Genomic DNA, 57,671 nt, shown 5'->3' with positions numbered 1-57,671 from the left:
AAACAGTGATTGGCACCATGGCCGTTTTCGCCGGCGTTCTGATTGCCTATAGGCTTCGGTGGATCCGCGTAACGGGCCGTTTCTACAATTTCGTTGTCTCAGCTACGCTGGGTTTCGTCATCTTGGCGATAACAAACCTCCTCTTCGCCGCCTTCGGCGGTGGAGACGGACTTGGGTTCCGCAGCGGCTGGCTCGGCGTACTGTTCGGACTCGCCGGACTTCTCCTGGGTGCCGCCTTCCTGGCCATCGATTTCAAACAGGCCGAGGAGGGAGTAGCAGCCGGCGCGCCACGTGAACAGTCCTGGCTTTCCGCATTCGGCCTCACGCTTTCACTGGTCTGGATCTACCTCGAGATACTCCAACTGCTGACTCTCCTCGGAGGCGACGACCTCATATGAAAACGGCCTTCCTGCACAGATCAAAGGCAAGAGGGGAGAAACATTCCGCTCAGGCCCGGGCTCGTTCACCCATCGTAACGTTTCGCCTCTGGTACGACTGACCGCCTCTTCCCCGCACGGCGGTGCGGGCTTGTCGCCGACCGCGAACCTTAGGAGGAAAGGTGACGAACGCACAGATCCCCCGAGGGCTCGGCTTTGGGCCCACGCTCGCCGCCCTAGGGTGCGCCACGCTCGTCGATGCGATGGGCCGAATCTATAAGCATCGGTCCCATATATTGCCCCTGGTAAGTCCTGACCGCGACAGGTATCTGTTCGGACCGGCAGCGACCATATCCTTCCTGCCATGGAGGGAAGATGTGGTACAGGCATCCCGACCCTTCGCTGATTTCTTCTTCAGTGCCGTCGAGAAGGCTCCAGAAGGGAAAGTGCTCGTGCTGTCGAGCGGCGGCTATCACGACGCGTCCCACGGCGGCGGGGTCAAGCTTTCGAGAGCGGCCTCCTGCGGGCTTGCAGGCGTTCTGGCGGACGGACGATTGAGGGATTTTGATCAACTTCGCGAGCACGGGTTTTCCACGTGGTGCCGGGGAGAGACGGTACGGTGGGGTGGCGATGTGGTCATGCCCTTTGAGGCAGGGGTTGCCGTCGAATTTGCAGGCGTATGCATCGTTCCCGGGGACTACATTTTCGCCGACGCCTCAGGCGGAGTCGTCATTCCCTTTCACAGTCTGGGGCGTGTTCTGAATCTTGCCCAGCAGATCGGATGCGAGGAGGCGGAGACCCTTCAAGAAATAGTCCTGGACACCGACTCGCGGGTGGACCACTTGTGCGTTCCTCACCCCGAACTGCGAAAACTGGATGGAGAACATTGAGTCCCGGCGCCAGGCGATTCAGGCTCCAGGACCGGGCCAAGCCACCAGTTATCGACTCAAGTGCATTAGCTTGTTGAATTCACTCTCTGCGCGCCTTTGTCACGTCTCTCCATCAGTCACTGCGTCACGTAACCCGAACCGGATCCAGCAGTTCAACTCCACATTCGCGAGCACCAGTAAGCCGATGGCACTGCAAACGCCTCGCGCCCGAAGAATTTGGGCGGTAGCCAATCCAAGAGGTAGACCAGAAACGGCGCGGCACTCACCATCCTCACACGTCCAGGGAGGCAACCATGCAGCACAGCATTGTTGCCGGTGGCACGACCAACCATGGGCAATGAATACTCAGCAGTGCCGGTCAGGAACGGGCAACCCCCGTGATCATCGTCATGAGACGGTGGCCACGGGGGTTGCTCCGGAGAAGCCTCAGGCGCCTTCGGCGACCTCAGCTGCTCTGAGCGGGAGCCTGCCTGATGCCACCGACGATCGCCCGCTTCGTGATGGCACTGGTGTAGCGGACGATGCCGGGCTCCATCACCACGCCGGACTCGGTGATCTTTCGTACCTGCACGTTGCGCTCACCCAGGAAGACATGGGTCTGCTTGTCGAAGATCCATTCTTGGCGCGCTCCGCTGGTCTCATCCAGACGTGCCACCGCGATACCAGAACGTCCTATGGCGTCCTGGGCGTTGTCGACGACGACCACACCGGGGATCTTCGCCGCGGCCTTGAACAAGGCCGCATAGAGGTCGGCCGGAGGGTAGCTCTCGGTCAACAGGTCGCCGATGGTCGTGAACGCCTCTTGATCCGGGGTGTTGCCGTGCCCCTTGGTCTCCTTGTAGATCTTGGCGAGGAGGGCATCGGGCTTTGTGGTCAGCTTGGCAAGGTAGTCGTAGGAAGGACCGTTCAAGGACGCCTTGAAGGGGTTCCCCTGCTCGTCGGGGAGACTCAGAGTCTCCCCTTCCGGGCCGTCGGTGACCGCAGGGTCGATCAGCCAGCCCTTGGTGCCGTCAGGAGACTGCCACATCTGGCGGCGGTGCAGCACATGGCCGGCGAGGCTGCTCTTGCCGCTGTCTGCCTTGACGAAGGTATCGGCCGACGTGGACTCGATGTAGATGTACTCGCCTGGCTCGACGGTCGGGTGATGCACCTTCTCGGCTGCGAGGGAGATCTGGTTGAGGAGGTGCGGGACGCTCCTGGTCGTCGTGGAACCGAGCTGAGTCCTCATGGCCGGCCCGGTGCTCAGGGCGCCGTCGGACTCGCCGCCTCCACCAGGCAGGACCGTCACGGCGAGTACGGCGCAGGCCGCAGTCATCGCCAGGGCGGGAAGTACGAACGCTGGGCGCAGCAGTGAAGATGCGCGGAGCCTCGGTTCAGCGGGAGAGGTAGAGGTGACGCTGTCGTCCTGCCGCACGTCACGCTGGATTCGGGCCATCAGACGCTCCTTGTGGAACTGATGACGGCCTGCTGGGAGATCACGTCCGGGCCCCAGAAGGCGGGCGGCGCTCTCCTCCCACTCGGCTGGACTCTGGCGAGAACGGTTCGCTCTCATCGGTTTCCCTCCGCTACAGACCGGATCGCAAAGTTGCTCTCGTCTCTTGTCTGTCGATCCGTCCGGCCGAGTTCCCGGATCTCTGCGACGAGCACTCCGGCACCCGGTTCGGCATGCTGCCGGCTCACCGCCGGCTCCACTGTGGCATCTCTGTCGAGTTCCGCCTCGGTCAGTTTGCGTAGTTTGGTGCGGGCGCGCGAGAGCCGCGAGCGCACCGTTCCGACAGCGATACCAAGCGCCTCGGCGGCAGCTGGGTACTCCAGCCCCTCCCACAGGCAGAGCGCCAGTACTTCCCGCTCCGGTCTGCGCAGTGCGGCCAGTGCGCGCAAGGTGGCGGCGATACGTCGCCGATCGTCGAGTTGGCCCGCCACCACGTCGGCGTGATCGGGCAGGGTCATCTCGGCTTTGGCGGCAGCCGAGGCTGCCGCCCGGTAGCGGCGATTGCTGCGGTAGTGGTAACGGGCGACGTTGGTCGCCACACCCAGGAGCCACGGTCGTAGTGAGCCGCCTTCGGCCAGAATCTGATGGCGCAGCCGCCACGCTTCCATGAACGTCTCAGCCATGACGTCCTCGGCCGCGGACCAGTCCGGGGCGAGGCGGAAGGCATGGTTGTAGACCGCGCGGGCGTAACTGTCGTACAACTCGGCGAACGCGCTCGGCTCGCCGGCCCGCACCCGGGTACGGATATCAGTGCTCACTTGATGTTTCTGTCGTGGGAGATCGCAGAGTTCCCGTGACCTACGTCACACGGGGCTCGTATTGTCTGGGGGCCGTCGAGCTCGCCTTGGGCGGCACCATCACTGGCGTTGCGCGGCGGTGGAGCGAGGGTGCCCCGAAGGCGGTCAAGGCGCGGAACCGATCGAGCTTGCGCCCATGGAGTCGACGGCGCCTTGAGAGCCAGGAGACGGTGCATTCGACGACCAAGAGGTTGGCCAAGCCTAGCCCCCGCCGGACAGACTTCCCCTACCTCGTGCTGCGCGGCCGACCACACCCCGCCCCGAGGAGGCTGCTCACCGGGCGTTGCTGCACCACCTTCGACGCGTCCCGGCGCCTTGTCCGGGCCGCGCCCACGTCACTTCCGTAGGGGTCGGAAGCCTGCGCGTATTTCTTCCACAAAGAGATCCGGCTGCTCCCATGCCGGGAAGTGACCGCCTCGGGCAAGCTGGTTGTAGTGAATAAGGTTGGGGTATGCGCGCTCTACCCAACTCCTCGGGGGACTATAGAGTTCGTTGGGGAAGACGCTTACGGCCACGGGGAGCTCGATTCCCTTCGCACCGAAGAAGGAGATCTTGTTCTCCGCGTAGAGTCGCGCCGCAGAGATGGCCGTATTGGTCAGCCAGTAGAAGGTGATGTTGTCGAGCACCTCGTCCCGCGTCAAACCATCTGATGGTCCACCGAAAGCGTGCGGTATCAGTTCAAGGCCGGGATCGAGCATGAACGCGGCCAGGCCGACAGGCGAGTCTCCCAGAGCCATCAGCGACTGGGGAAGCGACGCCATGGTGTAGGCGTACTGCACGTGCGCGTACATCGAGGTTAGCTGATCGACTGCTGCCTGTTCTGCTTCCGTGAGCTGCGTCCCGGTCGGTACCGGCCGGCCTGTCGCGAGGGCCAGGTCGATGTCGGGTGGCACCGCCCCGGCCATATTGGTGTGGAGGCCCACCAGCCCCGGGGGCGCCTGTACGCCCATGAGTTCTGTGATGATCGCGCCCCAGTCGCCGCCCTGCGCCGCGAAGCGCGTGTAGCCAAGGCGCTTCATCACCTCGGCCCAGGCCTGGGCGATCCTCTCGGGCCCCCAACCAGCCGTGGTCGGCTTGCCCGAGAAGCCGTACCCGGGCAGCGACGGCATCACGACGTGGAAAGCGTCCGCCGCGTCGGCGCCGTAAGCCGTCGGGTTGACCAGCGGGTCAATGATCTTCATCTGCTGGATGACGGATCCGGGCCATCCATGAGTGAGGATCAGGGGCAGGGCGTCTTCATGCTTCGATCGGACGTGGATGAAATGAATGTCGAGGTGCTCGACCTCTGTCAGGAAGTGCGGCAGGGACTGAAGTCTCTTTTCCGCCGTGCGCCAGTCGTACTGTGCCGCCCAGTACTCTGCGAGGTGCTGAATCGCGGCAAGCGGTGTCCCTTGTGACCTGTCGCCAACAGTTTCTCTATCAGGCCACCGCGTTGCAAGAATGCGCGTACGCAGGTCTTCGAGGTCTGCATCGGAGAATCCGAAGGAGAACGGGCGGATCTCTTCCCTGTCGAGAGCGGTAGTACTCACGTGAAGACTCCTCGGCATCGCTTGATCCAGTCGATCCCTCCCCTCCAAAGTTGCACCGCCGGGCCGGCTTCGCCCCCGTGGAATCCCCGAGTCTGTGATGCGCGCCCCGGGGGCCGACAGCCGCGCAACGGGCCGTCGCAGCGGTGGCCGCACCATCACGTGCTCGGGCGGGCGGGGTCGGCGGGTCAGTGCCGAGCACCGCCAGGACTTCTTTGGTTGCGGCGGTGGCAGGAGGCGACCACGATGAACGGCCAGAGCGATTGCATCGCCGTCACGACACGTTCAGCGACACCGACGGGACCGTGATGACGCACTTCTGCGAGTAGCCATGCCGCACCCGCGATCATCATCGCGGTGGCCGCAATGGAAGGTCGGCGCCGGAGAGCCCATGGAACTGCGGAACTGTCCTTGGCAGCCAGGAGCGGCCAGGCGGCCATGAGGAAGAATCCGACAGCGGCCACGGAACCATGGCGCAGAGAGCCGCCGGCGCTCGGCGCCGGAATCAGCGTCAGTGCGAGCGCCACGACTCCCCCGCCGGCGAGAGCCAACCGCCCGCCGAGCGCGGCTGGACGGAGCCCCCAGGCAGTGATCACGTAACAGGCGCCAAGCGCCAGCAACGCACACGTCATCACCCAATACCCGGCCGCTCCGTACGCTGCCAGGACACTGATCGTCTGCACCGACGGGTCGTAGGCAGGGCCTTCAAGCCACCCCGCCACGATCCAGCCCATGATCAACAGGACTGGAGCGAATCCCGACGCGAGAAGTGCCCACCTGTGAACAAATAGCACTCAAACATCATAAAAGATTCCACCTTGGCTTGTCCGTCGGCCGCCGACCACCCTCTGTCCACCTACGCGCGGCGCCCCTGCAACGGTGTTCTGAGCAGCGGCACTTCAGGCCCTCACACCGAGCACGGGGGCAACGTCCGGTCCAGTGAGCGGCTGCGGCCAAAGCGCCTGGCTGTCGGTGTGACGCGCGGTAAAGACCGACGTCGCGACATCGGCGGGCCCGCATGGCTGCGGACCCGCCGACGCGCTCAAGTGCCCTCATGCTGCACTTCCTACGACTCCGAGGAACTCCTCGCTGCCGTAGCGACGCACACGAGCCCAAGCGCCACGGCCAGGCCGCCGATGACTGCGTTGGTCCAGATGACGCCGGCATCAGGGTTCTCACCCACGATCCACGGCGCGATGATCATCCACACACCCATGGCCGTCAGAGCGCCACTCAGGCCGTACATACGCTCTGGAGCCTGAGTGAAGCCGAGGGCAAGCACACCGATCGCCACGCCCAGGATCACGTTGTGGACCACCAGGTTCGGCTGACTGGCCGTGAAGTGCACGACCCATGGGGACACAGCGCAGAAGAGACCGAGCAGAAATACCGGTCCGTCCACGAGCACAACATCCTGACCGCCCAGCAGACGGGCGTAGCGTTCCCTCATCTCCGGGACGTCAGGATGACTGGCTATGTCTCCACTATGGTGCGAAACGTTCGCCATGACTCCTCCAACTGGGAAAGCAACCCTTCTATGGCGGTGTGCACTAAACGAGGCGTCTGTCAATACTGCGCTTATTTTCCCCTTATGTACAGCGCTCGGGGCTGAGAGCGGACCGGCGCCACCTGGGCGATCACCTCGAAGACCTGCGGTCACCTTGCCGCGCGGCATCGTGGAGGGACAGACAGCGCCCCAGCCCCCATCCGGCACGTCGGAAGCCCTCCCGGGCCGTGCATTCGTCAGTGCCACCGCGCATGCGATCGCGGGCTGGCCGCATTAGCCGTGCACGCAGTGCTGCGACCGAACGGTTCAGCGGCTTGGCGGTACAGTCCGCGCATGAAGCAGCTCCCCTGCACCTTGGAAGCTCTTGTTGTGCGCACTGACTTCTCGGCGGACGGTGCCTGGGACGCACTTCGGGCGGCGTTGTATTCGCCCAGCAAGGACGGCTTCTTGGCCAACGTCGCGCTCGTCGATGACCGGAAGTACGAGGACTTGACGCCTGACCAGGCCATCGACCTGATCCATCCCTCGTACCGGCATCCCCTTCTCGTGCTGGCGGACTCCACGGCTGCCACGGCCGAACTGCCGCTCCTTGTGGTGGACCTGCGGGGTGATCGTGGGTGTTGTGTCCGCGTTGTGGCAGCCGAGCTGTGGAGTATCGAGAACAACCTCTCGGGCGCGAACATGGACTTCGAGGAGTTCGCCGTTGCCGTCGACGACGACGGTGTTTTCCGGGGCTTCTGAGCCACTGGCCGTCGGGCTCCGGCGGCGAGGGGGCGTCGGCCCCGGCGGATGCCCTTCTCACCGCGGATGCGGGCGCGTTCTCTGCGCTGAGCTGCGAGTACGTCGGGGTGCGGGCGTTGGTGTTGCGCCAGAGCATGTAGCGGTGCAGGGCCAGGGTCTGCGCGGGGTGGCTGCGGTGGTGGGAGTTGGCCAGGGTAGGACAGCCGCGTTTGGACAGTGGCCCGGCCGAGGACGCTCGACCGCGCCACTCTCGAGGGCGACGGATCACTTGGCCGGCGCCGGGTCGGCCACTCCGCCGCAGGTCATTGGGCTCGCCGATTGGGCTGCTTCGGGGGCATCGGCTGGGCTTTCCGCGGATCGCGCAGGTAGGTGACCACGGTGTTGGCCACTGCCACCAGCGGCACCGCGACGACGGCGCCCCCGATGCCTGCCACCAGGCCGCCGGCAGCCACCGAGAAGATGACAGCCAGGGGATGGACGTGGACGGCCCGGCCAAGGATGAACGGTTGGAGGATGTGCCCCTCGAGCTGTTGCACGCCCAACACGATGAGCAGCACGAGCAACGCGGAGAACACACCTTGCGTCACGAACGCGACGAGGATGGCCAGCACCCCTGAAAGGACCGCGCCTACCAAGGGGATGAACGCGCCCGCGAAGATGACGACGGCGAGCGGCAGAGCCAGTGGGACGCCGAGGATGTAGATACCCAGGCCGATGCAGACGGCATCGATGAAGGCGATGATGACGGTGCCGTGCACATAGGCGGTGAGGGTCTGCCAGGCGCGGGGGCCGGCACCGGAGATCGCGGGACGGGCATATCTGGGTACCCATTTGAGGGACCATCTCCAGACACGTGATCCGTCAGCAAGCAAGAACAGCGTGGAGAAGAGTGCCAGCAGTGCCCCGGAAACCACTTCGACAACGACCTTGAAACCGTGGAGACCGGCGTCGGTCAGTCGCTCGCTGCTCGACCCGATGCCGTCACTGAGCATCTGAGTGAATTCGTTGATCCTTGCTTCCGTGATGTGGAAGGGACTGTCGAGCAGCCACCGCTTGAGGTCCTCGACGCCTTCGTTCAGACGGCTGGACAGCTCACTCGCGTTTGACATCACCTGCCAGAAAATGAACCAGCCCACCAGCCCCACCAAGGCGAACCCGCAGACTGTCGTCAAGCCGGTTGCCAGCCCCTTGGGGACTCCGTGCCGATGCAAGCGTGCCACGGTGGGTTGCAGGAGTGCGGTGATGAGAAGCGAGGCAGCGAAAGCGAGTACCAGCACCCGAACAGCACTGATCGCCTGAACCAGTACCCACACCGTGGCCGCGAGAATGAGAAAGCGCCAACCGACCTCGGCGGCTACGCGTACACCCCACGGCACGGCCGCATACGGCTCCGGCCTCCCTTCACCGGAAGGCACGCGCACGGGCGGAGGCGGATTCCCGTCCGGGGGGCCGTCGACACTGTCGGCCTCGTCCGGAACGTCGTCCGGCTCCTGATCTTGAGCGTGACGGAGATTCAGCCAGTGCCCAAAATTCACGACCGCACCCGTCCTTCAAGGACTATCGCCGGACAGATTTCCGCCCCTGCGATGGGCAGCTCGGCCCTCCTCGGCAGGCACAACCAGCATTTAATACCAGCCTCGACCGAGGCCCGGGATACCGGAGCGACACAACCATCTCATCACCTTATCGGCCCAGAGATGCGAATCCCCCTTGCCTGCAAGGCCCGTAATCCGGGCGTGTGACGGTGTGCAGAATGCGGTCTCGATACTGCGAACGGTCCAGTCTGACTCCGGTGCCGTGATCCCGACATACCGAGGTCCTGACATCAGACTGAGCCTTTGCCAACCTGTCGTTTCGGCTGCTCACCGCCTCCCCGGCATCCAAGACTGGCGATCTGTCATCAAGACGCCTGAGCATTTCCTGACGACCGCCGTGGATCCCCGATGGGACGATCCCGGCAGCGCCGTACCGGTGCCACAGCTTTCTCAGTACGGCGCCATCACCAAGTCGCCGATCACCCGCAACCCGACTTGGGCTGCCAGCCACGGTGCACGCTCGGCCTCCACCTGCTTGACGTGGACAAAAACGGTGTAGTCGGCCGCAGGCTCCTCAAGGTCGAGGTCGCGGGCATGGACACACAGCGTGACGAATGCTCCGCGGGATCCCCCCACCCCCAGACCTACCTCGGGAGCCTCGGGCCAGGCGTTGAAGTCCCACCGCACCGTCGCTGGGCTGTCGCCCACCGCCTGGAGGAATGGCTTCACCATGTCCGGTGCCCCGGCCCAGCGTCGCAGCCAGATAGGCAAGAGGACCGACGGATCATCCCCACGCGCCGACGAGCCGCCTCTCCCCCCTTCCGCCCACCACTCGGCGTCCGGCAACACGGCCAGCAGCGCCGAAAGCGAGCGAGTCGAGGAGATCCGCACATCGAAATCGACTTCAAGGTCTCCCAGGTCGGCGATCCCAAGCAGCCTCTCGACTGCGCACAACCCCTCGGAGAGGTCCGCTGTTCTCAGGATGGGCTGCGCGTAGGAGTTGGACACGACAGTCAGTGTGCCAGTGAATGGCGTTGCCCAACCTGTTTGGCGAGCCCGCTGGTTGAGCTGACAGCCAGTCGAAGCCCCTGGTAGATGGGTTTCGACCAAGAGAACCGTGTCCACCAGAGGCTTCGCATGCTTGTCTACCCGTCCGGCGTGGACGTGTCCAGCTCCACCCTCCGCTTCCTCGCCGAGCAACTGCGCGAGCACCGCCATTCGATCGGCTCCCGCTGGCGAAGGCTGAGCGCCGGCCGCCAGACCCTCCTCGCGCTCGTCCACCTGCGCATGGGACACACCTACTCCCAACTCGCCGCCGGATTCGGCGTCGGGACCACGACCGCATACCGCTATGTCGCCGAGGCCGTCGACCTCCTGGCCGCCTTCGCACCCACCTTGGCCGATGCCGTCAGCACCGCGTCAACGGAGGTTCGTCCTCCTGGACGGGACGTTGCTGCCGATCGACCGCATCGCCGCGGACCGGCCCTTCTACTCCGGGAAACACAAGAAGCACGGCATGAACGTGCAGGTCCTCACCGATGCGCTCGGCCGGCTGCTGTGGGCCTCGCCCGCCCTGCCCGGAGCCGTCCACGACATCCGCGCGGCCCGCGAACACGGCATCATCGACGCCCTTGCCCAGGCCGACGTCACGTGCTGGGCCGACAAGGGCCACCGGGGCGCCGGCGGCACAGTCCGCATACGTTTCCCTGTTCCTTCTGGCAGTGAGTGAGCCTTTTCCATCATCGGTCTGAGCTGGCCAGATGCAGGGCGAGGACGGCCTGGACGAGGGCGGTGATCCGGGTTGTGGAGCACCGGAGCTTGCGCAGGAGCCACCAGTTCTTGAGGGTTGCCATGGCCTGCTCGACGAGGGCGCGGATCTTCGCGTGCGAGGGGTTCACCGCCTTCTGCGCTGGGGAAAGTGTCGTCCAGCGTCCCCAGTACGGGGGTCACGAGCCGACGAGTTCGACATGAGCCGCTGGAGGACCCGGCGCCGCGCCTCCTGGCGCCCTCACGCAGGCAGCCGCGCAGATGGGCCTGGGCAAAACTTCGTGCGCCGCATGAGGGAACTCGGTCGGCCGGAACGACAGATAAGAGAAGCACACGCCAGCGTGACCTGCCCCATGCCTAGAGGAAGGCGTGCGAAATCGACCGAGTCCCGGCAAGAGACCGGGCGGCAAGGAGTGCGCTGGCTCCTTTGCCGGACTGCGCAACCCGTGATGGGGCTGCGTGCCTTGCTGTGAGCACCGTGCTCCTCGCGGACGGCACGCGCCCTCAATGTCCCCTTCGGCCCACCCTGACCGGGTTCATCGGTGTCACTGTCGCCAGCGGAGTGACGCAATCACGCGACAACGAAACACCCAGAGTGAGGTATCAGCGAGCGACACCATCAATGTCACTCCTTCAGGAAGCTCGGCGCACCGACCAGCGATCGAGGCCATCAGGGTGGGCAGGAAATACCGCCGGGGCTGGGCCCTGCGAGACTGCTCGTTCCGGCTGCCGGTCGGCCGGATCTGCGGTCTGGTGGGCCCCAACGGGGCCGGAAAGACAACGCTGATGGCGATTGCAGCCAACCTGCTGCAGCCGACCGACGGCAGCCTCACGGTGTTCGGCGCAGCCCCCGAATCCGCGGCGACCGGACGGCGTACCGCGTTCCTCGCCCAGGAGAAGCCGCTGTTCCGCCGCTTCACCGTGGCCGAGACCCTGCGGATGGGCCGCGAACTGAACCCCGGCTGGGACCAGCGAGCCGCTGAGAACATCGTCCGGGCCGGCAATGTGCCCCTGGAAGCGAAGATCGGCACCCTGTCCGGCGGGCAACGCACCAGGGTCGCCTTCGCCCTCGCCTTCGGCAAGCGCCCCGATCTCCTGATGCTCGACGAGCCGATGTCCGACCTCGACCCACTGGTACGCCACGAGCTCATGACAATGCTCATGGCCGAGGCGGCCCAACACGGCACCACAGTAATGATGTCCTCCCACATGCTCAGCGAGCTGGAGAATGTCTGCGACTTCCTCCTGGTCATGTCCACGGGCGGACTGCGCCTGGCCGGTGGCGTCGACGAACTCCGCAGTGCCCATCTGCTATTGCGCAGCGGAGCCGGAACTCACGAGGGCGACAGCCAATGGCAGGGCCGCCCTCAGGCCGCCCCTGCAGAGCTGGCCTCTCACACGCTCGTCGAATACCACGCGAGCGGATCTCACATCACTGCTCTCATCCGCCCGCAGGGGCCTGTGAACGGCCATTGGCAGACCGAGACCCCGAACTTGGAAGAGCTTCTGCTCGCTTACCTGCGCTGCCCCGACGCACCACCGCTGATAACCCCTCAAGCCCAGATTCCGGGCCACGCATACGGCTCCAACGAAGCTCGGACGGTGAGCGCATGAACAACCTGACCCAAGCCGCCACCATCGGCTCCAGCAGTTCCAACGGGGCGCCGGCACGTCCCACGACTACGCGCACCCTTCGCCTCGGCGGCCTGAACTGGCTTATCTGGCGCCAGCACAGGGCCGGCTTCTGGACCCTGATCGCCGCCACCGCTGCCACCGTGGCCGTGCTCGTCCTTCAGCGTGCCGAGATGATGGACCACCTCACCGCACATGGCTGGCCCGACGCAGCACCCGGCAAGTGGCTCGAAGGCGTACACCCCATACGGTTCCAATTGGTCAGCTACGGCCTCGGCTTCATCCCCATCGTGCTTGGAGTCTTCCTTGGCGCGCCGTTGCTCGCCGGTGACCTGGAGAGCGGAACCGCCAAACTCGTCGCCTCGCAGTCCGTCACCCCCAGGCGCTGGCTGGCCACCAAGCTGGGAATGACCGCCCTGGTGGTTGTCGTATGCACGACGGCACTCTCCATCGCGTTCGGCCGGTGGTGGGGTCCGGTCAAGCAAGAGCCCACTGTTCTGGGATGGAGCGATGGATCCGCGTTCGACAACACCGGCCCGGTACCCGTCGCACTCGCACTCTTCACCGTCATGAGCGGTGTGGCGATCGGCATGCTCCTGCGCCGCACCCTGATCTCCATGGTCGTCACCTTCGCCGTGGCCGTTGCCGTCCAAGTCATCTGGCATTTCGAGCGGTTGGCCCTCGGGCACGTCGTCACCATCACCACTCATCAGGGCATCGGCCCCGGCTCACCCCGACCTCAACTTCCTGAAGCCGCCCTGGAGATCGACGAGTCGCTCATCTCGAACTCAGGGGAGACCCACGGCTGGGGCACCTGCGCCCACGAGATCTCGGGCAAGGTCTGTATCCAGAAGTACGACCTTGTGGGCTGGTCGGTGGACTACTTGCCGATCTCACAGATGCGCAGCATGCAGTGGTTCGGCGCCTCGGTCCTCTTCGCCCTGACCGCAGCCGTCACGGCGTTCATCCTCATCCGAGGCCGCAAGCGCATCGTCTGACACCTACGAATCCGCCCCGGGCGCCCGATCGGCCCATCTCACGCTGCCGCCCGTGAGGTCCGACCTCACTCCGAAGCCGGCCTACCGCGGCGCATGCCCACGCCGGCCAGCGCGCTTTGCCGCGCATGCTCGACCGCCTCGGTCAGCGTCGCGATGTCGTAAGCGCCGTGGTGGCGGCGACCGTTGATGAAGAACGTCGGAGTACCGGACGCGCTGCTCAGGTCGGCGGAGCTCACGTCCTCGGCAACTCGGTGGGCACCTCGATGCTCCTCGAGATCCTGCCGGAACGCCTCGACATCCAGGCCGAGTTCCTGAGCATGGTGCAACAGGTCTGGGCCCGTCAGGGCATCTTGTCGCTCGAGCAGGAGATCGTGCATCTCCCAGAACCTGTTCTGGCGCGCGGCCGCCTCCGCAGCCTCCGCCGCCAGTTGGGCATTCGGATGCACGTCCCGTAGTGGGAGGTGCCGCCACACATAGCGGACATCGGTCTCACTGCCCAGCAGGCGACGGACCACCGGCTCGGCCTGCCCGCAGTACGGGCACTCGAAGTCGCCGTACTCGACCACGGTGACGGTCGCCTTCTCGGGACCGCGAATCCTGTCACGCCGTACGTCGACGCCCACTGCCAGGTCGGTCACTTGATCAGCATCGCCCAGCAGTGCCCTGGCTCTGCGGACCGGCGAAAGGAGACCGATCACCGCGGACACCACCCAGGTGAGCACGAACGCACCGATGATGGTCGCGAGGATCCCGATGCGTGCTTGGTCGAGTTCCTCTCCCTCGAGAGCCAGCGATGCGATCAGCAGGGACACCGTGAAGGTCGCCCCAGCCATCGCCCCGCCCGCAGTGACCGATCCCCATCCGACATTGGGACGCAGTTTTCCGCTCGACAGCGCGTTGGCCGCCGAAATGGACGTCAGGACCGCAAATGTCTTTCCCGCCAGACAGCCGATCAGAATGCCCAAAGTGATGGGCGACGTGAACGCCTCGGCAAGTTTCGCCGAGGTGATCTCGATCCCGGCATTGGTCAAGGCGAACACTGGCACGATGCCGAAGCTCACCCACGGCAGGAACTTCCGTTCCAGGCGCTCGTTCGGCGAGATCGCCGTGGCAAGGCCTCGCACAGCCGAACGCTGCCGCTCAGGCGTGGGCTGCTCACGAAAGAGGAGGAAAAGGTTGCTGGCGCGCTCGAGGCTGCCACGTGGGGCGGGATAGGCGATGACCAGGCCTCCCACGGCTAGCCCTGTGACCACGGGATCCACCCCGGCTTCGTACAGCGCCACCCATACCACTACGGACAGCAGGGCACAGTACACACCGCTGTGGACGATCGTGCGACGGACCACTGCAATGACCAGCAGGGTACCCAGAGCGACCAATAGTGGTGCTACATGCACTTCCTCACTGTAGAAGAGTGCGATGACCACCAGCCCCACCAGGTCGTCGATGACCGAGATGGTGAGCATGAACGCTCGCAACGAGGCCGGCAACCGGGATCCGAGCACCGCAAGAATCCCGAGCGCGAACGCACTGTCGGTGGACATGGCCGTACCCCAGGCGTGCACCGAGTCCCGACCGGTGTTGACCGCGACGTAGATCAAGGCCGGAACGACCATGCTGGTCACCCCCGCGACGGCGCTGAGCAGCAACCAGCGGCGGTCCCGCAGTTCGCCCACGTCCAGTTCGCGCCGTGCCTCGAGGCCGACGACAAAGAAGAACAGGCTCATCAGCCCGGCGTTGATCCACTCGTGAACATCCAACGACAGATGATAGGTATCCAAGCCGATGGTGAAATGCGCTCCCAAGAAAGCCTCATAGGAGTGCAGATCGATGGTGGCCCACAGCAGGGCCGTTACCACCGCAACAACAAGCACTCCTGCACTGGCCGTTCTGGCCTGCACGAATGTGCGCCAGCGCTCTGTGCTTTGACTGGACCAACTCCACCGCGTCTTGTTGAGTTCATCGCCGTTCACGTAGCCGATTATCGCTGTGGATGCACATAAGCATCCGTACGCCCGCCTCCCGGAGCCGCATTGGAGTAATCGTTACAAAGGGGTACACGCCGACCTCAGCCCATTGGCCCAAGCAGTCTTGGCACCATCCCATTGAAGTATCGTCAGGCAGAGCCACGACGACGAGGCCGACCTGGACGTCGGATGCTGTGGCACTTCCCGAGCCTGGCACGCGGCTGTCCTGTACGAGCGGACTACCCGAACCCTGGCATGAAGGATGACAATGGAGAATATGCTGCAGGCAGTTGGTCTTTCCATGATGGAGACCGATGTGTACCGCTCCCTCGTTGCGGGCGTAGCGGCATCACCACGAGAGGCGGCCATCGCTGCGGGAGTCGACGAGGACACCGCGCGACGACTCCTTGTCACCCTCGAGGAAAAGGGACTTGTCCATACCGTGGATGGGCTTCCCGGACAATTCGCACCGAGCGCTCCTGACGTGGCGCTGATGCCTCGACTCGAACGCAGCACTGAAGACCTGAACAAAGCACGTGTCGCCATCGCCGAACTCATGGATGCATACCGTCACCACAGCCGGGGTTCGGACGTGGAGCGCGTGGTCGAAATCATCACCGGCGCAGGAGCGGTGAGACAACGATTGCAGCAGATCCAGGACGGTGCGCGTGAGGACCTCTTGTGGTTCTGCAAGGCTCGATACGTTGCCATGCCCTCCGGGACGAACCGTGCGGAGTTCGATGCCTTGCGCCGCGGTGTCGAGTATCGAGTCCTCTACGAACGAGCCTTCTTCGACGAAGGCGGCACCGTTGACAACGTAGTCATGGCGGTGCGCGCGGGCGAGATGGCCCGCGCCGTGCCTGCTCTGCCGCTCCGTATGGTGGTTGCAGACCGAACGGTCGCCATCTGTCCGCTCACGTCAACCGGTCCCGCTGACACTCCGCGTGAGGTGTCAGCGATGGTGATTCGCGAGAGCAGCCTGCTGGAAGCACTCACTTCGTTGTTCGCGCGCTACTGGGAGGTCGGGGCTCCCCTGCGGGTCACAGCCGAGGGAGGAATAGGCGGACCGGGACTGTCGACCGATGAAGCGTCGATCTCGCCGGAAGACCAGCACCTCGTCTCCCTGATGATCGCCGGCATCACCGACGGCTCGATAGCGGGACAGCTGGGGGTGAGCAGGCGGACGGTCCAGCGACGGCTCCAAGTACTCATGAACCTGGCGGGTGTTTCCACCAGAATGCAGCTCGGCTGGCACGCAGCACGGCGAAATTGGATCTGATGACGGGTGGACGCGCTCCGGGCCACCGCCCCTCTATCGCTGTGCCCGCAACCGCTGCGCCCGTCTACTGCTGCGCCCAGACAATCTTCCCTTGCTCGCGGTAGCGAATCCCCCACTGATCGGTGAGGCTCGCGACGATGTACAGTCCCCGCCCTGTCTCGTCGCTGCTGCGAGCATGCATGACCCGCGGAGCGCCCGGGGAGGTGTCACTGACTTCGCAGGTCAGCATCTGATCGTAGATGAGGCGCAGGCGTAGGGGTGGGGCTCCGTAGCGGACTGCGTTTCCGACGAGCTCGCTGACGATGAGTTCGCAGGCATACCCGATCTCCTCGTCCACTCCCCAGATTTCGAGTTGGCGTCGGCTCGCCGCTCGTGCCATCGGTGCCGCTTCCGACCCGTCGGGGAGTTCGAGGGTCATGACGCGCTCCGCCGCCAGCGCCTTGGTACGGGCCAGCAGCACCATCGCTTCGCTGTTCTGCTCCGACAAGCCACGGGCGATATCGGCGCGGAGGTCGGCCAGCTGTCGCCCACCGGCGCCCTCCAGGAGAGCTCGTAGCGGGGCCGCAGGAGTGCCCATCGCGAAGATGCTGTCCTCTACCAGGTGGACGGTGGTCACGGGATACGGACTGATGTCCCCTGCGGTCAATGAGGAGCCTTCAGGGACCGTCACGTTGATCGACGTCCCGTCCGGAGACACGACGACCGGCGTCGTGGGACCGGCGCTGGCAAGGGTGAGGGTGAGGTCGATCGGGTCGTAGACGGCGATCGCGCAGTTCGCGGTCAGCGGCTCCCGCTGCAGGGAGTCCTCCGGAGGCAGCGCGGCTCGTTCACTGGCAAGCCGGGTCGCGGTGTCGCTCAATCGTGCCAGAAGTTCGTCCGGCTCCAGGTCAAGGGCCATGAGCGTGTGGACGGCCGTGCGCAGCAATCCCATCGTGACGGCCGAGGCAATCCCTTGTCCGGCCACGTCGCCGACAACCAGCGCGGTCCGTTCGCTCGGCAGCGCGATGACATCGAACCAGGTCCCTCCACCCTGCGACCCAGGGATGTGCAGGACGTCGGTTTCCATGGTGGGCTGAGCCGCCGGCCGCTGAGGAAGGAGTCGGCGTTGAACGGTGGAGGCGATGATCCATTCACGCATGTACTGGCGAGCATTGTTGACGCATAGAGCAGCGTGCGCACACATCGAAGTCGCCAGAGCGAGGTCGTCCTCTGAAAAGGGATCGTCCAGATGGTGGCGATGGAAGCTGACCAAGCCAAGGACCTGACCATTCAGTTCCAAAGGCGCCACGATCACGGAGCGAGCACGCAGTGGGTCAACCGCCCCCGCGCGCGCCCGATCGGCGGCGAGCCACGGGCTGTCTTCATCGCCGGCGATGAGGCGTGGTTGCAGGTCAGACAGGACACGCGAGGCGGGGGTGCCGGCCGGCGAGGCGTGTACGTATCCGAGCGGTTGTGCCGGCGCGCGGCCCTCGGCCGCCACCCTGCGCAACGCAACATCGCCGAGAAGAGGAGCAGCGGGAGGTTCTCCTCCGAGTACGACCTCTTCCACGACCTCGACGTCGACGACTTCTGCGAAATCGGGAACCAGCGCCTGCACGAACTCCCGGCACACATCCGTCACACTCAGGCGATGGCCCACCTCTGTTCGGACTCTGTCCAGCAGTGCCCGTGCGTACTCCCGCGCGGTGACGTCGACAGCGGTCGCCACCACTCCCACCACATGGCCGTCGCCGTCCTCAAGGCGGAAGTAGGAGACCAGGTGCAGGCGACGCGTCGGTCGGTCCGGTGACGTGGTGCTCCAGACGAGCCTGTTCACCACCGCCCTGCCGTCTTCCATCACGCCGTGGGCTACGGCCGTCTCGTCCTCGGGGCCGGCGAAGCCGCACACCTCGGTGAACGGGATGCTTTCTGCCAAGGGACGGAACCCGCCGGCCTCCGTACTCGTGCGGACCACGCGCAGGCGATCGTCGAGGATGTGCATCCTGAGTGGCGACCGGGTGAGCAGGGCTTCCAGGACCGCCAGGTCGTGCCCAGCCGCAGCACTCTGTGACGCACACACCTGCCACAGCAGAGAGGCACCCTGCACGACGGGCCTGATCACGAGTCCGGTGGTGCCCGCACGTACCTCGCGCTGCCATCTTTCGGCAGTGGCGAGATGCTGCAGGAACGTGGTCAGCGACCGGCCGACGAGCTGTTCGGCAGGCCAGCCGAACCGGTTCTCGGCGGCGTCTTTCCACTCGACCACTCGACCGCTGTCATCAATCAGTACGAGCACCTCGTCGCAGGGCATGCGAAAGCACCTCCGCCTTCATCACTGCCCACTTTGACGGCGAAGGGCGTGATGCACCCGAGGGCTACCCCGAACGGCTCAGGTCCCGTCAGCGTGAACGAGGCGCGGGAGCAATTCCATTGCCCCCGCGCCCGGAACCGTGCTTCACAAGCGTCAGCGCAAACCGAACGCCCTGGTGATGGTCTGCGTCACCTTGTTGTCAGCGCTGTCGGCCGCGGTGACCCGCAAGCTGACGAAGCGGACCGATGAGGGAGCGTGCAGCCGCGTACGTGTGCTCCCACCGTGTCGGTCCTGTTCAGGACGCTGCCATGTCAGGCCGTCGTCGTACGAGACCTCGACGGAGATCGCCGCGATGCGGGACGTCGTGCCGCGGAGGTGCGAAGCGGCCACTGTCAGACCCGCACGCCGATTCGTACGGCCTTGCGTGTCGGTGTCCACGCCATAGTCCAGTTGTATGAGCGGCAGGGGCTCCGCTGACTCGATCGTGCTGGCTGCCGAGGTGAAGCTCCACTCCGTCAAGGTCTTCGTCGAGTACGGATTGGCCCAGGTCCCGCGCTCGTTGTCCAGCACGAGGCGATACGGCAGGCGCTGCGCTTCGAGCTCTGAGACTCTGAGTATCTCAGCGTTGCCCCAGTCGAGCTGCCTGTCCCCCTGGTAGAGAGCCATCCAGTTCTTCACGTCGAAGTTCGCGTGGGAGTCCCCGACATGGCCGGCGCCGGAGTCACCCCAGCCGGGGGCCGGGATGACGACGCCGTCGAGATAGCGTGACGGCTGATATCCCAGCGGGCCCATCCGAGGGCGCTGGATCGGGCCGAACCAATTGACTTGATGGGCCGTGCCCGCGGGGTAGCGAAGGACGTCGAGGGAGTGTTGTGCCGTCTCGCCCACAATCGCCGCGTCGTCAAGCCATGCTGCTTCGGAGGTCACCCAGTCGGTGCGCTCGCCTTGTGCGGGGGCCGTGAGCATGTTTCCGACAGCCCATCCCTGCCAGATGTCGGCGCGGAACTGCAAAGCCTTGCCGGGCTGGTGGTTGCGGAAGGAAACGTCCACGCGAGCGACATCCCGTGGCCCGACCTTCCAGCTCGGATCGGCCGGGACTCCCCCGGCCCAGTGATGCACCACGTCGAAGAGGTACTTGGTGGTCGGGTGCGAGGCGACGTTCAAGGTGACCGCGCCTCTTCGAAGCCGGGCGAGAAGGTCGCTTCCCTGGTCGGCGTTGAGAGTCGCCACGGTCAGCGGTGCGGGGCTCTCCGGCCCCCACGGGCTTTCGTCCCACGGCTGCAGACGGCCGACACCCTCATGGACGATGAGGAGCAGCTCGGCCCCTGCCGCGGCGGCCGCTTCCGCCTGTGCTCGAATGGTGTCCGTGTCCGCGGCCTTGACCACGACGGCGCGCCCCAGGACCTTGCGACGGGAGACTTCCTCTCTCGTGCCTTGACCCGCGAAGACCGCCTTGAGTGACCGGGTGCCTTCGCGCAGCGGCTTGACGGCGCGCTTGACCAGTAGGTCGTCGTAGGTCTTCGACCCGGTGCCCACGGTCAGTGCCGGCTGCTCCAGCCGAAAGCGTGCACCGAACTCGAATCTGCCGTTGCTCACTTTTTTGCTGGTCGGCAGTGCCCAGATGCTGTCGTAGGACGGGCCGGGCAGCATGGACGTCTCGGCCAGGCTGTTCGAGAAGGATCGATGGACGTCCAGCCGGGGCGCCGTGGCAGTGGTGTCCTTGGGGGGACGTGCCAGGATCTGACGGGCTTTGCGTCCGTCCAGAGTGATGGTGCGGTCCTGGTCCAGCTGGATGTCGTTGAAGCTGAGGAGCGCCATGCCCAGGGAGTGCGGTCCGTTGGCTCCCTCCACGTCCGCGATGGCCCACCCGCTGTACGCGCCTTCCGGCAGCGAAATGGTGCCGGTCCCGGCTTCGTCGAGGTCCAGGGTTGTCCAGAGGTTCTCCGCCGTGAGGAAGACTCTGCCGGCGAGCGGATCGCCTGACCTGCTCTTGGCCGAGACCGTCAGGGTGTGACGGGGGCCTTCCCTGTAGGCGCCGATCAGGGTGCGGGCCCGGATCTTGCCGCCAGCGTCCGTTCCGGTGATCATGCCGCTGATCTGCTTGTCCGCGGGAAGTCTGTCCAGATGGGCGGTCAGGGAGACCGTTACGTTGCCATGTGCGGGAATGCTGATTCGCTGGTCGGAGAGCTCGAACGTCCCGGTCGGCGCGGGTGAGTCTGCCGCCAGATCCAGGACGGCCGTGGTGTCACCGACGTTTGAGTACGTGACCCGCTGTACGTCTGTCTCTCCCGTCTTCGGCGGCCAGCTGTGAAACCCGGAGTAGGCACTGGAGGTCGCGAAGACCGAGGCGTGGAGTGCGGCCGCAGCATCGAGTCGTCCGCTTCCGCCTTGATAGGGGGTGTAGGACGGGGTCGGTTTCGTGCTGCTCACGAGAGCATCTTTCAACTGTGCTCCCGTCCAGTCCGGATGAGCGCCGAGGAGCAGTGCCGCAGTCCCAGCGACGTGCGGAGTCGCCATGGATGTGCCGCTCATCTTGGTGTAGTAGCCCGATGAGCCTCGCGAATACTGGGAGCGTGCGGCGAGGATGTCGACACCCGGTGCTGTCAGCTCGGGTTTCAGGCCTGCGTCGCTGCGACGCGGGCCGGTGCTGGAAAAGTCGGCAAGACGGTCCTCGGAGTCGACGGCGCCGACCGTCAGCGCCCTGTCCGCGGCACCGGGGCTCCCGATGGAGGCCGGGCCGCTGTTGCCGGACGCGACGACAAACAGCGCGCCTGTCTCCTGGCTGAGCTGGTCGACCGCGGTGCTCATGGGGTCGGTGGCGTCGCCGTCTCCCCCCAGGCTCATGCTGATGATCTTTGCGCGCTGGTCACGAGCGGCCCACTCCATGCCGGCGATGATCCAGGACTCCTGTCCGGCGCCATCGGAGTCGAGTACCTTACCGATCTCGAGCCGGGCGTCGTAGGCGACCCCGCGTTCCTTTCCCTCCGAAGCGCTGCCGGTTCCGGCGATCGTAGACGCGACGTGCGTTCCGTGACCGTGGCGGTCGGTGACGTCCTCGCCCGGGACGAAGCTGGTGCTGGTGTCGATCCGCCCCAGAAGGTCGGGATGTTCCGTGTCCACTCCGGTGTCGAGGACGGCGACCTTTACTCCCTCGCCGGTCTGCCCCTCCGCCCACACCCGCTCAGCACCGATCTGGGTCGTGGATTCGGCCAGGTCAGCGGTCACCTTTCCGTCCAGCCACACCTTGTCGATACCCGCGGCGTAGGCAGGCTTCGCCGAACGGCCGGTCGTGACCGAACCACCGGTGAGCGCGTCCCAGAATTCCGGGGCGTGGCCTCGATTCTGTGCGAGGGCCGCCCCCTGCACACTCTCCAGTCGACGCACGAATTTCGAACCGGCGATCTTCGACTGTGTACGCGACCTGGCCGCTGTGGCGGTGTAGCTGACGATGAGCGGCAGTCGACTGCTGCTCGAGTCATCGAAGCCGTCGGCGATCAAGCGCGTCACATTGAACAGTCGTGCATCCAGCTTTCCTGCGCTGATGTAGGGCAGGACGGCATCGGGATAGACGTACGTGGACCCGTCGACGACGGCGCGATGGAAGCCGGCCGTGGCCCCGCCCGCCGCCTGAAAGGACCGAACGACAGTGCCGTCCGCTGCGGTGGCGATCGTGACCTTGTCGCCCGTGATCAGCGTGACGGTGTGTGTGCTTTCTCCTCGGCCACCCTCCCTGTCGCCCACGTCAGCGGCGGGCGGAAGGCTTTCCGCCGAGGCCGATACCGCGACAGGCAGGGCACTGAGCGTCAGGGCAGCGATCGCGGCGAGCGCGACGCACGTGGGGCTGGGCATGCGGACGACAGGCAAATGAACCCCAAACGAAAAAGGCGAAGACGATGATCACCTGGATGATCCGACCGCCTCGAACCACGCAGCAAGGGGTTGGATTGTCGGGGTCGCGACATGGCGCATGTGTGCCACGGTCAGACGCGAGCGCGGACCGGTGGCCTGGGGCCTGCGGGCGTCGCGCGGGGCTGGTCACGGCAGGTACCGGCAAGCACGCCGCTGTCGCCTCATGGCCGACGGCACGGCCGACGGGGCATCTTCTTGCTGAGGCCGTCCTACCTGCGAAGCCGGATGCTGCACCAGGTCGGGCATCCGCGATGACGCCCGACGGCGGAGCCGTGTCACGTTACCTAGAGAGCCGCTGAAACCCCTGCCGCAATCTAGGTCAGCCGGCTGATTACGGATGTTCCGGTACGCATTCACCATGGAGTGCCGCGTGAACCGATGCGGTCCGTCCGCCCTGGGCGCTCAACCATCGCGGACTGTCCCGCGGGTTGATTTCCGCAAACGGTTCATGGAGCCCATCCGGCTCCACCGCAGATTCCTCATTTATTCAAGGAGAGTTTCGTGACGTACCTGCCGATCCTGCCAGTCATCGCGGACCACAGAAAAGGCCGGCACCGCGGTGGCGCCGCATCCGAACATTTGAGGGATCTTCGACTGCCGGGGCAGGGGCGCCATCGGCGGCCCAAGCTGCCCGAGTTCCTGGAACTGTCGGCGTGACACGGTCCCGCCCGCAGTCGACCGCGTCTGCCCCTCAAGGAAGCCGGTTCTCGCGCCGACGGCTTCCGATTTCACGCGGTGCGTGGCCTGCGCCCTGAGGGGATTGTCGTCACTCTGCCGTCGATCCCGTACTCGTCATGCTCGACGAATTGTCGTCGGCCCAGGCCGCCCGCCGGGCAACTGCCCAGGCCGTCGATACCTTGTGGTGAGCGTTCCCCACCGATGTCCGACCGCATGCGGTCCCGGTCCGCGTGCCCGGATTTTCAGGCGAACCTCCCGGTGCGGTGTGGGCGGACGGCGACGGCGATGACCTCGGCGAGAGGCACTGCGTCGTCTGTGGTGAGGGGCGAAACCGTGACGCGGACACCTGGTGGCGAAGAGAGCCGGAAGCGGGCTCCGGGGGCCACTGCCCAGCCGGAGCGCAGGAGCCAGGCAACCGCCACGGTCTCCTCGGGTACGGGAATCCAGACGTTCATGCTGCTGCGGCCGAAGGCGGTGACGCCGCGGTCGGCCAGTGCCGTCAGCAGCCCGTTGCGCCGGGCGGCGTATGAGGCCGAGACCGCTGCGGTGTCCAGGACCTCGGTACGCCAGAGGTGGGCCACGGTGTGCTGGAGGAGGCTACTGACCCAGCCGGGGCCGAGGCGGTAGCGACCGCGTACCCGCTCGACCGTGAGTGGATCGCCGGTCAGAACCGCGAGCCTCAGGTCCGGGCCGTACGCCTTGGCTGTGGAGCGGACGAGCATCCAGTGCGGCGTGCTGCCGGAGAGCGCGTGGAGCGGAAGCTCGGTCAGGCCGTGCGCGTGGTCGTCGTCGATGACGAGTACCTGCGGGTAGTCCGCGAGAAGGGACCGCAGGTCCTCGGACCGGGCGGCCGAGATCGCGCCTCCGGTCGGATTCTGGCCTCGGTCGGTGACGATCAGGGCTCGTGCTCCCTGATGCAGGGCCTGTTCCGCGTCGGGGAGCAGAGGGCCTTCGTCGTCGACGCCGACGGGCACCTGCCGCAACCCGAGGGCCGGGATGAGATCGAAGATGCTGCCCCAGCCGGGGTCTTCCACGGCCACGGCGTCGCCAGGCCGCAGATGGGTCAGGAGCGCGCGCTCGATCGCATCCAGAGACCCGGAGGTCAGCGCGACAGGCCCCGCGGGTACGCCGTCGGCGTCAAAGGCGTCGCGGGCGAGCCGCCCCAGTTCGTCGTCGACCGGCATGTCCCCGTACAGCATCGGCCGACGTGCATGCCGGGCGGCAGCCTCGGCGAGTGCCTCGTCCAACGGTGGGAGCAGTGCAATGTCCGGGTTGCCGGTCGACAGATCCCGTACACCGGGTGGGACCTCCAGGACGAACTCGTCTCGCATGGTCGTGGCGGGACGTGATCGGACCCGGCTCCCCCGCCGGCCCGCGGTCTCGATGACACCGCGGTCGCGCAACTGCCGGTAGGCCGCGGCGACGGTGTTGGGGTTGACCCCGAGCCGGTCGGCGAGTTCCCGAACAGGTGGGAGTGCGGCGCCCGGTGCCAGTGAGCCCTGCCTGACGGCGCCCTCGACGCTCGCCGCGATCTCCGCAGCACCGCGTCCCACGAACGTGTACCCTCCTACCACAATCACCAGTATGTATTAGTTCAAAGAGGATTGCACCATATCGTCCCCGCCCTCCGTCACGGTGTCCACGGCCCGCGTCCGAGCCCGACGCCTCCTGGCCCGGTCGGCCCTTCCACCGTCGACCAGTCGCCGATCGGTGATGCCGCGCCGTGCCGCCGGTCAGGCCGCGCGACGAGCCGTCCTGACTGCCCCCAGGCGCTGCATCCCGGCCTGCCCGTGAAACGGGTCTAGGGACGCAGCCACCCGGGGCCGCCTCGCCGCATCGGTCTCAGCCTGCAACTACCTCGCGGCACACCGAGACGGCCCAGGCGGATCATCCATCGCTGGACGTCGCAGACGGCAACGGGAAGCCACAGGCGCGAAGGACTCATCGCCACCGCTTGGCCACCCCGACAGCCGACGACGTGTCCCTCAGATGCCCTCGGCCGGCCGCGGCACATCAGCGGCGATGTACCGCAGAGCCAAACACCCCGGACACCTCAGCACCTTCAAATCCACTCCCAATGTCCCGCGAACAATATTGAGAGCGTGAAATGATCGACAGCCACTCCACCACACACCGCAGGGTCGACGACCTGGTAGGCCGCGACCTTGACCTTCAGCGAATCCGAGGTCTCCTCAACATCGGAGCCGGAGGCGGCGCGCTGCTGCTCTCGGGAGAGGCGGGAGTCGGAAAGACCGCCGTGCTCGACGTCCTCGCCGAGGAGGCCCAGTCACAGGGGACCAGGGTCCTGCGCGCGGCTGGAGTGGAGTTCGAGGCGAACTGCAGCTACTCGGGGCTCAACCAGGTCCTGTTTCCCTTCCAGGAGGCACTGGCCGGACTCGACGCACCCTTCCGCGACGCCCTGCGCATCGCTCTGGGCTTCGAGAGCGGCTCAGCACCGGAACGGTTGCTGGTCTCCAATGCCGTCCTGCTCCTGCTCCGCACCGTGGCGGCCGGTGACCCGCTGCTGCTGATCGTGGACGACCTGCCCTGGCTCGACGGGGCCAGCGCGGCCGTACTGGGATTCGTCGCCCGTCGGGCGGCCGGTATCGGTGTGAGCTTCCTCGCGGCATCACGGTCGGGCTCGCACAACCTCGCCGACAGCGGTGCGCTGCCCGAATTCTGGCTGCAACCGCTGGACGAGGTATCGGCCGAGCATCTAGTGAACGCCCGGTTTCCGGGCCTGGTCGCCGGCGCACGTCAGCGCCTGCTGACGGTGGCGCACGGCAACCCGTTGGCCCTGCTGGAGCTGCCCTCGGCGCTCCACACGATGCAACAGGGAACCTCCCAGGGCGGAATCCCGCCTGTGCTGCCGCTCAGTCAGCGCCTGGAGGCCGTGTTCGGTTCGCGGATCACCACGTTGCCGCTGCCGTCACAGCGCCTTCTTCTGCTGGCCGCCCTGGAGGGCGTCGGCGATCTTGGGGTGCTCCAGGCGGCATCACGGCATGCGAACGACGGCTACGAGCTGGCCGATCTCACCCCTGCCGAGCGCGATGAACTCGTCCACATCGACGAGGGAGCGCGAAGGCTGAGATTTCGCCACCCCCTCATCCGCTCCGCGGTGGTGGACAACTCCACCAGCGGCGAACGCCGTGCCGTACACGCTGCGCTCGCCCATGTCCTCGTGGATCAGCCCGAGCGGCGGGCCTGGCACCTGGGTGAGGCGACCGTCGAACCCGACGAGGATGTCGCCGCACTGCTCGAGGCCGCGGCGTCCATCACTCTGCGTCGAGGTGATGCCGTGAGCGGCATGAGGACGCTGATCAGATCCGCCGACCTCAGCCCGCAGGGATCCGAGCGGGACCGCCGCCTCGCGGAGGCGGCCTACGTGGGTGCTGAGTCCACCGGTGCCCTCCCCAGCGCCCAAAAGCTCCTGGACGATGCCGGGCACGCGCCTCGGAATCTGACCGGCTTGTTGCACTCGGCAGCGGCCGCCGCGCTTCTCCTGCTGAACGGCGACGGCGAGGTCGACACGGCACACAGGCTGCTCGTGTCTGCCATCGAAGGCGGAACGCATGGTTACGACGCCGAGGACAAATCACTCGTCGACGCTCTGCACACCCTTGCGCTGATCTGCTTCTTCGGCGCCCGCCGGGACCTGTGGGAGCCCTACTACCGAGCGCTGGAAAAGATGACGCCCGAAGCGCCCGTGATCCTGGTAGCGCTGAGCAGGACGTTCTCCGACCCGGCGCGCACCGGTGCGGCAGCACAGGGTGAACTCGACACACTCATCGCGGAACTCGCCAACGGCGCCGACCCCGTCCAGATCACCCGTGCGGGCACCGCTGCCCTCTACGCCGACCGACTCGCGGACGTCCGCGAAGCAGCGTGGCGAGTGGTCCGGATGGGACGCGACGGAGGACCGGCGCGCCGGTACATGTCGGGCCTGATACATCTCTGCCTGGACGACTACCTCACCGGAATGTGGGACGAGGCGGCTCAACTGGCTGACGAGGGAGTCCAGTTGTGCGAAACACACGGCTACACCGCGTTCGCTTGGTACTTCCTGTACATCCAGTCCATCCTCGACGCCGCACGCGGGGAGTCGGCCCAGTCGGACGCGAAGGCCGAGCAGATCATCCATAGGGCCATGCGCCAGCGGGCCTACTGCGCCGCGCACTACGCACATCACGCGTCAACTGTGGCCGCGTTGGGCCGCGGCGACTTCGCGGACGCGTATGAGCACGCCAATGCCATCAGCCCCGCGGGAAGCCTCGTCTCTCATGCGCCGCACGCTCTGTGGGTGACCATGGACTTGGTGGAAGCTGCCGTCCGGACCAACCGGCAGGCGGAGGCGACAGCCCACGTGCGAGCGATGCGGGAGGCCGACGTGGCGCGGATCTCGTCACGCCACGCCCTGCTGATGCATGCCGCCGATGCCCTTGCCACCACGGACGACATCGAGGCCCTCGAACTCTTCACCAAAGCCTTGACCGTCTCAGGGGCGGCACGATGGCAATTCGACTTCGCCCGCGTTCAACTGGCCTATGGTGAGCGGCTGCGACGCGTCAGAGCAACAACGGAATCCAGAGGGCCGCTCAGCGCCGCGCTGTCGACGTTCGAACATCTTGGCGCCCGGCCGTGGGCAGAACGTGCCGAGACCGAACTGCGAGCGGCAGGCGGAAGCACACGCCGAAGCGGGACAGCCAACGTGGGTGCGCTCACGCCTCAGGAACTTGAGATAGCCAAGCTCGCTGCGTCCGGCCTGACCAACAAACAAGTAGCGGAACGTCTGTTCCTCTCACACAGGACCGTCGGAGCCCATCTCTACCAGATCTACCCGAAGTTGGGCATCACATCGCGAGCCATGCTGCGAGACGCCCTGGAGCCGTGATGGTTCCGTGAGATGACCAGCGGCAGAGGTTCTCGGCCCGCCATTGGCCGGGCCGAGAACCTCATCGGTGATTGAGCCGAGTCCCCCCGATCGAACGGGCTTCGGGGGTGTCGGCCCAGTCGCGTTCACCAGCCGACCGGACCCCCCTCAGTCCTCGCTTCGCAGGATCGAAAGCACCCGCAGTGCCTCAAGGTAGATCCACACCAAGGTCATGGTGAGACCGAACGCCGCCAGCCATGACTCCTCGCGCGGCGCGCCGCCGGCGATCCCGTCCTCCACCTGCTTGAAGTCCAGGGCGAGGAAGCATGCGCCCAGAACGATGCCGATGACACCGAAGACGAGGCCGAGGCCGCCGCTGTTGAATCCGAGGCCGTTCCCGGCACCGAACGCGCTGAACAGGAGGTCGGCCATCATGAGCAGCACGAATCCGCCGGCCGCGGCAGTCGTGAAGCCGTAGAACCGGCGAGTTACGCGGATCCAGCGCTTCTTGTACGCGATCAGCACGCCGGCGAAGACGGCAAGTGTGCCCAGTACTGCCTGGGTCACCACACCCGGAGAGATGAACGTGGAGGTGATGCTGGAGATGACGCCCAGGAAGACGCCCTCGAGCGCCGCGTACGACAGGATCAGGGGTGGTGACGGCCTGCGTTTGAAGGCCTGAGCCAGCGCGAGGACGAGCGCGCCCAGGGCCGCGCCGACGGCGATACCGGTCGACCTGCCGATGTTGGCATCATCGACAGGCAGGAACACCCAGGAGAGCACTGCGGCGAGTATCACCGTACCGAGGGTCAGGGCGGTGCGTGTCACGACGTCGTCGATCGTCATCACGGTGGAGGGGGCGGTATCGGCCTCCGTGCGTTCAGCCCTCTCGGCGGCGGAGGTCAACAGGCTGCCGTGTGCGGCATCCTCGAAGGTTTCTGGGCCCTGCGGTCTCTTTGCCGAGTCGATGCGACCGAATCCCCGTCGCGAGAAGACCGGGTTGCTGCTGTTCATACCGCTCCTTCGCGGGGTCTCGCGTGCCCTTGCCGGAACGCGGTCGAGCATTTTCGGTTGATGCCGGAGCGTTGGCCGGTGGTGCGTGGCAGCCTCGGCCGTTACGACTCGCCGAGTGCGGCCGCTCATGAGCTCGCCGTTCCGGGTCCCATCAATGCGGCGACGGCTGCGAGCCCCGCATCTGCCAACGGCCCCGGCTGCTTGGTCACCGGTGGCCGGTGTTCGCAGGCCGGAGCGATGGACCGCTCCATCAGGACTCTGTCCGCGCCGCCAGCCGCCAGTTGGGCCGCGGGAAGTGACAGGTATAACCATCGGGGTTCTGGCGAAGGTAGTCCTGGTGCTCCGGTTCGGCTTCCCAGAACGGGCCGACCGGCAGCACCTCGGTCACTACCTTTCCCGGCCACAGCCCCGAGTTGTCTACCTCGACGATGGTGTCTTTGGCGACACGTCGCTGGTCTTCGTTGAGATAGAAGATGACGGAGCGGTAGCTGAGGCCCACGTCACCGCCTTGTCGGTTCACCGTGGTCGGGTCGTGGATCTGGAAGAAGTACTCCAGGACGGTGCGGTAGTCGGTTAGGGCCTTGTCGAATGTGATCTCGACCGACTCGGCGTGGCCGCTGTGCATTTCGTATGTCGCGTGGGGTGCGTGGCCGCCGCTGTATCCGACCCGGGTGCTCACAACACCTGGGAGCGTGCGGAGCAGTTCTTGCATGCCCCAGAAGCATCCGCCGGCCAGCACTGCTCTTTCCGTCGCGATGGTCATGAGTCGTTGTGTTCCTCTCACAAGGGGAGCTGTCTGCTGATCGCCCCCTTCGCGGGGCTTCATTCAGATCTGTCATTAGCGGGGCTGCCGGGGCGGCACACCGTGGGTGTGTCCCCATCCGAGGGCCCCGTGGCGGGACCGTAGCCAAACGACACCGCTGTCGCCGTCCAGGACCAGACAGTGGAGGGGCTCAGCCATCGATCGGAGTTGATGGAGCCAGGATCAAATCCAGCCTTACAGAACTCGTCGCCCACGCCGTGGGCAGCGAACTGGCCACGACCATCGGTGTGGGCGCAGGTGCCCGTCGAGCAGCACATGGAGCAATCCGCCTGTCCAACGTCTGGTTGCCGATTCTCGTCGCGACGCACGGCGGCGCCGCTCAAGTCGGTGGGTCCGAGGGTCTCTTGCGAGACCACTCGGACCCACCGAGCCGGCGCATGGCCTTATAGACGGTCGGAGACCGTCGTTCAGCGCATCGAGCGGAGACCCGTGCGGATCTCGCTGACGAGGCTCGCCGGCTGCTCCCAGGCCGCGAAGTGACCCCCCTCGGCGACCCGGTTGTAGTGGACGAGGTTGGGGTACGCCTGCTCGGACCAGCTCTTCGGCGCCGTGTACATCTCGTCGGGGAAGACACTGACGGCGACGGGAAGCTTGACGCCCTTGACGCCGAAGAAGGCGCTCTTGTTCTCCCAGTAGAGGCGGGCCGCGGAGACGCCCGTGTTCGTCAGCCAGAAGAGTGTGATGTTGTCGAGGACGTCGTCCCGCGTCAGACCGGTGGCCTCACCGGCGAAGGCCCTGGTGATCAGGTCAAGGCTGGCCGCGTCGTGGTCGATCATGTAGGAGGCCAGGGCGACGGGAGAGTCCGCGAAGCCGGTCAGCGTCTGCGGGCGGGATCCCATCAGGTAGGCGTAGTAGACGTGCGAGTACGCGAACCGCAGCTCCTCGACCGTGGCCTGCTCTTCCTCGCTGAGCTCCGGGGTGCCGGACGGAAGCGGCTGGAAGTTGGCGAGCGCGGCGTCGATCGCGGGCGGAACGATTCCGGCGAAGTTGGTGTGGATGCCGACCAGGCCCTCGGGCTCCTGCGCACCCATGAAGTCCGTGACGATCGCGCCCCAGTCGCCACCCTGCGCCGTGTACTTGGTGTAGCCAAGGCGCTTCATCAGCTCGGCCCAGGCACGGGCGATGCGCTGGGGGTCCCAGCCGGTCGTGGTCGGCTTGCCCGAGAACCCGTAACCGGGCATCGACGGGATCACGACGTCGAAGGCGTCCGACGCGCTGCCGCCATGGGCCGTGGGGTTGGTGAGCGGCTCGATGATCTTCAGCTGCTCGATGATCGAGCCCGGCCATCCGTGCGTGACGATCAGCGGCAGAGCGTTCTCGTGCTTGGAACGGACGTGGATGAAGTGGATGTCGAGTCCGTCGATCTCCGTGATGAAGTGCGGCAGCGACTTCAGCTTGTCCTCGATCTTGCGCCAGTCGTACTCCGACGCCCAGTAGCGTGCGAGCTCCTGCACCGTCGCGAGCTGCGGGCCCTGGGACTGATCGCTGACAGTCTCCTTCTCGGACCAGCGCGTCGCCAGAATGCGAGACCGCAGGTCCTCCAGCTGGGCGTCCGTGAACTCGAACGTGAACGGGCGGATCTCGGGCGTGGCAGACATTCTTTTCCCCTTGATACTTGAACTTCGAACGGGCAATTGTGAAGTGCTGAGCCGGTTCGACAACATGGCCCCACGGGAAGAGACACGTGTCTCTTCTGCGGACTGATCCAGCGACGGGCGGCCGTTGCTGTCTCCCGGTGCCCCTTCATAGTGGGTTCTGGCTCTGACCTGGGCATCTGCGATGTGACTTAGATTCCCGGAAAGCCCCCGCAGACCTCTCTAAGTCACCTGACACGTCCGCAGCGGCTCGGCAGCCGCTACCCCTGCCGACCGACGATGTCTGTCCCTCGTGCGGCTCTCGTCGACGGCGTGCTCCTCCATCGCGGCCCCACCCCGCGCGTCGAGTTCGCGCTCGATGCCGCCGGGCCCGCCCCCTGCGCATGATCGCCCCGTGACCATGCACCTCACAGGTCCGTAGACGGCGCACGCGCGCAACCGAACCGCAAGCAGGCAGGCCGGATAAAGCATCCGCACAGCCGATACGGCGGCCGAGTCGTTGATGACTCGGCCGCCGTATCGGCGTGCACACGACGAGACAGGTCCGTTCAGCGCAGCGACCGGAATCCCGTGCGAAGCTCACTCACGAGGGACTCCGGCTGCTCCCAGGCTGCGAAGTGCCCGCCCTTCGGGAGCTGGTTGTAGTGAAGGAGGTTGGGGTACGCCTGCTCCGTCCAGCTCCTCGGCGCCGTGTAGATCTCGTCGGGGAAGACGCTCACAGCCGTCGGAACGGTGACTCCCTTGACACCGAAGAAGGTGGCCTTGTTCTCCCTGTAGAGGCGACCGGAAGACACTCCGGTGTTCGTCAGCCAGAACAGCGTGAAGTTGTCGCACACGTCGTCACGCGTCAGACCCCCTTCCTCGCCGTCGACGAACGCTCGACTGATCATCTCCAGGCTGGCGCGGTCGTGGTCGAGCAGCCAGGCCGCCAAGCCCGCGGGCGAGTCGGCAAGACCAGTCAGGGACTGAGGGCGAGACGCCATCACGAGAGCGTAGGCGACGTGCGAGTACACGTACTTCAGTTGGTCGACGGTCGCCTGCTCTTCTTCGGAGAGCTCGGTGCCGGCAGGGACCGGATTGCCCGTCGCCAGCGCCCCGTCAATCTCGGGCGGAACAACACCGGCCATATTGACGTGGATACCCGCCAGGCCCGCAGGCTTCTCCAGTGCCAGCAGTTCCGTCACGACTGCGCCCCAGTCGCCGCCAGAGGCCACGTAGCGCGAGTAGCCGAGCTCGTCCATCAGAACGGCCCAGGCCTTCGCGATGCGTTCCGTCGACCAGCCCGCCTCGCTGGGCTTGCCTGACCACCCGTAGCCGGGCATTGACGGAACAACCACATGGAACGCGTCTGAGGCGGACCCACCGTACTTCGTCGGGTTGACGAGCGGGTCGATCAGCTTCAGCTGCTCGACGACAGAACCAGGCCACCCATGGGTGATGATGATGGGCAGAGCATCCTCGTGCGGTGAACGCGCATGAATGAAGTGGATGTCCAGACCGTCGATCTCCGTCATGTAGTTCGGGAAAGCATTTACGTTCCTCTCCACCCTGCCGAAGTCGTAGTGGTTGCCCCAGTAGTCGACGACCGCCTTGATGGTCGCGAGAGGAGTGCCTTGCTCGAGGTCTGTAGTCGTCTCCTTCTCAGGGAAGCGCGACGCAGCGATGCGCCGACGAAGATCGGCGACGTCCTCGTCGGAGAAGTTGACCGTGAACGGCTGAACTGTCGTGTCATCGATGACAGACATTCTGTTCTCCTTGCAGTTAGTTGGCGCTTTTTCGTGTCATCTACCAGTTGAGGTTCGTCCCCCTACGTCACGATCGCCCCAGTGAAAACCCCGTGGTTGGGGTTGTGCGACTTTCACGGTCAAGACTCGGGCGCTGCTCAGGTGCTGACGACGCCGAAGAGTTCGCTTTCCAGAGCAGACTTCGGCTTGGCACCGATGACGGTGTGTACCACTTCTCCCCCGGAGTAGATCAGCAGCGTGGGGATTGACTGGACTCCGTACTTGGCTGTTGTTTCCGGGTTCTCGTCGATGTTCAGCTTGACGACTGTGACTTTGTCGCCGTGCTCATCGGCTATAGCTTCCAGGGACGATGCAATTTGGCGGCATGGTCCGCACCATGCAGCCCAAAAGTCGACGACGACTGGTTTTTCGCTCTCGAGCACTACCTCGGCGAAGGATGCATCGGTTACGGCATTGACAGTCACTTGAAATCTCCTAGATGTTGAACCCGCCGGCCTCCTGAGAGATGCACCTCCCTCATTTCGAGTCCGGCCTCAAGCGCAGTGAAATGCTATTGATGCAATACCGCTTGTCAGTGGGGGTCTGAAAGCCTTCGCCCTCAAAGACATGCCCGAGGTGGGATCCGCATCGCGCGCACCTGACCTCGGTCTGCACCGTGCCATACGATCGGTCTTCGGCCAGTTCGACGGCCTCGTTGTCCTTCGGGTCGTAGAAGGAGGGCCAGCCGCAGCGTGAGTCGAATTTCTCGCTGGACGTGAACAGATCCGCCCCACACGCCCGGCATGAGTAGACACCTTCCGTTTTGGTGTCCGTGTACTCCCCTCGGAACGCCGGCTCCGTCGCCGCATGGCGCAGCACCTTGTACTCGTTCGGCGACAGCTCCGCCTGCCACTCCTCATCCGTCTTTTCAACCTCGTACGTCACAGCACTCACCTTTCGATCAGTCGCGACAACGGCAGGCGCATCTCCACTGACACGGCTTCTCACGAGGGGCGTTCATCCGTCACGCCGCTGCACGCTTGGGAAGCTTCCAGTTCTGACGCGGGAAGTGACAGGTGTATCCGTTCGGATAGTTGCGGAGGTAGTTCTGGTGCTCCGGCTCCGCCTCCCAGAATTCACCGGCCGGCACGACTTCGGTGACCACCTTCCCGGGCCAGAGACCCGAGGCATTGACGTCCGCGATCGTGTCCTCCGCGATCCGCCGCTGCTCGTCATCGTGATAGAAGATCGCGGAACGGTAGTCGACACCGTGGTCGCCGCCCTGCCGATTCTTCGTGGTCGGATCATGGATCTGGAAGAAATACTCCAATACCGTTCGGTAACTGGTCACCGCCGGGTCGAAGACGATCTCGATCGATTCTGCATGCTGGCCGTGATCATGGTAGGTAGCATTTCGAGTGTCGCCCCCGCTGTATCCGACACGAGTAGAGAGAACGCCCGGCAGCGTCCTCAGCAACTCCTGCATCCCCCAGAAGCATCCGCCCGCCAGCCACGCTGTCTGGTGTTCCCCACTCATGGCCTATCTCCCTCTGATGTCTGGTATTCGTACGCTCCGGCGGTAGCTGGAACGGCCGGTTTCGTCAGGCCCGTGAATCGTCACCTTCTTGCCCGCCGAAGCCCGACGGTCATGAGGCCCTCGATGCAGGCGTCATGAACAGCTTCGAACAGCGGGCGTGTCCCTCGCCCCAGGGAAACTCCCGGGGCATGACCCGTTGCGGGTCATGCCGGTGGTTCCGAGCTCCGAGGCGGGGGCCGGGGCCACTCCCTCAAGCCACCCAGGAGCCGGTGAATCCGGGTAGGACACCTCTCGCCGAAAGTGATAAATTGGCGTTTTGCGCAGAAATGGGACTCCTGTAGTGGGAGTAGGCATGTACACGCACTCAAGCGTCCCGATTCGACTTGGGAACCAGGTCAGCGACTGCGCACCACCGCGAAAGATCGGCTGATGGACAGGTTCGGCTTCGAAATGCAGGCCGCACCACAGGGAAGGCAGAAGCGACCGGCCGCCCTGGGGCGGTGGACGCCCACTGCCCACTCCGGTAACAGCCAGGTCGCGCCCCTTCGCGGAGAGGCAGCAACGAGCGAGGCCATCTCGCCGGACGACGCTGCGCACCGTTTCCCGAGTCCTGGGGTTCCCGCCCTGACAGTCGTAGGCGCTACGGCCGGTATGCAGTCGCCCATTCTGAGCCCTCACGGACTCCGCCTACCGAAACTGGACCAGCACCAGATCCCCGGACCCCGGATCGATCCCATGACAGTCTCCTCTGCCTTCGAGGAGCGAGAGACACCCAACAAGCGCTTGGCGGGCACAGCTGTACGCGGGCTTGTCTGTCCGCGCCGCCACACGTCTCGGTTCGACCTGACTATCGGGCCGATCGACGGCCCCAGTCGCGAAAGATCAACTCATGAACGACCCCGGCTTCGAAAAGCAGGCCGTACTAGTGGGAAGGGATGAACAACTAGCCATCCTTGAAAAGGCGTTGCTCACTGCCCAGTCCGGCAGCAGTCAGGTCTTGGCCTTGCGTGGAGAGGCCGGGATGGGCAAGACCGCATTGCTCGACCACTCAGCAAGCCGGGCCGTTGAACTCGGGTTCCGCGTCCTCGCAGTCGCGGGCATCGAGTCGGAGATGGAGCTGCCCTTCGCGAGTCTCCACCAGTTCTGCGCACCGATACTGGACCAGTTGCACCGCATCCCGGGACCCCAACGCGACGCCATGTCTGTCGCATTCGGCCTCAAAGACGGCGAGTCGCCCAACAAGTTCCTGGTGGGCATGGCGGTACTCAGCCTGCTCGCCGGCGCGGCCGAGAACCCCGACCGCTCACTCCTGTGCCTTGTCGACGACGCTCACTGGCTCGACGAAGGGTCGATGCAGGTCCTCGGCTTCGTCGCCCGGCGTCTGGTGGCCGAACCCGTGGCTTTCGTCTTCGCTCTGCGGGACTCCCACAGCGGCGGCGAGCTGGCCCGTCTGCCACAGTTGCTCGTCGAGGGCCTCAGCGACCGCGACGCACACGTACTGCTCTCGTCCGCGATGCCGTCACCCCTGGACCCTCTGGTACAAGACCGCATTGTGGCCGAGGCACACGGCAACCCGATGGCCCTCCTGCATCTGCCCCGCACCCTCGCACCCGAGGAGTTGGCCGGCGGCTTCTGGCTTCCAGGCAGCCATCACCCTGAGAGCTACATCGAGAACGCCTTCTACAAGCGCTTCATGTCACTGAGGGACGACAGTCGGCAACTCCTGCTCACCGCCGCTGCTGAACCGACCGGAGACGTCGGCCTCCTGTGGCGCGCGGCCCATCTACAGCACATACCCATGGATGCCAATGCCACGGCCGACGTCGGGGGGCTCGTCGAGTTCGGAATCAACGTGAGATTCCAGCATCCGTTGGCGCGGTCCACCATCTACCGCAGGACGTCGGTCGCCGACCGCAGGACAGTTCATCGCGCCCTGGCCGAAGCCACTGATCCCACTCTGGATCCAGATCGTCGAGCATGGCATCGTGCTCATGCCGCCACCCAGCCGGATGAGTCCGTTGCCGCCGACCTCGAACGCTCAGCAAGTCGAGCCAGGGACAGAGGAGGAGCCGCTGCGGCAGCTTCGTTCCTGCGCCGCTCGGCAGAGCTGACGCCGGATCCCGCTCAACGTGTCACGCGCGCGCTGGCCGCAGCGCAGGTGGGGATCGACGCCGGCGGGGGGGACGCGCCTTTCGAGATGCTGGCACTCGCTGAACACGGACCTCTCGACGCTCTGCAGCGCGCCCGCATTGAGCGGCTTCGGGCACAGCTGGTCCCCCGGGTCCGCGGGAGCAGTTCAGCTCGGCTTCTGCTAGATGCCGCACGACGTCTCAGCCCCCTTGACCCGGCCATGGCCCGTGACACCCTGCTGGAGGCGCTCAGTGAGACGATCGTCTCTGGCCGCCTCAATGACGGAGCAGTCGAGCGGGAGATCGCCGAGGCTTCTCGCGCTGTTCCACTTCCGGACCAGCCTCGGACGGTCGACGCCGTGCTCGACGGCATAGCGAGCCAGATCCTCGATGACTACGCAGCGGGTGCCGCCGCCCTACGTCGCGCGCTCGAGACTGTCCGGAGGGACCAAAGCCCCACAACTCCCATTGACAGGAACGCCCTTCGGCTGGCAGGCCCAGTTGCCCCGGAACCTCTCGCGGCTGAGCTCTGGGACGATGACGCGTGGCAGGAGCTGGCTGCGAACGGCGTAAGAATCGCTCGCCAATCCGGAGCCCTCGCCGTTCTGCCCCTCGCGTTGAACTATGAAGCGTGCTTCCACGTCCACGCCGGCGATTTCAAAGCGGCGGAAGCTCTGGTGGAAGAGGCATCAGCACTCTGTGAGGCAACGGGTAGCCCACCTGTGGAGCACGCGTCCCTCGTGCTCGCCGCCTGGCGGGGGCGTGAGTCGGAGGCTCGGGCCCTGATTGCCAGCAGATTGACAGGGGCCAAAAGTCGAGGCGAGGGACGCGCTGTGGCCCTGGCCGAGTACACGAACGCGGTCCTCTACAACGGCCTGGGCCGTTACGACTCGGCACTGTCAGCTGCGACGGATGCATGCTCCTACGAAGATCTCGGAATCTACGGCTGGGGACTGGTCGAGTTGATCGAGGCCGCGACCCACAGCGGAGACAGGGACGCCGCAGCAGCGGCGCTGGACAAGCTCACGGAACGAACACGCATCAGCGGAACTGAATGGGCCCAGGGTGCAGAGGCCTTTTCCCGAGCAATGCTCAGTGATGACGAAGAAACTGATCAGCTGTATCAGAAAGCCATCAAGCATCTCGGAGAGTGTCGCGTTGTCGTGCACCTGGCTCGCGCCCGCCTTCTCTACGGAGAGTGGCTGCGGCGTCACATGCGTCGTAAGGAGAGTCGAAACGAACTCCTCTCCGCCTACCAGACGTTCAGCAAGATCGGTGCCGAAGGCTTCGCTGAGCGCGCCCATCGAGAACTACTTGCCACGGGAGAGACCGCACGTAAGCGAACAGTCGCCACGACCACAGACTTCACAAGCCAAGAAACACAGATAGCCAAGCTGGCACAGAGCGGCTACACCAACCGCGAGATCGCGGACTACCTCTTCATCAGCCCGCGTACAGTCGAGTGGCACCTCAGCAACATATTCGCCAAGCTCGGAGTGAGCTCCCGTAGACAACTTCGCTCGGCGTTGTCACCCTCGGAACCCAGGTTGGCTGAACGTCAACACCTGAGCGGCCGACGGCCATCAAGATGATACCCACCGCCCCCGGCCGCCAAGCCGTCGCCGGAGCCTACTCCGGGCCACGCCAGATGTTGTCGAATCCCACCTGCTCAATGGCGCGACGCTGCCGCTCCCAGTCCAGTTCCACCAAAGCGTCAGCAACGGCAGCCAGCACCGTCTGTACCGCGTAGTTGGATACGCCTCCAACGCCCCTGTCATCTTTGCTGTGAATGCCAAGAAAATCAGCAAGAGTGACAAGGACAGGCTCTGAACTAGCCCAGCGATCGGCCGCCTTGCGACGAGAAGGGGACTCGACGACAACTCGCCATCCCTCTTGGAAGCGAGTACGCCCTTCGCGTGCGATCACCCCCTCTGATTCCAGGACCGCAACGTAAGTTCCGGCCAGAGACTTTCCTCTCCTCCACAGCCAGTCACTAACCGATTCATGTGGCTCTTCCATGACAAGGGCGGCGGCCGCCACCTCCAAGAGATGATCCGCGGGCCCGGGCAGATGACCCGGCACGATGCGACCACCATCCAGGCGGATCGTCGGGGACTGCAAGAGGTCGATGAGTTCTGCTCCCGCCAGCGCCAACGACAGTTCACCCGATTCGATGGGCCGCTGGCCGGCAATGTCCAGGGTGACGATAAGGAGGTCTCGAGGCGTAGTCATAAGGAACCTAACGGTCAATCCGTCCTGGGCGACGGTAAACAGTGAGCCTGACCGCCCGCTGACCGCCTGATTCAGGGGTTGCTCCTTCAGGTTGCTCCTCTGGAGCACTCCGTCGCCCCCGGCATTACCCCCGGCACTGCAGGCGGACGGCCTCGGGCGCAGAGGAAGGGACGGTAGCCGATAGGCGGCCATCCGCCACTGGAGACCTCACAGGCCGCCGGGCTCCCGCTGGCGAGGCGCTTCCAATCTGTCCAGGACCTCTGTGGTCACAACGGCATAGGCAACATGAGGGATGATGTCCGCAATCCAGTCCATCCCTTCCCACGTCCGTGGATCAGTCAGCCCCAAAACAATAATCGGCGCGTTCGTGACGATCAGCGCACCGAATGAGCTCACGACACAGCAGGAAATCTTGGATGGGCGCCACCCGATGGCCCGAGCCAACGCCAACCCCATCCCCATACCCAGCCCCACGGAAAATCCCGTCAATGCCGCAAGCCCGGTTATCCTATTTTCCAGGACCGGCCCTTCACCTGGAATCCGCACCCTCAGCTTCGCAGCCACTTGGCGCACCGTGTCCTCGGGTGTTGCGCTAACAGGACGACCTCGTATAGCTATGTCGGCGTAGCCTGCAATATTGAGCGCAGTCGTTCCTGCGGCACCAGCGATGGTTCCGCAGAGAATCGGACGCGCAGCTCTCATCATGACGTACCTCCGCGGCAGTCGACATCGAAAGATGCCTCACCCCGACCTGAGAACGGCCACAGGTCTCGCAGTCGAGTGATGCGGACCTATTAAGCGCTCTGCCCGTTCATCTACCGACTCCTAACGTCCCGCCAGATGCTCCTGTACTTGCTGAAGCAGCCAAACGTTTCCGTCCGGATCGCTGAATGTCGCGAACGAGTGATAATTCAGACTGTTCCGGTCTGGACCATCAACCTGTTCTTGGACTCCGGAATCATAGACGCGGTGGAAAATATCGCTCACGTCAATCCCCACGCTCGCCAGCTCGACTCGAGTTCGATCGATGTCGTACACGACCAGACACATTCCCTGGGCAGAACCTGGCGCCACCGAGGTGACACCGCGACCGAATTGAATAGAGCATTTGGAACCCGGCGGCGTCAGCTGAACTACCCGGTACTCGGGGCCGGCCTCGTAGTCGGCATCGAGCCGCCAGCCCATACGCTGGTAGAACCGAACGGAACGGTCCACGTCAGCGACTGGTATGACGACCACCTCGAGGGTCATCGGAATTTCCTGCTTGCCTGCATTCATCATTTCACCCGCCCTGAGTTCGTGAAGCGTGCCATCCAGCTTACGCTCGCAGATCAGTGGCCGCACTGAACTCACTCTTTCATCCACGGTCCGGTCCGGCCGACAGAATCCGCAGCGGTCAAACCCGGCGATCACACCCCTCGAAGCGTCTTTCCCAGGGGTTTTCCCGGGGGCGATGCCCGCCGGATCATCGCATCCTTGACGGCAGGGAGTCAGCGGCCAGGGAGGCCTCGGATGATGCTGCTCAATCGTTCACATATGCCCGCACTCGACGGTGCAACCCAGTGGATCAATTCCGAACCGCTCGATCCTCCCGCTCTCCGGGGACATACCGTTCTTGTGCAATTCTGGACACTGAGCTGCATCAATTGGCTGCGGACTCAACCATACGTGCGCGCCTGGTCACAGGCCTACCAGGACAAAGGTCTCGTTATCATCGGAGTTCACACGCCAGAGTTTTCGTTCGAGCACGACATCCACAACGTACGGCAGGCAGTGGCTCAGCGTGGAATCTCGTATCCGGTGGCTGTCGACAGCGACTACACAATTTGGCGGGCTTTCGGCAACCAATATTGGCCGGCACTCTACTTCATCGACGATAACGGCAGAATTCAAGACCATCACTTCGGCGAAGGCCACTACACGGAGTCCGAATACCTCATCCAGCAGATGCTCGGCATTGCACGCTACCCAGTCTCGCCCGAGGGAGACGGGGTGGAGGCCGATGCGGACTGGGCCCACCTCCTCACACCCGAGACATACCTCGGATTCATCCGCACAGAGAACTTCGAAGCACCGAACGGAGTGGTGCTGAACGCACCTCGTGTGTACGAAACCCCTGAACCCCTGCAGTCAAAGCATTGGGCACTCGCCGGTACATGGACGGTCAGACAGGAGTTCGTTCAGCTCGACCAACCCGGCGGCAGCATCGCCTGCCAGTTCCTGGCCCGCGACGCGCACCTTGTGCTGACCAGGCAGACACTGGAACCCATAGAGTTCCGTGTGCTCCTTGATGGCGAAGCACCCGGGCGCTCGCACGGTGTGGATGTCGATGCCGACGGCAACGGCACACTCGACGAGAGCCGTCTCTACCAACTGATCCGCACGAACGGCACTGTCGGCGAGCGACGGCTTCAGATCACGTTCAGCCAGCCAGGCGCATTGGCGTACGTATTCACCTTCGGATGAGCCAAGCGGTCCTTCACCGCACAGGCGTCGGACGCTGTCGCAGGGTTGCCATGGACCAGGCCACACAGGTTGCGCGCGGGAGACAGACACAGCAGTCGGAGGCAGGCAATGACGTACCACGAGGGAAGCCCCTGGAGGGAACCCCAGCGAAGGACCCCGACCCATCGCCAAGCCATGATCGGGTGCCTCCTGTCTCTGGCTCTGTTGGCCGGGCTTGCCATTCTGGAGGTCCAGGCGGCGGCGGTCGTCGTGGGCCTGACGGCGATCACTGCGCTTGTCCTCTTCCTCGGGAGCCGAACGAATCGACGCCCGAAGTCGTAACCCACGGACGGCAAGCAGCAGGGATGTGTCGTCACATCCAATCGGCGCGAGGACGATCAGCAACATTCCGGTGACCGTTCCCAGTCGGAGCACCAAGGGGACTCCGTTACTGAGGTTTCAGGGTGAGGTCGGTGGGTCGATTGCCAGGCCGGTGGCGGTGAGGCAGCCGCCGGTCAGGTGGGGGCGGAGTTGGATCCTGCGTAACTAGCGGCGGAGTGTGCGGTCGAGGTCGTGGGGTGTGTCGAGGGCGGTGGTGGCCATGGCCCTGCGCGCGAGTGACCAGACGGCCTCGACGGGGTTCAGGTCGGGTGCGTATGAGGGGAGACGGACGGTGGTGAGCCAGTCGTGCTCGGCTTCGTACTCTTTCAAGCCCGCTGCCAGGTGGGTGTTGATATTGCCCCAAACCACCACGATGGGACCGCCGAGCGGGGTGTGGGCCCTCACCAGGTCTCGGTTGTCCTGCCAGGAGAATCTCTTCCGTACTCCTTTCAGGAGCAGATGGCGAGCGGATTCTGGACGACGGTCGAAGTCCCCCTTCTAGACTCCAGGGAGCACCATGATCATCAATCCCCCAGCCAACACCTGCCGAGCCGGACCGCCCAGAATCACCACCACTGTGGCCAGCGCCGTGGCGCAGAACCGCGTCGTCGAAAACAGAGGGCGCACGGACCCGCGCCCCACCACCTGCGAGTCCGTCAGGCACGGCCCGGTCAAGCTAAATACAAGCCCGCAAAAACGTCGCAGGCCGTCGTCAGCGTCCTGGCCGGCACCGCGAGTGCCGTTCGCCTCCCGCCCAGGCACTCAGACGCCGAGTGAAGAACAAGCCGTGTCAGGCCGTACGCGCTCCGGCGCTGTGCCAAGGCAATCCCGGACGGTCGAACCGTTCCTGCCTCTGCGATCCGCACAGCGCCGGGGACGTCCCGGCCGCGTCAGGAACGCCTGCGCCGGGCGAGCACGAGCAGACCGGCCCCGGTGACCAGGACGCCCGCGGCGATGCCCAGCGGCAGCACCGGATCCGATCCGCCGGTCTGCGCCAGCGGTTCCCTGCCGCCGTGGGCCGAAAGGCCAGAGTCATCGTCGCCGGCCGCGCCGAAGGTCGTGCCGCTTCCGCGCGTGGCACCCGCGCCCGCGCCGTGGGCCCTGTCAGGGCTTGTCTGTCCTGTCGCCACCGACTCGCTGCCCCCCGTGGCGGCCCCTGCGGCTGTTCCGAATCTGTAGGCGCCCCGGTCCGGCGCGCCGCCATTTCGCCTCACCCCGGCGAACTCGGCGGTGAGGGCCGGGAGCGGGATGGCCGATCCGATGGCGGGTGAGCCCTTGGTGAGGCGGAAATCCGCGTTCGGGCTCGTGCCGGGGGCGGTGAACTTCGGGTCGGCGATGATGTCGTGCGGGCCTTTGGTCTCGGGTGCTTTGCCGCCGAAGTAGACGTTGTAGTCGTACGTGACGTTCACGTTGTGGGACTTGCTGTTGGTGGCCTGGCCGGGGCGGCCGTAGGCGATGTTGTTGAGGAGCCGTACGTCGGTGCTGTCGTTGGCGAAGATGTTGGCGTAGGGCGTTGTGATGCGGGTGCTGCGGCCGTTGAGGTAGGCCGTGTTGTGGACGATGTCGACGTGCTGGCTCTTGTAGGCGTGGATACCTGAACCGCCGTTGTCGTAACTGATGTTGTTGGCGACCAGGACGCGTCCGTTGTAGGCGGGCCTCCCGCGCCCGGGGTCGCCCTTCGTCGTGTCGACGATGATGCCGTTGCCGTCGGAATAGCAGCGGCAGCCTTCCCACTTGACCTTGGTCTCGTTGTCGTGGACGCGGTTGCCGGCGATGCGGATCTTGTACGTCCGGGGGTCGCTGGCGCCGGTGTCGCGGGGGGTGAGGATGGAGATGCCGCTGCTGCCGTAGACGGTGAACCATGCGTTGGAGTGGACGTGGTTGCCGATGATGTCGACGTGGTCGGCCTCGATCGCGGAGATTCCGCCGCCCGGGCAGTCGTGTACCAGGTTGCCGATGATGTCGACGTGGTGGGGGAACGCGCCGGACTCCCGGTTCTTCTCCACGGATATGCAGTTGGTGTTGTACGTGGGGTCGGTCTTGCTCGACGAGCGTTCGGCGTCGGCCAGGGACAGGTCGGCGTTGTTGCCCTTGACCTCCAGATTCTTGATGACGATGTGGGACGCGCCGTAGACGCTGATGCCGTTCCAGGCCGTCTTCGGGTTCAGGACGGGCCGGTGGCCGGGATACGCCGTGAAGGTGATGGGAGCTCCCGGACGCCCCGAGCGTTTGATGGTCAGCACGTTGGAGCCTTTGCGGGGTTCGGTGTACGTGCCGTTCATGACGGCGACGACGTCGCCGGGGCCGGCCAGGTCCGCCGCCTTCTGGAGGGTGCGGAATGGCGATGCGGCCGACGTGCCGGGGTTGGAATCGCTTCCGGTAGCGCTCACGAAGTAGGTGGGTGCGGGAGTCTTCGCGGGCGCAGACGTGCGGGAGACGGGCGCGGCAACGGGGGAAGGGGCGAGGGTGCGGTTCTCCGCGGGGGCGGGCGTCGTCATCATCGGTGGACGTGCCTGGGAGGCCGTACTCCGCGCGCCGGCGGAGTAGTCCGCCCCCGACGGGACCATGACGAGGACCGTCGCGACGAGCGCGGCCACCCCGGCGGCGACGGTCGCGCCCGTCGCCTTGGCGGAGAGTTTGACGAGGACACCGTGGTCGTCACGCGGGCGGCCTGACGTGCGACGGCCGTGCCCGCGGGGCGCCGGCCGGGAAGCGGTGTGCCGGACCGCTGCGGCCGGGTGGGGGTGGCTCCCGGCTCCGGCGGCACCGTCCCCGACCGGGCCGGTCCACCCGGCCGCTCCAAGATCCCCCGTGCGGCCCGGTATGAGCAGGGGCAGACCCGCGAGCAGCCGCTCGGGCGGCACCAGCCGGCCGGTGGGCTGACCGCACGGCTCGCAGGAGCGGAGGTGCCGGGCGATTCGCTTGCGCAGCAGGGTGCTGGGAGCCGGGTCGCCCGGCCCGGCGAGCTCGGTCAGCTCCCCACAACGCGGGGTGCGGGACAACGCCCGGACGACCGTCCGCGCCACTTCCAGCTGGGTCTTCATCCGCTGGACCTGGACCGCCAGATGAGCCGCCGAAAGGTTCATGGCCGCCGCGATGTCCTTGCGGGACAGCCGTCCGCACGCCTCCAGCCACCACAGCGACAGCAGATCCCGGTGCGAGGGGTCGAGCCACGCGGTGGCCGCGGCGACCTGCCGTTGCTCGGCGGAGAGCGACTGCCGCAGCAGGAAGAGAGTCGCGAAGTCGGGTTCCGGCGCGTGCCGTTCGTCGGCGTGCTCCAGAGTCGTCATCCGGCTGGACCGCGCCCGGCGCCGGGCGTCGGTGAGCTGGCGGACCGCGATGGCCACCAGCCACGAGCGGAACTTCGCCGTGTCCCGCAGGTCCGGCAGCGCGCGGATCACCGCGACCATGGTGTCCTGCACGATGTCGTCGACGTCGAGGTCGGCCTCCGCCGCCCGCCCGACCACGTTGTAGACCAGTGGCAGGACGCCTGCGGTGAGCCGTTCGACGGCCCCGGCGTCCCCGTCGCGGGCTGCCTCGACCGTGCGGCGGTCCGGAAACGAGTCGGTCCTGTCGGACCCGTCATGTCGCATGCGATACATCCTCGGACAAGAACAGCTGTTGCTGTTCTGGTGAGCGGTTGTCGCAGCAGGAGACGAACGGGCGCCCCGGGCATAACACTTTTCGCACCCGGCCCGCCTTCCTCGTCACCGGACGACCGCCCCTCAGCGGCAGCTCGCATCGGCGTCGAGCACGTCCAGGACACTGTGCCGTCAGTCCTGTAGGCGCCTTCGCCGGTGCCGCGGTCCCACCGCCGACGGGACATTGCGTTCTCGATTGCTGCCTGCGGTGCTTCTCATCGGTGGTTACGCGGCAGGGGGGTCCTCCACCAGTTGGCGGGGCCGAGGAGGGCTACGAGGGCGGGGGCGAGGATGCCGCGCACAATGGTCGCGTCGATGACGATGCCCAGGGCGAGCGCGGTGGCGAGGATTTTGACGTCGGTGGCGGGAACGCGGGACAGGGCGATGAAGGCCAGGAAGAGGATGAGGGCGGCGGAGCTGACCAGGCGGCCGGTCCGGGCGACTCCGTTGATGGTCGCGGTGTCGGTGTCGGCTCCGTGGTCGTGTTCTTCGCGGATACGGGACAGTAGGAACACCTCGTAGTCCATGGACAGCCCGAACAAGAACGCGAAGACGGCAATCGGGATCCATACGGTGATCGCACCCGAGGCGGACTGACCGAAGAGTGCCTCGGTGCCCAGTCCGTGCTGCCAGATGAGGACGGTGATCCCGTATGCGGCGCCCAGGGAGAGGATGTTGAGGATCAGGGCTTTGACCGGCAGCCAGAACGAGTGGAGTGCCTTGGCCAGCAGAAGAAACGTCATCAGCACGATGATGGCCACGATCCATGGGGCGTTGCCGTAGACGGCGCTGAGGAAGTCGGCGTCCTGTGCCGGCCCTCCGCCGGCCTGTGCTCCGGTCTGTTCCGCAGCTGTGCGGATGTCGGCGGCGGCTCGCCTGCCTGACGCGGTGGACGGATCGTCGTTGGTCCAGATATCGACGACGGCCTCGTCCCCTCGCTCCCACGAGGCGGGCTGTGTACTGCCGGCCACCCCAGAGACGTTCTCGAGCGCCCGGTGGACCCCGCTCACATCCGTGGTGATCACTTCGACAGGGTGAACGAGTCCGGCGCCGAGACCGGCGTCGTCGACCCGTTCGAGAGCTTCGGCTGCCGGACCTCCGCGGGAGGCCAGCGAAGCAGCAGTGGGCTCTCCCAGCCTGAGGCCCAGAACAGGGGCTGCCAGTGCCAGGAGCACGAGGGTGGCGCCAACGCCGGCGGACCAGCGGTGACGGACGACAACGGTTCCGACGCCGCGCCACAGTTTGCTATCCGGGCTGGTGGAGCGACGACGGGGCCACTCCAGACGACCTCCTGCGGTGCGGAGCAGAGCCGGCAGCAAGGTGAGGGCGGCGATCACGCTGACCAGCGGAATGAGGAGCCCGGTGAAGCCGACGCTGCGCAGGAAGGGAACAGGAAGCGCGATCAGTGCGGCCAGACTCACTGCCACGGTCACGCCGGAGAACAACACCGACCGGCCTGCTGTCGCCATGCTGCGCCGGACCGCTTCGTCCGGATCGGCTCCCCTGCCTCTTTCCTCACGCCATCGTGTGACGATCAACAGGGCGTAGTCGATGGCCACGCCCAGCCCGATCAGGGCCAGGAGGTACTGGACGATGAACGAGACGTCGGTCAGTCCGGTCAGCGCCCACACGATGAGGAAGGTCGTGAGAATGGAGGCGGCCGCGATGATCAGGGGCATGAGGGCCAGGGCGGATCCGAACACGAGCAGCAGTACGACCAAGGCCCCCAGGCCACCGAACAACGTCTCGGCCAGCACTCCGGCACCGCCACCGCCCTCTTCCGACGCCAGGGCGTCCTGGCCGGTCACGCGGGTGGGCACCGCGGCCTGCCGGGCGACCTTCTCCAAGGCCGGCAGGGCCGCAGCGTAGGGGTCGGGGCCCGGTACGGGCTTGGGGTAGATCAGCAGAACGCCGGTGCGGCCGTCCTTTGAGAGGAGGGAGGGCTGATCAGCGAACGAGGCCACCCGGGCGCCCGGTGCCGCGCGGTCGACCGCATCGGCCAAGGAGCGTGCGGCCCCGGACGGGACGTGCCGGTGCCCGTCGCCGACGACGAGCAGCACCGGGGCGTTGTCCCCGCCCGATCCAAAACGCTCCACCAGCTGCTTGTTCGTCTCATACCCCGGCTTGCCGGGCAGGCCGAAGTCATAGCTCAGTGCCGCCGTGGCCTTCGGGGCGGCATAGCCACCGATCACGGCGAGCAACAACCAGGCGACAAGGACGAGCAGTCGGTGACGTAGAACAAAGTCGGTCAGCACCCGCACAAGCCAGCCCTCACAGTCACGGTCCACAGCCTCGACGCACGGTCATGGTCGTCTGCCACGGATCACCGCGTCTCACACCCTGCGCCCGGCTTCTGGACCCTTTGAAAACGCCCATGCAGGCTATTTTTGGGGCTGGACTGTCCGGCCAGGGTGCTCCCCCGGCGAGCGAGTTCGTGTCCTATCCGCCCCGTCCGTCGTGGTGAGAGCAGCGCGCAAGGCTTCCCCGCAGTTCACGGAACTTTGCTCCGCTGGGCAGCGGGTCTGCCAATCCAGGCCACGCAGGTGAGCCAGCCTTCCGACGCAGCCCGTACTTTCATCGGGCCGAAGCTGGCCGACCTGGACGGGTCGAAGGTCCTGACCAGCGCTCGGGTGGCGTGAGTGCCAGAGCTGTTCCCCCCGCCTCCGCGTGCGGCCGCCCGTGCGCGCTCCGCGAACGGCAGTTGGGCCTGTCGAGACGGTGATTCCCGTGAGAGGCTGCGCCTATGACGCAGGGTGATCTCGCGCGGCATCATGAGGGGACGGGCGCGGATTCGCCTCGCGTGGCCTGGCGCCGGCGGATGCGCGAACAGGTGCTGGAGGCCGCAGGGGAGCTGGCATCCGTCCGTGGCTGGGACAGGGTAAGGGTTGCGGACCTGGCCGGCCGGGCCGAGGTGTCCCGGCCGTCGATATACAAGGAGTTCGGTGACCGCGCGGGAATTGGACGCGCTCTCGTTGAGCGGGAGACGGACAACTTCCTGCGGGGAGTCGCCGAGGCGTTGGAAGGCCCAGGCAACGACGTGGCGGCCTGCCTCCTCGGGGCGGTGTCGTACGCGCTGAACGAGAGCGCCGACAACCCTCTGATCAGCGCAGTTCTGCGTGCCGCACGCCACGGTACGGATGGGCTGCTTCCCTTTCTGGCAAGCCGCCCGGATCCGATCTTCGACTCGGCGCGCTCTCTGCTGCAGGCCTGGCTGATAGGCCGGGAACCCACGGGCGGCGCTTGGCGGACGGCCGACGCCGCTGATGTCGCGGTACGGCTGACGCTCAGCCACATGCTGCTTCCGGCGGCAGAGCCCGACCATGTCCCTGAGCTGGTCACTCAGGCCGTGCTCGCGGTGCTGGCACCGGCCTGATATCGGCGGAGCAGTCGGACTCGCGCCGCGGGAGCGAGGTTGGCGCGCGTTACGTCGCCGCCGTAGTGCGCGAGCAGTTTGGGGTCCATGACACGCCGCCACAAGGGCGGAATCCAGGCGAGCACGATCATGCTGGCGTATCCGGAGGGCAGCCGTGGGGCTTCGTCGAAGTGGCGCAGCGTCTGGTAGCGGCGCAGGGGGTTGGCGTGGTGGTCGGAATGGCGCTGGAGCTGGAAGAGAAAAAGGTTGCTGACGGTGTGATCGCTGTTCCAGCTGTGCCGAGGAGCCACTCGGACGTAGCGTCCATCGGGTCGGCGCTCCCGCAACAGACCATAGTGTTCAAGGTAGTTGACACTCTCGAGGAGAGAGAATCCGAGCACGGCCTGGCCGACCAGGAAGGGAAGTACGTTGGGGCCGAAAGCCGCAGCGAGCGCGGTGAACAGGGTCAGTGATGTCAGCCAGGAGGTCAGCACGTCGTTGTGGCGGCCGACCACTCGGTGGCCCCTCCTCCGCAGGCGTCGCGCTTCCAGGCGCCAGGCGGAGAGGAGGGACCCGGCGACGGCGCGGGGAAGGAACCTCCAGAAACTCTCACCCAGGCGGGAACTCGCCGGGTCCTCTGCGGTAGCGACGCGGATGTGGTGGCCGTGGTTGTGCTCGACGTAGAAGTGGCCGTAACAGCCCTGCGCCAAGGCGATGCGGCTGAGCAAGCGCTCCAGGTGCTCACGCTTGTGGCCCAGCTCGTGCGCGGTGTTGATGGCGACCCCCGCGACGACGCCGGTGGAGGCCGTCAGGCCCAGGGCCGCGACGGGACCGAGGCCGCCGTCGGCCCAGCGAGTACACGACCACACCAGCGCACCGTACTGGAGAGGGAGGTAGAGGTAGGTGCACCAGCGGTAGTAGCGATCCGCGTCCAGCCGGGCGTAGGCCGTCTCCGGTGGATTGCTGCCGTCGTCGCCGATGAGATGGTCGGCGAGCGGGAGCAGGATGAAGGCGAAGAACGGCCCCCACCACCAGAAGACGTCAAGGCCGGTGATGGCTGCCAGCCCACCCGCCTGGAACGGCAGGGTCGGTACCGCGAGCCCCAGCAGCCAGTACGGGCGCTTCGGGTCGCGCCAGTGGGCCCGAGGGGGAGGATGCGCGGCTTCGGACACGGTGACTCCTTCGGCAGTGCACGCGGCACCGGCGCGAGGAGATGCCGGTGGGGAGCGCGCGCTTCTTCGACGATGGAGTGACTCTCGTGGGAGACCCCTGGGACAACAAGAGGGGGCGCTGCGTCAACGTTTTGACGGGCCATCAGTTATGCCGGAGGTACCTCGGTATCTCACGGCCTCTCACGAAGATTGTCCGACCGAAGGTGAAACTAACGCCTCATCCCTGACGGAATGCGTTCCCACACATTCGAGCCCGCCTCGAACGAAGGGAACACGCCATGACCGCACGTCTCGTGGGTGCCGCTATGGCAGCCGGTGCAGCCGTTGCCCTGTCTGCCACCACTCCGGCGCAACCGACTCCGCCGCCGGGCTCATGGCCCCCAGCAGCAAGCTGTTCACCACAGCGGTCGCCCGAACTCTCGCCGAGACGCCGCCGCACGACCTCGAAATCGCCATCAGCCTGCTGTCCGACCGCAAGAAACGCATCACCCTCGCTGGAGGCCGCTTCACCAACCTCCTGGCCCAGTACCTCGGCCTGCACCTCATGCAACTGCGCGACGACATCCGCTTCTTGCCCGAGCGCGACGTCGAGCGTACCGCCGTGCTCGCCACACTCAACCGCCGGGACGTCCTCGTCATCTTCGACTACCGCCGCTATGAGCACGACAAGCTAGCCATGGCACAGTTGACTCAGGAACACGGCGGCAAGGTCATCGTGTTCACCGACACCTGGCTCTCACCCACCGCTTCCCACGCCGAAGTCGTCCTGCCCAGCCAGGTAACCACCCCTTCCCCGTACGACAGTCTGGTCCCCACCCTCGCCGTCATCGAGACCGTCGTCGCCGGCACCATTGCCGCGCTCGGCAGTGAGGCCCACCAGCACATGCAGCACAACGAGGACACAGCACGCCGCATTGGCCTGGTCTGATCGCGGACGGCTCGCGGCCGATGGCCGTCTCGATCCGCTACAGCGGGCAGACCGTCCCTGTGCGTTTCGACCGTGCCGCACCGGAGGACGAGCCCGCGATCCACGACGCCGGCGACCGCGCCCACGTCCGCAAGTACGGTGCCGGCTCGGATGGGATCGCCGCCACCGACCAGGCCCGGGCGACCGCCGTGCGCATCATGCCACTCGCCGACGAGACACAGCCTTCCCGAGAAACACCCTGACGACCGGTACCGAGCGTCAAAGGCCGCAGCGCACACCGAAGTGTCGTCCAGGCCATGCTGAATGAACCCCGCTTCGCCAACGTCGAACCTCTGGGACTTCTGCCTCGTGGTCCGCTCAGTCAAAGACAGGCTTTAGCCTGCTCTCCGCTCGTCGTTGCCGGTCACCCGGTAGCATCCACCGCGACCGCCCCAGCCACCACTCCGTTCGCGCATCACACCGGAGTTGATGAGCGCAGGGAGCATGACCCGCCGGCAGCTGGTAGGTGAGGGCGTCGTCACCCCGTTCTGGACTCGGTGAGGCCTTCCACCCGCTGCTTGAGGCCGGTGTTGAACGCGGCGTACCCGTCGTGCTTGGGCGTCTTGAGGAACCGTCGGGCCAGGGTCGTCAAGGCGCCGGAGAACTCCTCGCGGTTGGTCACACGGGTGGTGCCGTCCTGGTTGGAGGAGAGGACAAAGGAGTGCTGGCCATGGAACAGGCGCTTCGTGCCGAGTGTGCCGGCCCACCGCAACTCCTGGCCGGGTGTCGCGACGGTGACCGTTGGCCTGAAGGTCATGCCCGGCATGCGCATGGTGAGCCTGCTTCCCACTTGAGCGGCTCCCTCGGCTGCGGAGAAGTTGCTCCACTCACCCCAGGTGGCGAAGTCGGTGAGGACGCTCCACACGGCTTCCGGGGTGGCATCTATGTCGATGACGGCGGTGGGCACTGCGTCCATGACGGTTTCCACTTCTGGCGGGTGCGGTGCGGGAGGGCTGACAGTTCGGCGAGCGTGCGCTCTACCGGCGATGATCGGCGGGGTCTGTGACTGCGGCGGAGCGAAGGCCACGATCGACGAGGTCGATGAGATAGTCGAAGCTCTCGCCGATGTCGGTGGACCACTGGAATCCGCCGGACGCCTGAAGGCTGGCGAAGCCGTGGAAGACGCTGCGCACGGCCCGCAACGCGTGGGTCATCTCCTGCGGGGGAATGTCGTATCCCTGCAGAACCGCTGCGAAGGGTCCGATCCCTCGTCTGCCGGCGAGCATGACCGGGTCGTCGGGCCCCGATGGCGTGAGGCCCAGAGTGGCCGCGTACCGGCCTGGGTGGGTGAGCACGAAGTCGCGGAGCGCGCCGGCGGCGGCGGCCAAGGCGTCGCGCCCGGCACGGCCCTGGATGGCCGTGCCGATCGCGACGCCGGCCTCGTCGAAGGCGAGCGCCGCGATGCGCCGGTGGAGGTCGTCCTGGCCAGCGATGTGCTTGTAGAGCGACGGGGCGCGCACCCCGAGCCGCTCGGCCAGCCGGCCCATGGTCAGCTCGTTGAAGCCGATCTCGTCGGCGAGCGCGGCGCCGGTGGCAACGATCGTGGCCGCGTCCAGGCCTGCCCTAGGCACCGACACCGGCCAGGAAGGCCAGAACTGCGGTGAGGGTCTGCCGGGGGAACTGGACATGCGGGTAGTGACCGGCCCCCTCGATCATCTCCAGCCGGCCCAGACCGGTCGGCAGATCAGCGACGATCGCCTCGCCCTCGGCCTGCGGTGAGGCCCAGTCAGGGTCGAGGCTGCCCTGCACGATGAGCACCGGGCAGGTGACGTTGCCCAGCTGTTCACCTGCGTCGACGGGGGAAATCTTGCCCATCGCCTGCAGAACCTTCATCCGGCCGGGCTCATCCAGCATCGCGATGATCTGCTCCATGCGCGTGTCGAAGTCCGCGGGCTTGGAGCCGGGGTAGGCGACGTCCAAATACTTGGCCCACTGCCGTGTGCTGCCGAAAATCGTGGTGCCCATGAGATGGGTCGCGCCGCGACGGTAGCTGGCCACCCGCAGGTCACCGAGCCGGACCTGCTGCTTTCGGGTGAAGGGGGCGAGCTCGACCAGCGCGGTTATGAGCTGCGGTGCCTTGGCCGCCGCGATCGTGACCGCACCCCCGGCGATGGAGTGGCCGACGAGCACCGCCGGCTCGCCGAGATGTTCCACCAGGGCGATCAGGTCTCCCGCGAGGTCGGTGCGGGTGTAGGACGCCCACCCGACGCTGGACTCACCGTGGCCGCGCAGGTCCACCGCGGCGACCCGGTACCCGGCTTCCACCAGGGCCGGGGTGAAGAACCGATAGGCCTCGCGGCTGTCGCCCATGCCGTGGGCAACCACCACCAACGGCCCGGCGACGCCGCTCACCTCGTACGCGATGGTCCCACCGTTGACGTTCAGGAACTCAGTCACGACTACCTCCGTATGGCCCGCCGAACCCGAAGCTAACTGCATTAGCTAAAAGCTATCAGCTTTAGCCTGAAGGTCAACCCCGCGATAACGGGGCCAGGCGGGGTCCGAACAGGGACGGACCGGAAAATCGACGGCGTCAGGGACAGGTGGGATGGGCGGTTGAAGGGACACTCCCAATCGAACAAGAGCTTCACGCTCCGCGGTCGCTCTCCAAGATCTGGGACAGAACCGGCAAATGACTCCGCGCGGAAGGCCCCGCTGCGGCGGATCGAGCCGATGCAGAGGAGGGAGCGCTCCGTGGCGCCCCTGGGACCGCGCCGCACAGGGCAGGAGGCCGACGCGGCGACCGAGGGAGTAACCCGAGCGCTTCTTGATCGTTCCCGTGGTGATGGCCGGTTACTGGGTCCGGCCTGGGGTTTTCGTCTTGCGCGCGCGGTAGCCGCGATGGGGCGAAAGCCCTGGATCGGGATCGTACGGCCGGCCCCGCGCTGGGGATCAGAGGGATGTTCGACGATGTGTGGGCTGGTTGGTTACGCCGGGTTCGCGGGCAGTGTGCCCCCGGGCACCGAGAACACTTCGCTGAAGGAGATGACTGAGACCCTGGCGTGCCGGGGGCCGGACGCCTCGGCGGTGTGGGCCGGGGATGCTGCCGGGTTGGGACACACCCGGCTGGCCACCGTGGACCTGGTCGGCGGTCGCCAGCCGATGCTCCTGGCGCGCGGCGGCCGGACGAAGCTGGCGGTGGCGTTCACCGGTGAGGTCTACAACCACGCCGGGCTGCGCAGGGAACTGGCCGCCCTCGGGCACCGGTTCACGACTCGCAGCGACAGCGAGGTCGTACTCCACGCGATCGACGCCTGGGGTGAACAGGCACCCGCCCGGCTGGAAGGCATGTTCGCCTACGCCGCCTGGGAGCCGGACGCGCGACGGCTGACGCTGGCCCGGGACCGGTTCGGCATCAAGCCGCTGAGCTACACCCGAATCCGCGACGCGGTGGTGTTCGGCTCCGAGCCCAAAGCGGTGCTGGCGCACCCTGCGGTGGCCACACGACTGGAATTGGAGGGCTTGCGGGAACTGCTGTTGTCCACCCACCCCATGATCAAAACACCCGGCCGCAGCGCCTTCGCCGGTCTGAACGAGGTCGCCCCCGGCACCGTGGTCACCATCACCGGGCAGGGTACGCGCACCCACCGCTACTGGTCGCTGACGCCGGTCGAGCACCGCGACGACCTGCCCACCACCATCGCGCGGGTACGGCAGTTGCTGGAGGAGGCGGTCGCCGGACAACTGGCCGCCGACGTGCCGGTGAGCGTCCTGCTGTCCGGCGGCCTGGACTCCAGCGCGATTGCCGCACTGGCCCGGCCCGCGGCCGAGACGTTGCACACCCTGTCGGTGGACCTCGGCAACCAGGCATCCAGCGCGGACGCCATACGGCGCGACCCGGACGGCCCCTACGCCGAGATGATGGTGGGTCACCTCGGCAGCGTGCACCGCCGGGTACGACTGGATGCCGGCACGCTCGCCGACCCCGCCCACCGTGCCCGGGTCGGCCTGCTGCGCGACGGGCTGACCCTCGGAGACTTCGACACCTCCCTGCTCCAGCTGTACCGCGCGGTGCGCGAGGACTTCCCGGTCACCCTGGCCGGTGACGGAGCCGACGAACTCTTCGGCGGCTACCGCTGGTTCACCCCCCAGGCTGCGACCGCAAAATCCTTTCCCTGGGACTCCGTGCTGGGCCGCGCCGACCTGACCCGACTGCTCGACCCGGCCCTGGCCGCCGCCCTGGACCTGCCCGCACACCGCGCCGAACTCCACCGCACGGCCTGCACCGAGATCGAGCACCTGCCCGGCACCACTCCCGCCGAGGCCGCGCTGCGACGCGACAGCTACCTCAACCTGACCCGGTTCCTGCCCTGCCTCCTCGACCGCGCCGACCGCCTCAGCATGGGCGTCGGCCTGGAGGTGCGGGTGCCGTTCCTGGACCACCGGCTGGTCGAGTACGTCTTCAACGCCCCTTGGGAGTTCAAGACGTTCGACGGCCGCGAGAAGAGCCTGCTGCGCGCCGCCGTCACCGACCTGCTCCCCGAACCGGTGCTGGCCCGGGGCAAGAGCCCCTACCCGATGGTCCGCGACCCGGCCTACCGCACGGCCCTGGCCGGGCAAGTGGAGCGCCTGCTGGCCGACGCCGGCCCCGCCACCGACCTGCTGGACACCACCGCCGTGCGCAGCATGCTGCTCGAAGCCACCGGAGCGGACCGCTTCCCGCGCGAGGGGCTGGAACTAGTCCTGGACCTGGACCAGTGGCTGCGCACCCACCGGCCCACCCTCCGCCTCTGACCACTCACTTCCGACACCCCCTCCAAGAGCCACAGGACACCGCCATGCAGCACGCCGTGATCACCTCAGCCGTCCGAACGCCCATCGGACGCGCCCACAAGGGCGCCCTCGCCACCCTCCGCCCCGACGACCTGCTCGCCCGTACCGTCGCCGAAGCCCTGGCCCGCACCCCCGGCCTGGAACCTGCCCACGTTCAGGACCTGATGGTGGGCTGTGCCCTGCCCGGCGGTGAGCAGGGCTTCAACATCGCCCGGATCGCCGCTGTCCTGCTCGGCTGGGACCACGTACCCGGAGTGACCGTCAACCGGTTCTGCACCTCCTCACTCCAGGCCATCCGCATGGCCGCGCAAACCGTGCGCTGCGGCGACGCCGACGTCGTCATCGCGGCCGGGGTCGAGTCGCAGTCCCGCCTTGCCCACGGCAGTTCCGACACCTGGCCAGGCACCGAGAACCCCGCCTTCCACACCGCCGGGCAGCGCACCGCCCGGCGCTCACAAGCCGAAGCAGGCCCCTGGAGCGACCCCCGCGACCAGGGCGGGCACCCCGACCCCTACATCCCGGTGGGGCTGGCCGCCGAGAACACCGCCGACCTGTACGGCATCACCCGAACCGACATGGACGCCTACGCCGCCCGCTCCCACCGCCTCACCCAACAAGCCCTCGCCCAGGGCTTCCACTTCGGCGACATCGTCTCCGTCAAAACCCCGGACGGCACCACCACCAGCACCGACGACTGCCCCCGCACCGGGGTCACCGAGCAGAGCCTCGCCGCCCTGCCACCACGGTTCCGCCCCGACGGCAGGGTCACCGCAGGCAACAGCGCCCCGCTGTCCGACGGGGCCGCGGCGGTCGTCGTCATGTCCGAGACATACGCCCGCGCCCACGGCCACACCCCGCTCGCCCGGATCCTGGCCACCGCCGTCAGCGCGGGCACCCCCGAGACGGAGGGCCCGGTCCCCGTCGCCGCCACCCACACCGTTCTGACCAAGGCCGGCCTGGCTCTGACAGACCTCGACACCATCGCCGGCAACGAACCCTTCGCGGCCCAAGTCCTCGCCTACTGCGCCGAACTCGACCTCGACCCCGAGCGCATGAACCCCCACGGTGGCTCCATCGCCCTCGGCGAGCCCTACGGCGCGGCCGGAGCCCGACTGACCACCACCGCCCTCGCCACCCTGCGCCACGACGACCTCAGCACCGCCCTGATCAGCGTCGTCGCCGCAGGCGGCCAAGGCATGGCCCTCCTCCTGGAACGCACCTCGTAGGCCCGCCACCGAACTCATGCAGGGGCCTGCCTCCGCTCCGCCGGAACGAACAGCCGTCCCTTGCGGTCAGGTGGTGCAGCCGGGCCCTTTCCCCGGTTCTCCCGGCCACCCAAGCCGCCCCAGCATGGGTGGTCTCGGCAGCCCTGCCAGGAGCTCTCGCGCCGGCGCAGCGACAGCCGTCACGACCCCGAATGCCGCGGCATCGGGGAGGACCACGGTGACCCGCTCTTCTGAGGACAGTCGCGCCAACAGACACCCCGGCCCAGCAGTTGAACCGCCGTGCGGGCTCTCACTCCTGTGCGGTGCCCCGCTTGACTTGCTCCTCGGGCTGAAGCCCGAGGATTCTGGCCTTCTCGACTTGTTGCTGTGCCGCTACGCGGCACGGGCTTGGGTCGGGAGTCCGTG

General features: G+C 66.1%; 43 protein-coding genes and 3 pseudogenes (1 of these 46 running past the window's edge). 16 read left to right on the top strand and 30 right to left on the bottom strand.

Annotated elements, in window-relative coordinates; all coding sequences use genetic code 11:
• A protein-coding gene (locus AB0C62_RS30380) for a Bax inhibitor-1/YccA family protein (RefSeq protein WP_362978555.1) crosses the window boundary here: on the top strand, window positions 1–398 show its 3' portion. The gene continues 487 nt to the left of window position 1, outside the view; the window shows 398 of its 885 coding nt (coding positions 488–885); its start codon lies off the left edge, out of view; the stop codon is at window positions 396–398.
• A gap of 161 nt (window positions 399–559) precedes the next feature.
• On the top strand, window positions 560–1,267 hold the full coding sequence (locus AB0C62_RS30375) for an RraA family protein (RefSeq protein ID WP_362978553.1): 708 nt from the start codon (window positions 560–562) through the stop codon (window positions 1,265–1,267).
• Between the two features lie 445 nt (window positions 1,268–1,712).
• On the opposite strand, the gene AB0C62_RS30370 is transcribed toward AB0C62_RS30375, so the two are convergent.
• The 5 genes from AB0C62_RS30370 to AB0C62_RS30350 form a co-directional block, all read right to left on the bottom strand.
• A complete protein-coding gene (locus AB0C62_RS30370) occupies window positions 1,713–2,819 on the bottom strand; it encodes a CU044_5270 family protein (RefSeq protein ID WP_362978551.1) in 1,107 nt (368 codons plus the stop codon).
• On the bottom strand, window positions 2,816–3,517 hold the full coding sequence (locus AB0C62_RS30365; RefSeq protein ID WP_362978549.1) for an RNA polymerase sigma factor: 702 nt from the start codon (window positions 3,515–3,517) through the stop codon (window positions 2,816–2,818). Before AB0C62_RS30365 ends, AB0C62_RS30370 begins: the two co-directional genes overlap by 4 nt.
• 374 nt (window positions 3,518–3,891) lie before the next feature.
• Complete coding sequence (locus tag AB0C62_RS30360; RefSeq protein WP_362978547.1) at window positions 3,892–5,085, bottom strand: epoxide hydrolase family protein; 1,194 nt, start codon at window positions 5,083–5,085, stop codon at window positions 3,892–3,894.
• A gap of 185 nt (window positions 5,086–5,270) precedes the next feature.
• Window positions 5,271–5,876, bottom strand: coding sequence for a DUF998 domain-containing protein (locus tag AB0C62_RS30355; RefSeq protein ID WP_362978545.1), 606 nt, complete (start codon window positions 5,874–5,876; stop codon window positions 5,271–5,273).
• Window positions 5,877–6,148: 272 nt separating this feature from the next.
• Window positions 6,149–6,589, bottom strand: a complete 441-nt coding sequence (locus AB0C62_RS30350) for an SPW repeat protein (RefSeq protein ID WP_362978543.1) — start codon at window positions 6,587–6,589, stop codon at window positions 6,149–6,151.
• A 333-nt stretch (window positions 6,590–6,922) separates the two neighbouring features.
• Between AB0C62_RS30350 and AB0C62_RS30345 the strand changes: the two genes are divergently transcribed.
• Window positions 6,923–7,330 carry a hypothetical protein gene (locus AB0C62_RS30345; protein WP_362978597.1) on the top strand — a complete coding sequence of 136 codons (408 nt, stop codon included), beginning with the start codon at window positions 6,923–6,925 and terminating at the stop codon, window positions 7,328–7,330.
• 20 nt (window positions 7,331–7,350) lie between these two features.
• Here the strand turns inward: AB0C62_RS30345 and AB0C62_RS30340 are convergent.
• From AB0C62_RS30340 to AB0C62_RS30330, 3 genes and pseudogenes are all read right to left on the bottom strand, one after another.
• Window positions 7,351–7,526, bottom strand: a pseudogene (locus AB0C62_RS30340) (IS630 family transposase); the annotation flags it as partial.
• A gap of 106 nt (window positions 7,527–7,632) precedes the next feature.
• The gene (locus AB0C62_RS30335; RefSeq protein WP_362978541.1) at window positions 7,633–8,865 is read right to left on the bottom strand and encodes an AI-2E family transporter; all 1,233 of its coding nucleotides are present in this window, start codon (window positions 8,863–8,865) and stop codon (window positions 7,633–7,635) included.
• A gap of 450 nt (window positions 8,866–9,315) precedes the next feature.
• Complete coding sequence (locus tag AB0C62_RS30330; RefSeq protein ID WP_362978539.1) at window positions 9,316–9,873, bottom strand: hypothetical protein; 558 nt, start codon at window positions 9,871–9,873, stop codon at window positions 9,316–9,318.
• A gap of 129 nt (window positions 9,874–10,002) precedes the next feature.
• On the opposite strand from AB0C62_RS30330, the pseudogene AB0C62_RS30325 reads away from it, so the two are divergent.
• Window positions 10,003–10,564: pseudogene (locus AB0C62_RS30325) on the top strand (transposase family protein); the annotation flags it as partial.
• Window positions 10,565–10,604: 40 nt separating this feature from the next.
• Here the strand turns inward: AB0C62_RS30325 and AB0C62_RS30320 are convergent.
• Window positions 10,605–10,808, bottom strand: a pseudogene (locus tag AB0C62_RS30320) (transposase family protein); the annotation flags it as partial.
• A gap of 442 nt (window positions 10,809–11,250) precedes the next feature.
• Between AB0C62_RS30320 and AB0C62_RS30315 the strand changes: the two are divergent.
• Both AB0C62_RS30315 and AB0C62_RS30310 read left to right on the top strand, forming a co-directional pair.
• Window positions 11,251–12,246, top strand: a complete 996-nt coding sequence (locus AB0C62_RS30315) for an ABC transporter ATP-binding protein (RefSeq protein ID WP_362978595.1) — start codon at window positions 11,251–11,253, stop codon at window positions 12,244–12,246.
• Complete coding sequence (locus tag AB0C62_RS30310) at window positions 12,243–13,262, top strand: ABC transporter (RefSeq protein WP_362978537.1); 1,020 nt, start codon at window positions 12,243–12,245, stop codon at window positions 13,260–13,262. The genes AB0C62_RS30315 and AB0C62_RS30310 overlap by 4 nt, the downstream gene beginning before the upstream one ends.
• A gap of 65 nt (window positions 13,263–13,327) precedes the next feature.
• Here the strand turns inward: AB0C62_RS30310 and AB0C62_RS30305 are convergent, their stop codons facing one another.
• The gene (locus AB0C62_RS30305) at window positions 13,328–15,235 is read right to left on the bottom strand and encodes a Na+/H+ antiporter NhaA (RefSeq protein ID WP_362978535.1); all 1,908 of its coding nucleotides are present in this window, start codon (window positions 15,233–15,235) and stop codon (window positions 13,328–13,330) included.
• A 271-nt stretch (window positions 15,236–15,506) separates the two neighbouring features.
• On the opposite strand from AB0C62_RS30305, the gene AB0C62_RS30300 reads away from it, so the two are divergent.
• Window positions 15,507–16,508, top strand: a complete 1,002-nt coding sequence (locus AB0C62_RS30300; RefSeq protein WP_362978533.1) for a helix-turn-helix domain-containing protein — start codon at window positions 15,507–15,509, stop codon at window positions 16,506–16,508.
• 64 nt (window positions 16,509–16,572) lie between these two features.
• Here the strand turns inward: AB0C62_RS30300 and AB0C62_RS30295 are convergent, their stop codons facing one another.
• Both AB0C62_RS30295 and AB0C62_RS30290 read right to left on the bottom strand, forming a co-directional pair.
• Window positions 16,573–18,798: a SpoIIE family protein phosphatase gene (locus AB0C62_RS30295; protein WP_362978531.1), complete on the bottom strand. Its 2,226-nt coding sequence runs from the start codon at window positions 18,796–18,798 to the stop codon at window positions 16,573–16,575.
• A gap of 153 nt (window positions 18,799–18,951) precedes the next feature.
• Window positions 18,952–22,647 carry a S8 family serine peptidase gene (locus AB0C62_RS30290; RefSeq protein ID WP_362978529.1) on the bottom strand — a complete coding sequence of 1,232 codons (3,696 nt, stop codon included), beginning with the start codon at window positions 22,645–22,647 and terminating at the stop codon, window positions 18,952–18,954.
• 561 nt (window positions 22,648–23,208) lie between these two features.
• Between AB0C62_RS30290 and AB0C62_RS30285 the strand changes: the two genes are divergently transcribed.
• A complete protein-coding gene (locus AB0C62_RS30285) occupies window positions 23,209–23,364 on the top strand; it encodes a hypothetical protein (protein WP_362978527.1) in 156 nt (51 codons plus the stop codon).
• Window positions 23,365–23,627: 263 nt separating this feature from the next.
• Here the strand turns inward: AB0C62_RS30285 and AB0C62_RS30280 are convergent, their stop codons facing one another.
• Entirely contained in the window at window positions 23,628–24,959 is a 1,332-nt protein-coding gene (locus tag AB0C62_RS30280; RefSeq protein WP_362978525.1) for an aminotransferase class I/II-fold pyridoxal phosphate-dependent enzyme, read from the bottom strand.
• A 533-nt stretch (window positions 24,960–25,492) separates the two neighbouring features.
• On the opposite strand from AB0C62_RS30280, the gene AB0C62_RS30275 reads away from it, so the two are divergent.
• Entirely contained in the window at window positions 25,493–28,276 is a 2,784-nt protein-coding gene (locus AB0C62_RS30275; protein WP_362978523.1) for an AAA family ATPase, read from the top strand.
• 147 nt (window positions 28,277–28,423) lie between these two features.
• On the opposite strand, the gene AB0C62_RS30270 is transcribed toward AB0C62_RS30275, so the two are convergent.
• The 7 genes from AB0C62_RS30270 to msrA (AB0C62_RS30240) form a co-directional block, all read right to left on the bottom strand.
• Complete coding sequence (locus AB0C62_RS30270) at window positions 28,424–29,269, bottom strand: Bax inhibitor-1/YccA family protein (RefSeq protein WP_362978521.1); 846 nt, start codon at window positions 29,267–29,269, stop codon at window positions 28,424–28,426.
• 250 nt (window positions 29,270–29,519) lie between these two features.
• A complete protein-coding gene (msrA, locus tag AB0C62_RS30265; protein WP_362978519.1) occupies window positions 29,520–30,032 on the bottom strand; it encodes a peptide-methionine (S)-S-oxide reductase MsrA in 513 nt (170 codons plus the stop codon).
• A 467-nt stretch (window positions 30,033–30,499) separates the two neighbouring features.
• A complete protein-coding gene (locus tag AB0C62_RS30260) occupies window positions 30,500–31,690 on the bottom strand; it encodes an epoxide hydrolase family protein (RefSeq protein WP_362978517.1) in 1,191 nt (396 codons plus the stop codon).
• 545 nt (window positions 31,691–32,235) lie between these two features.
• Window positions 32,236–33,432, bottom strand: coding sequence for an epoxide hydrolase family protein (locus AB0C62_RS30255; protein ID WP_362978515.1), 1,197 nt, complete (start codon window positions 33,430–33,432; stop codon window positions 32,236–32,238).
• Between the two features lie 137 nt (window positions 33,433–33,569).
• The gene (gene trxA, locus AB0C62_RS30250) at window positions 33,570–33,896 is read right to left on the bottom strand and encodes a thioredoxin (RefSeq protein ID WP_362978513.1); all 327 of its coding nucleotides are present in this window, start codon (window positions 33,894–33,896) and stop codon (window positions 33,570–33,572) included.
• Window positions 33,897–33,948: 52 nt separating this feature from the next.
• Window positions 33,949–34,356: a peptide-methionine (R)-S-oxide reductase MsrB gene (msrB, locus tag AB0C62_RS30245; RefSeq protein WP_362978511.1), complete on the bottom strand. Its 408-nt coding sequence runs from the start codon at window positions 34,354–34,356 to the stop codon at window positions 33,949–33,951.
• A gap of 79 nt (window positions 34,357–34,435) precedes the next feature.
• Window positions 34,436–34,948 carry a peptide-methionine (S)-S-oxide reductase MsrA gene (gene msrA, locus AB0C62_RS30240; protein WP_362978509.1) on the bottom strand — a complete coding sequence of 171 codons (513 nt, stop codon included), beginning with the start codon at window positions 34,946–34,948 and terminating at the stop codon, window positions 34,436–34,438.
• Window positions 34,949–35,837: 889 nt separating this feature from the next.
• Here msrA (AB0C62_RS30240) and AB0C62_RS30235 point away from each other — a divergent pair.
• Entirely contained in the window at window positions 35,838–38,669 is a 2,832-nt protein-coding gene (locus tag AB0C62_RS30235; protein WP_362978507.1) for an AAA family ATPase, read from the top strand.
• 37 nt (window positions 38,670–38,706) lie between these two features.
• Here the strand turns inward: AB0C62_RS30235 and AB0C62_RS30230 are convergent, their stop codons facing one another.
• From AB0C62_RS30230 to AB0C62_RS30220, 3 genes are all read right to left on the bottom strand, one after another.
• Complete coding sequence (locus tag AB0C62_RS30230; RefSeq protein WP_362978505.1) at window positions 38,707–39,309, bottom strand: GPP34 family phosphoprotein; 603 nt, start codon at window positions 39,307–39,309, stop codon at window positions 38,707–38,709.
• 207 nt (window positions 39,310–39,516) lie between these two features.
• Window positions 39,517–39,873, bottom strand: coding sequence for a hypothetical protein (locus AB0C62_RS30225; RefSeq protein ID WP_362978503.1), 357 nt, complete (start codon window positions 39,871–39,873; stop codon window positions 39,517–39,519).
• 261 nt (window positions 39,874–40,134) lie between these two features.
• Entirely contained in the window at window positions 40,135–40,653 is a 519-nt protein-coding gene (locus AB0C62_RS30220; protein ID WP_362978501.1) for a VOC family protein, read from the bottom strand.
• 168 nt (window positions 40,654–40,821) lie between these two features.
• On the opposite strand from AB0C62_RS30220, the gene AB0C62_RS30215 reads away from it, so the two are divergent.
• Window positions 40,822–41,775, top strand: a complete 954-nt coding sequence (locus tag AB0C62_RS30215; RefSeq protein WP_362978499.1) for a redoxin family protein — start codon at window positions 40,822–40,824, stop codon at window positions 41,773–41,775.
• Window positions 41,776–42,300: 525 nt separating this feature from the next.
• Here the strand turns inward: AB0C62_RS30215 and AB0C62_RS30210 are convergent.
• The 3 genes from AB0C62_RS30210 to AB0C62_RS30200 all read right to left on the bottom strand — a co-directional run bounded on the left by AB0C62_RS30210 (window position 42,301) and on the right by AB0C62_RS30200 (window position 48,031).
• Window positions 42,301–42,507 carry a transposase gene (locus AB0C62_RS30210; RefSeq protein ID WP_362978593.1) on the bottom strand — a complete coding sequence of 69 codons (207 nt, stop codon included), beginning with the start codon at window positions 42,505–42,507 and terminating at the stop codon, window positions 42,301–42,303.
• Between the two features lie 518 nt (window positions 42,508–43,025).
• The gene (locus tag AB0C62_RS30205) at window positions 43,026–45,728 is read right to left on the bottom strand and encodes a sigma-70 family RNA polymerase sigma factor (protein ID WP_362978497.1); all 2,703 of its coding nucleotides are present in this window, start codon (window positions 45,726–45,728) and stop codon (window positions 43,026–43,028) included.
• A 263-nt stretch (window positions 45,729–45,991) separates the two neighbouring features.
• Window positions 45,992–48,031 (bottom strand): MMPL family transporter, encoded by a 2,040-nt coding sequence (locus AB0C62_RS30200; protein WP_362978495.1) that lies wholly within the window; start codon window positions 48,029–48,031, stop codon window positions 45,992–45,994.
• A 488-nt stretch (window positions 48,032–48,519) separates the two neighbouring features.
• On the opposite strand from AB0C62_RS30200, the gene AB0C62_RS30195 reads away from it, so the two are divergent.
• Complete coding sequence (locus AB0C62_RS30195; RefSeq protein WP_362978493.1) at window positions 48,520–49,149, top strand: TetR family transcriptional regulator; 630 nt, start codon at window positions 48,520–48,522, stop codon at window positions 49,147–49,149.
• Here AB0C62_RS30195 and AB0C62_RS30190 read toward each other — a convergent pair.
• A complete protein-coding gene (locus AB0C62_RS30190; RefSeq protein WP_362978491.1) occupies window positions 49,116–50,300 on the bottom strand; it encodes an alkane 1-monooxygenase in 1,185 nt (394 codons plus the stop codon). The genes AB0C62_RS30195 and AB0C62_RS30190 overlap by 34 nt on opposite strands.
• 373 nt (window positions 50,301–50,673) lie before the next feature.
• Here AB0C62_RS30190 and AB0C62_RS30185 point away from each other — a divergent pair, with 373 nt between their 5' ends.
• Together AB0C62_RS30185 and AB0C62_RS30180 are read left to right on the top strand one after the other, a co-directional pair.
• The gene (locus AB0C62_RS30185) at window positions 50,674–51,228 is read left to right on the top strand and encodes an SIS domain-containing protein (protein WP_362978489.1); all 555 of its coding nucleotides are present in this window, start codon (window positions 50,674–50,676) and stop codon (window positions 51,226–51,228) included.
• A 20-nt stretch (window positions 51,229–51,248) separates the two neighbouring features.
• A complete protein-coding gene (locus AB0C62_RS30180; protein ID WP_362978487.1) occupies window positions 51,249–51,470 on the top strand; it encodes a hypothetical protein in 222 nt (73 codons plus the stop codon).
• A 275-nt stretch (window positions 51,471–51,745) separates the two neighbouring features.
• Here AB0C62_RS30180 and AB0C62_RS30175 read toward each other — a convergent pair whose 3' ends face one another.
• The 3 genes from AB0C62_RS30175 to AB0C62_RS30165 form a co-directional block, all read right to left on the bottom strand.
• Window positions 51,746–52,183, bottom strand: a complete 438-nt coding sequence (locus tag AB0C62_RS30175) for an SRPBCC domain-containing protein (protein WP_362978485.1) — start codon at window positions 52,181–52,183, stop codon at window positions 51,746–51,748.
• A 61-nt stretch (window positions 52,184–52,244) separates the two neighbouring features.
• Entirely contained in the window at window positions 52,245–52,808 is a 564-nt protein-coding gene (locus AB0C62_RS30170; protein ID WP_362978591.1) for a WHG domain-containing protein, read from the bottom strand.
• Window positions 52,809–52,830: 22 nt separating this feature from the next.
• On the bottom strand, window positions 52,831–53,664 hold the full coding sequence (locus AB0C62_RS30165) for an alpha/beta hydrolase (RefSeq protein ID WP_362978483.1): 834 nt from the start codon (window positions 53,662–53,664) through the stop codon (window positions 52,831–52,833).
• Window positions 53,665–54,177: 513 nt separating this feature from the next.
• Between AB0C62_RS30165 and asnB the strand changes: the two genes are divergently transcribed.
• Both asnB and AB0C62_RS30155 read left to right on the top strand, forming a co-directional pair.
• Window positions 54,178–56,001 (top strand): asparagine synthase (glutamine-hydrolyzing), encoded by a 1,824-nt coding sequence (gene asnB, locus AB0C62_RS30160; protein ID WP_362978481.1) that lies wholly within the window; start codon window positions 54,178–54,180, stop codon window positions 55,999–56,001.
• A gap of 44 nt (window positions 56,002–56,045) precedes the next feature.
• Window positions 56,046–57,266, top strand: coding sequence for an acetyl-CoA C-acyltransferase (locus tag AB0C62_RS30155; RefSeq protein WP_362978479.1), 1,221 nt, complete (start codon window positions 56,046–56,048; stop codon window positions 57,264–57,266).
• Window positions 57,267–57,671: the final 405 nt, after the last annotated feature.

Source organism: Streptomyces sp. NPDC048643, from assembly GCF_040650615.1.
GTDB lineage: Bacteria > Actinomycetota > Actinomycetes > Streptomycetales > Streptomycetaceae > Streptomyces.
This window is presented reverse-complemented; position numbering and strand designations above follow the sequence as displayed.

What these genes read in the sequence shown, in the direction of transcription:
- AB0C62_RS30370 (WP_362978551.1), bottom strand. Translation starts at nt 2,819, where the DNA reads ATGAGAGCGAACCGTTCTCGCCAGAGTCCAGCCGAGTGGGAGGAGAGC.
- AB0C62_RS30350 (WP_362978543.1), bottom strand. Translation starts at nt 6,589, where the DNA reads ATGGCGAACGTTTCGCACCATAGTGGAGACATAGCCAGTCATCCTGAC.
- AB0C62_RS30345 (WP_362978597.1), top strand. Translation starts at nt 6,923, where the DNA reads ATGAAGCAGCTCCCCTGCACCTTGGAAGCTCTTGTTGTGCGCACTGAC.
- AB0C62_RS30310 (WP_362978537.1), top strand. Translation starts at nt 12,243, where the DNA reads ATGAACAACCTGACCCAAGCCGCCACCATCGGCTCCAGCAGTTCCAAC.
- AB0C62_RS30300 (WP_362978533.1), top strand. Translation starts at nt 15,507, where the DNA reads ATGCTGCAGGCAGTTGGTCTTTCCATGATGGAGACCGATGTGTACCGC.
- AB0C62_RS30295 (WP_362978531.1), bottom strand. Translation starts at nt 18,798, where the DNA reads ATGCCCTGCGACGAGGTGCTCGTACTGATTGATGACAGCGGTCGAGTG.
- AB0C62_RS30290 (WP_362978529.1), bottom strand. Translation starts at nt 22,647, where the DNA reads ATGCCCAGCCCCACGTGCGTCGCGCTCGCCGCGATCGCTGCCCTGACG.
- AB0C62_RS30275 (WP_362978523.1), top strand. Translation starts at nt 25,493, where the DNA reads ATGATCGACAGCCACTCCACCACACACCGCAGGGTCGACGACCTGGTA.
- AB0C62_RS30270 (WP_362978521.1), bottom strand. Translation starts at nt 29,269, where the DNA reads ATGAACAGCAGCAACCCGGTCTTCTCGCGACGGGGATTCGGTCGCATC.
- msrA (WP_362978519.1), bottom strand. Translation starts at nt 30,032, where the DNA reads ATGACCATCGCGACGGAAAGAGCAGTGCTGGCCGGCGGATGCTTCTGG.
- AB0C62_RS30260 (WP_362978517.1), bottom strand. Translation starts at nt 31,690, where the DNA reads ATGTCTGCCACGCCCGAGATCCGCCCGTTCACGTTCGAGTTCACGGAC.
- AB0C62_RS30255 (WP_362978515.1), bottom strand. Translation starts at nt 33,432, where the DNA reads ATGTCTGTCATCGATGACACGACAGTTCAGCCGTTCACGGTCAACTTC.
- msrA (WP_362978509.1), bottom strand. Translation starts at nt 34,948, where the DNA reads ATGAGTGGGGAACACCAGACAGCGTGGCTGGCGGGCGGATGCTTCTGG.
- AB0C62_RS30235 (WP_362978507.1), top strand. Translation starts at nt 35,838, where the DNA reads ATGAACGACCCCGGCTTCGAAAAGCAGGCCGTACTAGTGGGAAGGGAT.
- AB0C62_RS30230 (WP_362978505.1), bottom strand. Translation starts at nt 39,309, where the DNA reads ATGACTACGCCTCGAGACCTCCTTATCGTCACCCTGGACATTGCCGGC.
- AB0C62_RS30215 (WP_362978499.1), top strand. Translation starts at nt 40,822, where the DNA reads ATGATGCTGCTCAATCGTTCACATATGCCCGCACTCGACGGTGCAACC.
- AB0C62_RS30205 (WP_362978497.1), bottom strand. Translation starts at nt 45,728, where the DNA reads ATGCGACATGACGGGTCCGACAGGACCGACTCGTTTCCGGACCGCCGC.
- AB0C62_RS30195 (WP_362978493.1), top strand. Translation starts at nt 48,520, where the DNA reads ATGACGCAGGGTGATCTCGCGCGGCATCATGAGGGGACGGGCGCGGAT.
- AB0C62_RS30185 (WP_362978489.1), top strand. Translation starts at nt 50,674, where the DNA reads ATGGCCCCCAGCAGCAAGCTGTTCACCACAGCGGTCGCCCGAACTCTC.
- AB0C62_RS30180 (WP_362978487.1), top strand. Translation starts at nt 51,249, where the DNA reads ATGGCCGTCTCGATCCGCTACAGCGGGCAGACCGTCCCTGTGCGTTTC.
- AB0C62_RS30175 (WP_362978485.1), bottom strand. Translation starts at nt 52,183, where the DNA reads ATGGACGCAGTGCCCACCGCCGTCATCGACATAGATGCCACCCCGGAA.
- asnB (WP_362978481.1), top strand. Translation starts at nt 54,178, where the DNA reads ATGTGTGGGCTGGTTGGTTACGCCGGGTTCGCGGGCAGTGTGCCCCCG.
- AB0C62_RS30155 (WP_362978479.1), top strand. Translation starts at nt 56,046, where the DNA reads ATGCAGCACGCCGTGATCACCTCAGCCGTCCGAACGCCCATCGGACGC.